This window comes from Rhizobium sp. rho-13.1 (assembly GCF_007000305.1).
Classification (GTDB): domain Bacteria; phylum Pseudomonadota; class Alphaproteobacteria; order Rhizobiales; family Rhizobiaceae; genus Rhizobium; species Rhizobium rhododendri.
In genome coordinates this window covers 1-55,871 of the sequence record NZ_SCFL01000008.1, presented here as the reverse complement: position 1 = coordinate 55,871, position 55,871 = coordinate 1, and the positions used below count along the sequence as shown (strand labels likewise).

The window sequence follows — 55,871 nt, the reverse complement described above, 5'->3', positions numbered from 1 at the left end:
AGACTGAAAACGCCCCCTCGGACCCAGGGTTCGCCACCGAGCGCGATCCGCGACTGCGCTTCATCATCCCGGCCGTCGTTGCCGTCGCCTTCCTGATGGAACAGCTGGATTCGACGATCATCGTCACAGCTATTCCCGCCATGTCCCACAGTCTTGCCGTGACGCCACTCGCCATGAACCTCGCGGTCACGGCCTATATCCTGACGCTTGCGATGTTCATTCCGGTCAGCGGCTGGTTTGCCGATCGATTCGGTGCACGCCGCATCTTTGCGCTGTCGCTGCTGATCTTCACTATCGGCTCGGTGCTCTGCGGGCTGGCAGTCAATTTCCCGATGCTGATCGCGACGCGCGCCCTGCAGGGCTTCGGCGGGGCGATGATGACGCCGGTCGGCCGGCTCATCCTCATTCGCAGCTTTCCGCGCAGCCAGCTCGTGACTGCCATGACCTACATGACCTTGCCAGCTATCCTCGGGCCTTTGGTTGGCCCCATCCTCGGCGGCGTCCTGACGACCTATCTCTCCTGGCGATGGATATTCTACGTCAACGTGCCCTTCGGTATCATCGGCATCGTCATGGCGCTGCGCTACGTCGAGGATACCCACGCCGACACCTCCAAACGGTTCGACGTTCCGGGCTTTCTGATGGTCGGCTCCGGACTGGTGCTGCTGCAATACGGCATCGAGAATATCGGTCGGCCGGCCATTCCCGTCCCGGCCATCATTGCCGTCCTTGTCGCCGCCTTGCTGCTGCTCGTCTTTTTCGTCCGATATGCGCGCGCCGTGGCTGCGCCGGCTGTCGACCTGACGCTGTTTCGCCTGCGCTCTTTTCGCGTCGGTACGCTTGCCGGAGGCATCTGTCGTGTCGGATTGAACGGCGTGCCCTTTCTGCTGCCGCTGATGCTGCAGATCGGCTTTGGCGTCAGCCCCATCGTCTCGGGCTCGCTGACCTTCGCCAGCGCCTTCAGCGCACTCGTGGTCCGGCCGATCTCGCAACGGCTGCTGCGGGCATTCGGCTTCGATCGGGTGCTGACCTGGAGCGCCGTCGCAGGCTCGCTGACAGTCGCAGGCTTTTCACTGATGACGCTTCAGACACCCTATTGGCTGATTATCGTCTGGGTGTTTGTCTTCGGCCTGACACGGGCCGCACAGTTCATGACGTCGAACACGCTCTCCTACTCGGACACGCCAGCAGCGCAGCTCAGCAGCGCCACAAGCCTCGGGGGCGTGCTGCAGCAGCTGAGCGTCAGCTTCGGCGTATCGATCGCCTCCATGCTGCTCGGTCTCGTCACAGCGGGCAGTGGCGCCCTGACGCTCGGCAGCTTTCATATCGTCTTTCTGGTCATGGCTATCATTCCGCTGCTTGGCCTGCCCGGCTTCCTGCAGCTGAAACCAGAAGACGGCCAGCAGGTCAGCGGCCATGTGCGAAGAATAGCCCCGGACTAAGCGGAGTTACACGGTATTCAGGCTGCCACGGCAACCTTGCGGGGACTGACCAGGTGATCCTTTAGCACGATACCCGCCCTGTCGATCTCCTGCAGCACGACATCGTAGCTCCAGAGATCCGCCAGATGCTGCAGCACCTTCCGGGTGTCGCCCTCCTCCAGCAGACTGCCGTTCATCACCGTGTGCCGCAGGATCAGCCGACGGTCGCCGGGCAGGTCGACATCGACGACCTCGATATGTGGATCGATCCAGCCGATGTCGTATTGCCGAGAGAGTTCTCGCCGGACGCGCCGATAGCCGCGCTCGTCGTGGATTGCCGCCACCCGCATCCCTTCCTCCTCAGCCGGATCGTCGGTCAGGTGGAACAGCCGCAGCTTGCGCATAAGGTTGGGGCTGAGAAACTGGGCAATGAAGCTCTCGTCGCGATAGTTGGCCCAGAGATCGCGGAGCACCGCCAGGGCATCTCCGGTTCCGGCAATCTCCGGGAACCATTCGCGATCCTCCTGCTCCGGCTTGGTGACGATACGTTCGATGTCCTGCATCATCGCAAAGCCGATGGCATAGGGATTGAGGCCGGAATAACGCTGGTCATCGAACTGCGGCTGGAACACCACATTGGTGTGGGATTTCAGAAACTCGAGAAAATCACCGTCGCCGATACCGCCGCGCTCGTGCAGACGTGTCATGATCTCATAGTGCACATAGGTCGCCGTGCCCTCGTTCATCACCTTCGTCTGACCCTGCGGGTAGAAATACTGGGCCACGTGGCGGACGATTCGGAGGATTTCCCGTTGCCACGGCTGCAGGCGGGGCGCTGTCTTTTCGAGGAAATAGAGGATATTTTCCTGCGGCAGCCCGGTGATTGCCTGCCGGCGCTCGAGGCTGAGATCCGGTGCGCTCTTGCCGGCCTTGGTCGGCACGGTTCGCCAGAGATCGTTGAAGATGCTTTCGTCATGCGCTCGCCGCTCCTGCAGCCGGACCTCCTCCATCCGCAGATCGAGCTTCTTCTTGCCGGCATAGCGGTGCACGCCGTGCGACATCAGTGCATGGGCGGAATCGAGCGTCCGCTCCACGGCCGCATGCCCGTAGCGTTCCTCGCAATTGGCAATATAGCCCTTGGCGAAATTCAGGTAATCGAGGATGCCATCGGCGTCTGTCCACAGCTTGAAAAGGTAGTTGTTCTTGAAGAAATGGTTGTGGCCGAAGGCGGCATGCGCAATCACCAGCGCCTGCATCGTCGCGGTGTTCTCCTCCATCAGGTATGAGATGCAAGGGGAGCTGTTGATGACGATCTCGTAGGCTAGCCCACGCAGGCCCTTGCGATAAAATGCCTCGTGATGGGCGAAATGCTTGCCAAACGACCAGTGCTTGTAGAAGAGCGGCATGCCGATCGAGGAATAGACATCGAGCATCTGCTCGGCAGTGATGATCTCGATCTGGTTAGGATAGACATCCAGCCCAAGCTCGTTGACGGCGATGTCCTGGCAGGCATCGTGGATGCGCTGCAACGCGGCGAAATCCCAGTCGGCACCGTCGTAGAGACGCTTCATTGCCTTTGCCATTATCAGCCAGCCCTTGTCTCCGCAGCGCGGCGTTGAAAGAGATCATGGAATACCGGGTAGATCTGGCTGCGGTCGCTGACCTTGCGCATCGACAGCACCGGCCAGCCGGCCGAAATCCGCTCATAGAGCTGCCAGACCGCCGAGCCGGACGAAATCGCCCCGCTGCGCCCTTCGCCGACTTCGAGATAGGCGAAATATTGCGTCGCCGGCAGAATCCAGTCCTGCATGAGAGCTGCTGTCGTGGTGCTGTCGGAATAGGCGTTGTCCCCATCGGATGCCTGCGCCGCATAGATGTTCCAGTCGGACGGTGGAAAACGCTCGGTCATGATCCGTCGCATCGCATCCAGCGCGCTCGATACCTGCGTACCGCCCGTGGCGGGGCTGCGGAAGAATGTTTCCTCGTCGACCTCCTCGGCCGTGTCGGTATGGCGGATGAAGACGATCTCGACGCGCTTGTACTGCCTCGTCAGGAAGATATAGAGCAGCATGTAGAAGCGCTTGGCGAGATCCTTCATGTGCTCGGACATCGAGCCGGAGACGTCCATCAGGCAGAACATCACCGCCTGGGCGACCGGCCTCGGCTCGTTTTCGAAACGCCGATAGCGAATGTCGATCGGATCGATATACGGAATGCGCCGCACCCGTGATTCCAGCGCCGACACTTCAGCCTCCAGTGCCAGCCGCCGATCCTCGTCTACGCAATCGGCGATCTCGGCATGCAGCATGGCCACCGTCTCCGCCTTCGGCCGGTTAAGCGCAACGCGGCGCATCATGGCCCGCTTCATGGTCCGGTTGATGGCGAGATTGGAGGGAGAGCCGTTTACGGAATAGCCTGCCCGCACCGGGTTCGGCTGTTCGGATGTGGCGAGCTTTTTCTTGGCCAGATCCGGAAGCTCGAGGTCGTCGAGGAAGATGTCGAGGAATTCGTCGCGGGTCAGGACGAAGCGGAAGGCATCCTCGCCGTTGCCATCGCCACCGTCGCGCGGCTTGCCTTTTCCGCCCGGCGGGCGGGAGAGAATATCGCCTTCGATGAAGGTCTTGTTGCCCGGCAGGACGTGTTCGTGGATGCCGGCCGGGCCTTTCCGGAAGTGCGGCTCCTCAGTGCCCCCAAGGGGAATACTGATCTCGCCGCCTTTGAGAACGTCTTGAATACCGCGGCTTTGCGAGGTCTCGTAGACCGCTTTCTGCACCAGCGCCTTTGCTCGTCGCAGGAAGCGCTGGCGATTTTCGAGACTCTTGCCGCCTGGATTCAGGCGCCGGTCAACAATGTGCATTCCTACTCCTCTGTTGGGACTAGTCTAGCCTGCCTGTTTGACGCGCATGTACCACTCTACCAACCGGCGAACCTGGCGCTCCGTATAGCCGCGCGAAGTCATGCGCTCGACGAATTGCCCATGCTTCTTCTCCGTGTCGCCGTCCTTCTTCGAGCCGAAGGAAATCACCGGCAGCAGGTCTTCCACCTGGCTGAACATCCGCTTTTCGATGACTTCGCGGATTTTCTCGTAACTCGTCCAGGATGGATTCTTGCCGCCATTGCTCGCCCGCGACCGCAGGCAGAATTTTACCACCTCGTTGCGGAAATCTTTCGGGTTGGCGATCCCGGCAGGCTTTTCGATCTTGGTCAGTTCCTGGTTGAGCAGATCCCTGTCCAGCATCTGGCCGGTATCCGGATCCTTGAAATCGACATCCTCGATCCAGGCATCGGCATAGTCCACATAGCGGTCGAAAAGGTTCTGGCCGTAGTCGCCATAGGATTCGAGATAGGCCTTTTGGATCTCGTGTCCGATGAATTCCGCGTAGCGCGGCGCCAGCTCCCCTTTGATATACTCCATATACTGCTTCTCGACCTCGGCCGGCAGTTGCTCCCGCCGGATCGACTGTTCGATGACATACATCAGATGCACCGGGTCGGCCGCGATCTCTGTCGTATCGTGGTTGAACGTCGCCGCCAGAACCTTGAAGGCAAAGCGCGTCGAGACGCCGTCCATGCCCTCGTCGACGCCGGCTGTGTCCCGATATTCCTGCACGCTGCGGGCCCGGGGGTCCGTTTCCTTGACGCTCTCGCCATCGTAGACGCGAAGCTTGGAAAACGGCGTCGAGTTTTCATGCCGCGTCAGCCGCGACAGAACCGTGAAGCGCGCCAGGGTTTCCAGCGTCGACGGCGCGCAAGGCGCCTGGCTAAGCTCGGACTCCTCGATCAGCTTCTCGTAGATCTTCTGCTCTTCCGTGACCCGCAGGCAATAGGGCACCTTAACGACGCAGATACGATCGATGAAGGCCTCGTTGTTCTTGTTGGCCTTGAAGGTCTGCCACTCCGCCTCGTTGGAGTGGGCCAGAATGACGCCTGAGAACGGGATGGCGCCGATATTCTCGGTGCCAATGTAATTGCCCTCCTGCGTCGCCGTCAGCAGCGGATGCAGCATCTTGATCGGCGCCTTGAACATTTCAACAAATTCAAGCACGCCCTGGTTGGCGCGGTTGAGGCCGCCGGAATAGCTGTAGGCGTCGGCATCGCTCTGGGCGAGGCTCTCGAGCTTGCGGATATCGACCTTGCCGACGAGCGAGGAGATATCCTGGTTGTTCTCGTCGCCAGGCTCGGTCTTGGCGATGGCGATCTGGCGCAGCCGCGACGGCTGCATCTTCACCACCTTGAAGCGCGAGATATCGCCGCCGAATTCTTCCAGCCGCTTCAGGCACCAGGGGCTCATCAGCCCTGTCAGCCTTCGCTTCGGAATACCGTAGCGTTCCTGCAGCATGTCGCCCATCGCAGCCGGATCGAACAGGCTGAGCGGGCTTTCGAAAACCGGGCTGAGTTCGTTGCCGGCCTTCAGCACGTAAATGGGATGGACCTCCATCAGCGCCTTCAGCCGTTCGGCCAGCGACGACTTGCCGCCACCGACAGGGCCGAGCAGGTAGAGGATCTGCTTGCGCTCTTCCAACCCTTGCGCCGCATGGCGGAAGAAGGCGACGATTCGCTCGATCGTCTCTTCCATCCCGTAGAAGCCCTCGAAGGCGGGATAGGTCCGGATGGTGCGGTTCAGGAAGATACGCCCAAGGCGGGAGTCCCTCGACGTGTCTACAAACTGTGGTTCACCCATCGCGGCAAGTAGTCGCTCTGCCGCATTGGCATACATCAGTGGTTCGCCCTTGCAGGCTTCCAGGTATTCAGAGAAAGACATCTCGACTTCGCGCCGCGCTTCAAAGGAACGGGCGAAGGTGTTGAATAGTACATCCGTGTTGTACATGGCGCCTCATCGAGGTTGCTATTGCAAATACGCCTGGTCAGCTGGATAACAATCCGCTGTATTCATATTTCGGTGACGTTTCTATGAAAGTGAAATGCGACCGTGAATCAAATGCTACGCTTGATTCGGCAATGCAGCAATATCCGAGGCAATCCCAAGTCACCGATTTAATGATAAAGATGCTCAGGGTTGCGTAATAATGAATGCGAATATACCTGAAGTGGCGGATGTGAGTGTATGGTACTCAAGCGATATGCGCCATAAAACCGGTACCAAGCCATTGATTTCATAACAATCAATGCGAGTGGCACCGATAGCGGACGGCAAAATTGCCACATGCCGTCCGATTTTTTTCCACAGAGCCCGTTTGTTATCAGGCGTTCATCTGGGAGATGAGGCGCGTTTCCAGATAGGAATCCACCGCCTCTGAGCCGCCTTCCGTGCCATAGCCGGAATCCTTCATGCCGCCGAACGGCACTTCCGGAATGGAAAGGCCGTTGTGGTTGATGGTCAGCATGCCTGCTTCCATCCGCTGTCCCAGCGCATGCACCGTGCCGACTGACGTTGTGAAAGCATACGAGGCAAGCCCGAACGGCAGGCGGTTTGCCTCGGTGATCGCATCGTCGACAGTCGCGAAACGATTGATGATGGCGACGGGACCGAAGGGCTCCTCGTTCATGATGCGCGCATGGATGGGCACGTCGGTGATGACGGTCGGCTCGAAGAAATTGCCTTCGTTGCCGATCCTGCGGCCGCCGGTGCGCAGCGTCGCGCCCTGCGACACGGCATCGTTGATCAGCGCTTCCAGCGCCGGGATCCGCCGCTCGTTGGCAAGCGGCCCCATCTGCACGTCTGCCTCGAGCCCGTTGCCGACCTTGATCGCCTTGGCGGCGGCAACAAACCCATCAGTGAACTGGTCCATCACGCCGTTCTGCACGAGGAAACGCGTCGGCGCGACGCAGACCTGGCCGGCATTGCGGAACTTCGCCAGCGACGACACTTCGATGGCCTTGGCGATATCGGCGTCATCGAAGACGATTGCCGGCGCGTGCCCGCCGAGTTCCATCGTCGCCCGCTTCATGTGCAGGCCGGCAAGCGAGGCCAGTTGTTTGCCGATGGGGGTGGAGCCGGTAAACGAGATCTTGCGGATGACGGGGTGCGGGATGAGATATTCGGAGATCTCTGCCGGCACGCCATAGACGAGGTTGACGACTCCGGCCGGCATGCCCGCGTCGGCAAAGGCGCGGATCAACTCGGCCGGCGAGGCCGGCGTCTCCTCGGGCGCCTTGATGATGATCGAACACCCGGTCGCAACCGCTGCCGACAGCTTACGGACGATCTGATTGATGGGGAAATTCCAGGGCGTGAAGGCCGCAACCGGGCCGACCGGCTGCTTGATCGTCATCTGCAGCACGCCGGTGTGGCGCGCCGGGATGATCTGGCCATAAGTGCGGCGCGCCTCTTCGGCAAACCAGTCGATGGTATCGGCAGCCCCGAGCGTTTCCGCCAACGACTGCGCCAACGGCTTGCCCTGTTCACGCGTCATCACCCAGGCGATCATGTCCTTGCGCTCGCGCAGGAGATCGGCCGCACGACGCATGATCTTCGAGCGCTCGAAGGCAGATGTATCGCGCCAGACCTTGAAGCCCTTGTCGGCCGCCGCCAGCGCAAGATCCAGATCGGCGCGCTCCGCATGGGCGATCTGCCCGATGGTCTGGCCGGTCGCGGGGTCGCTGACAGGGATCGTCTTCTTCGAAAGCGCATCGCGCCATTCGCCATCGATGAAGAGTTTGACGTCGGGATAGGTATGCATGGGGAACCTCTTTGGATGATCAGGCCGGCTTTCAGCAGATGCCGCAGGAAGCGGCGGTGCGACAAGCCTCCAACCGACCGGCGTCGATCGATAATGCTTTTATGGGAGCGCTGTACATGGTGTCAACGACGGCACAATTCCAGCCACTGGTCCAGCCACTGGTCCTGCCACTGGCGGCACCAGCCGAGGATCACGAAAACGCGAACAACTCTGGATTTCATTAGAAGAAGCGCCATATTCGTCTCACAAAAGGAGCGAGAACATGAAAAGACTAGCAATTATCGCGGTGTCGCTGATGACGGCATTCACCGCCATCACGCCTGCCGAAGCATTCCCCGTATCCGCTGCGCCGGTAGCCACGATCCAGAATTCGGATGTCGTGAACGTGCAATACAGCGAGTACAGGCACCATGGACGCCGAAACGGCGATCGGCGCAATTACTATCGCGGCCGCGGCCATGATCGCCGCTATGACCGCGGCTACCGTCGCCACAACAACACGGGCGCCATCATTGGCGGCCTCGCAGCCGGCGCCATCATCGGCGGCATCGTTGCCGGCTCCCGCTCGAACGGCAGCTCCCATGCCCAGTCCTGCGCCAACCGCTACAGAACATACCGCGCTTCGGACAACACGTATCAGCCGAACAGCGGCCCACGGGTGCAGTGCCGGTAAGCTATCGGTTCGATTGAGTTTGTGTGATGTTAGGCCGCCCGTGACGAGAGTTGCGGGCGGTTTTTTGTGTTTAAATACAAGTAGACGCGTACTAAGCGTAGCGCAGGTGGAAATAGCGCTTCCCAATTTTTAGGACTTCACCATCTCGTACCATTAAACCAAGAACCGCATGAGACAGGAAATTTTTGCCCGTCTCTTTACCGTCGACAAGGGAGGAATGGGACTGCAAATCCAACGCATTCGCCATGTCGGTATTTGTTGCGCCCTGCGGCTTTTCTTCCAAGTGACCACGGATAGCGGCTTTCAACATATTCAAGCCCGCGATGGCATCTTCTTTTGGCGTCATGAATCAATCCTTTGAAATAGACTGAATAACACGTCCGCCAAAAACGCTCTAAACATAAATTTATCGCGGTAGAATCGTCCAAATTTATTGAGAAATTTGATGGTGCCCGGAGGCGGATTTGAACCACCGACACGCGGATTTTCAATCCGCTGCTCTACCAACTGAGCTATCCGGGCATACCTGCTTCATCCCGAAGGATTTGCCTCGCTTGGAGGCTTGGGGAGCTTGGTTTTCCCCGGAAGCGTGGGCGTTATAACATCTTGTTCGGCCATGTCCAGCATCAATCGCTACTTTTTCGACAGGAAATGCAAGACCGGTAATTGTCGAACGTCCTCAATGCCTTGCCGTTCGTTTCCGACAGGTTTGTGACTATTCCTCGTCCTCGTAGTCAGCCTTTGTCTCGTCGTCGGCAACCGGAATGGCATAGGAACCGCTCAGCCAGCGCGACAGGTCCATCTCGCGGCAGCGGTCCGAACAGAAGGGATAATGTTCGCGCATCGACGGCCGGCCGCATTCGGCGCAGGCGCGCGGCTTGCGCAGGGGCTCGACCTTGGCGCCGAGCTTAATCTCGTTTTCCGACATGGATCATCCTTCCTGCCAATGGGCGTGAACGTCGAATCCTTCGCCTGAAAGCAGCAGCATGGTCTCGTAGAGCGGCAGCCCGACGACATTCGTGTAGGAGCCGACCAGTTTCTGGACGAAACCGCCCGCCAGCCCCTGAATGGCATAGGCGCCTGCCTTGCCGCGCCACTGGCCGGAGGCCAGATAGAATTCCATGTCGTTGCCCGAAAGCCGCTTGAAGCGGACCTTCGTCTCGACGACCTTCTGGCGCATCTTGCGATCAGGCGTAATCAGGCAGATCCCGGTATAGACAGTGTGGCTGCGGCCCGAAAGCAGGTGCAGCGCCGCCGATGCTTCCTCGACGAATTCCGCCTTCGGCAAAATGCGCCGCCCGACGGCCACCACCGTGTCGGCCGATAGAAGATAGCTTCCCTGCCATGCGACGTCGCCCTTCAGCGCGGCATAGGCAGCCTCCCCCTTTTCAGCCGACAGACGACGGGCCAGCGAGCGCGGATGCTCGGCCTTTTTAGGAGTCTCGTCGATATCCATCGGCATGAGGCGCGCGGGTTCGATGCCCGCCTGGTGCAGGAGATCAACGCGGCGCGGCGAACCGGAAGCCAGTATCAACGAATGTTTCAGCGCCATAAAACCTCGACGTCAGCGGGAAGACGGGGGAGCCGGCGTCAGAACCCGCCGGACTACTTGAAGCGGTAGGTGATGCGGCCCTTGGTCAGATCGTAGGGAGTCATTTCCACCAGAACCTTGTCGCCAGCCAGAACGCGGATACGGTTCTTGCGCATGCGGCCCGCCGTGTGGGCGATGATTTCGTGTTCGTTTTCGAGCTTGACGCGGAACGTTGCGTTCGGCAGCAATTCGGTCACGACACCGGGAAATTCGAGGACTTCTTCTTTAGGCATGTAAGACGGTTCTTCCTGTCGTTTGACGCCGGGGCTGATGCCGCCGGAAAATTTGCGCGGAAACTACACAATCGACGCGGTCTTGTGAACCTCGTTGATCAGGCTTTCTGCATTTGTTTCATGCCGATTGCGCGGCAATTCCATTTCGCCGGGCCAGCCGGCTGTCGATCAGCCCGTACAGATGGTCGCGCACGCCACGATAGGCTTCGACGATCTGTTCGCGCGTTCCGGATATAACCGTTGGATCGAAGGTTGGCCAGTAGATGACCTCGACCGCCTGCGACCGCGTCAGTTCCAGCGCCGTGTGGTGGGCTTCCGGCGAGAGCGTGATGATAAGATCGAAGAAGTCGTCTTCCAGCTGCTCCAGCGTTTGCGGCTGGTGGCGACCGAGATCGAGGCCTATTTCGTCGAGCACCGCATCCACGAAGGCATTCCGCTCGCCGGCCCTAACGCCAGCCGACATGATATAGGTGCCCGATGGCAGAATGCTACGGGCGATGGCTTCCGCCATGGGCGAGCGGATCGAATTCATCCCGCACATGAACAGCAAGGCCTTGGGCGTATGGCTTGGCGTCGGAAAGCGATCCTGCGTTTCCATTGGCGCTTAACCCCGCCAGTAGAGAACGCAGACGAGCGTGAAAAGCCGTCGCGATGTGTTGAAGTCGATGTCGATCTTGCCTTTCAAGCGGTCGCTCAGCGTCTGCGACCCTTCGTTGTGGATACTGCGGCGACCCATGTCGATGGCCTCGATACGGCTCGGCGTTGCCGACCGGATCGCCTCGTAGTAGCTCTCGCAGACCAGGAAGTAGTCCTTGACGATGCGCCGGAATGGCGTCAGCGACAGGATATGCGTGGCGACCTGGGGCTCGCCTTCGGCACTGATATCCAGCACGAGCTTGGAATCCAGCAACGACAGTTTCAGGCTGTAGGGCCCACCGGCATGACCGATCGGCTGAAAGAAATTTTCCTCGACCAGGTCGAAAATGGCAACGGCGCGCTCGTGTTCGACGTCAGGGCTGGCGCGGCCGATCGTATCGTCGAGGACCACATCGGTCAGCCGGAAGTCGCCCGCCGCCATCGCCTAGCCTTCGAGGTTGAGCCGGATCGCCACCGAGCGGGCATGAGCATCGAGACCTTCGGAATTGGCAAGCGCGATGGCCGCCGGCCCGAGCGCCCGGAGCTGTTCGGCCCCGAGCTTCAGCACCGAGGTGCGCTTCATGAAGTCAAGCACCGAAAGGCCGGATGAAAAGCGCGCCGAGCGGGCGGTCGGCAGCACGTGGTTGGAGCCACCGACATAATCGCCGATAACCTCAGGCGTGTGCTTGCCGATGAAGATGGCGCCGGCATTGCGGATACCGAGCATCAGCGCATCGGGATCGTCGACCGCAAGCTCCAGATGTTCGGCAGCGATGCGGTTGGCGAGCGGGATCGCGTCTTCGAGGCTCTCGACGATGATGATGGCGCCGAAATCCCGCCAGCTCGCCGCTGCGGTCTCGACGCGACCAAGCGTCTTCAACTGCCGCTCGACGGCCTGTTCGACGGATTTGGCAAGCAGCGGATTATCGGTAATCAGGATCGACTGGGCGCCTCGGTCGTGCTCGGCCTGGGCAAGAAGGTCGGCCGCGATCCAGTCGGGATCGTTATCCTTGTCGGCAATGACCAGCACTTCGGAAGGACCGGCAATCATGTCGATGCCGACAGTCCCGAACACATGGCGCTTGGCGGCCGCCACATAGGCGTTGCCCGGCCCGGTGACTTTCGCCACCGGCGCAATCGTCTCGGTGCCATAGGCGAGCGCCGCGACTGCCTGCGCGCCGCCGACGCGGTAGATTTCCTCGACACCGGCCATGCGGGCAGCGGCCAGCACGGCGGGATTGACGACGCCCTCCTTTGCCGGCACCACCATGACGACACGCTCGACACCGGCGACCTTGGCCGGGATGGCATTCATCAGCACCGAACTCGGGTAGCTTGCCGTACCGCCGGGCACATAGATGCCGACCGCCTCGATCGCCGTCCAGCGCGAGCCGAGCACGACACCCAGTTCGTCCTCGTAGCTGTCATCGCGCGGCAACTGGCGGCGATGGTGCGACTCGATGCGCACGGCGGCAACCTTCAGCGCGCCCAGCACTTCCGATGGCACCTGCGCGATGGCAGCATCGATTTCCTCAAAAGTCACCCGCATCGGCGTCGCATCGAAATCGATACCGTCGAAGCGGACGGAATATTCCATCAACGCAACGTCGCCACGCGCCCGAACGTCGGCGATGATATCGCGGACGACAGCGTTCACATCCTCGGACACTTCCCGCTTCGTGGTCAGGAATGCCGCGAACTGCGCCTCGAAACCTTCCGCCGCCTGCTCAAGCCAGATCGCCAATGCCGATATCCTTTGCTTTCAAAAACCGCCGCAGCGGCAAGAACCAGTCTCTGCCACTCAGGCGGCGTCGTCGGGGTGCGTCGGTTTCTTGGCCGTTTCCCATGCGCCGCCGATATCGGCCAGCTGCACTTCGATGCATTCCACGTCGAGCGCCAGCGTAGCATTGCCGGCAAGCGTCAGTTCGATCGTGCCATCCGGCCCTTCGCCCTTCTGCTCGAAGCGAATGGCCAGAAGCGAAAGCACCGTCTCGCGCCTGCGGCGGTCGATGCCCAGCGTCCGCACGGCCAGCACCCGCTTGAACACGAGCGCCGCGCGATGGCGCTGATAGCCCTTGGCCTTGCCATCTGCCTTTTCCCAGTCGAAGCGGTTTGCCGTCAGGGAAAACTGCAGGCCGCGCGGCTCATAGGCCATGTCGCCGACCTTGAAGACGGCGTCCTGCATATGGGCAGAAACAACCGCCAGGTCTTCGCCATCGAGCGCCACAAGCTTCAGATCTGCCATGCCTTAGTTCCCCACATCGTCAGCCGCCACATCCGGCGGCCCGTTCCACCCCGAGATAGGGTGCCTGGGGCTTGGACGCAACGGCAGATGCGGCTCCCGGCAACGCTTTCAGGGCCTATTCGCTGAGCCGTTCGACGATGGCGCCGCAGCGCGTCAGCTTCTCTTCCAGCCGCTCGAAGCCACGGTCGAGATGGTAGACGCGCGAAACGACGGTTTCGCCTTCTGCGGCAAGCCCGGCAATCACCAGCGACACGGAGGCACGAAGGTCCGTCGCCATGACAGGCGCCCCGCGCAGCCGCTCGACACCCTCGATCTTCGCCGTCTGGCCGGACAGCGAGATCCTTGCGCCGAGACGGGCAAGCTCTTGAACGTGCATGAAGCGGTTTTCGAAAATCGTCTCCGTGATGTGCGCCGTGCCGGAAGCCCGCGTCATCAGCGCCATGAATTGCGCCTGCAGGTCGGTCGGGAAGCCCGGGAAAGGGTCCGTGACGATATCGACCGGCCGGATGCCGCCGCCATTGCGGCGCACGCGCATGCCGTTGTTGGTCGGCGTGATCTCAGCGCCGGCGCGACGCAAGGTTTCAAGCGCCGTCTCGAGCAGCGACATATCGGTATTTTCAAGCGTCACGTCGCCGCCGGCCATCGCAACCGCCATGGCATAGGTGCCGGTCTCGATACGGTCTGGCAGCACGCGGTGGCGGGCGCCAGAGAGTGATGTGACGCCATCGATGGTGATGGTCGAGGTGCCGGCGCCGGAAATCTTGGCGCCCATGGCGATAAGGCAGTTGGCGAGATCGACGACCTCAGGCTCGCGGGCGGCATTGCCGATGACCGTGGTGCCGCGCGCAAGCGTTGCCGCCATCATCATCACATGAGTAGCGCCGACGGATACCTTCGGGAATGTGTACTTGGCACCGATCAGGCCGCCCTTCGGCGCAGTGGCGTTGATGTAGCCGGCATCGATATCCATGTTGGCGCCGAGCGCCTGCAGGGATTCGATAAACAAGTCGACCGGCCGCGTGCCGATGGTGCAGCCGCCCGGCAGCGATACGCGTGCCTGGCCTTCGCGGGCGAGCAGCGGCCCGAGCACCCAGAAGCTGGCGCGCATCTTCGAGACCAGCTCGTAATGGGCAGTGGTATCGACGATCGTCCGGCAGGTGAAATGGATCGTGCGGGAATAGGCGTCGTCCTGACGCTCGCGCCGGCCGTTGACCGAGACGTCGACGCCGTGGTTGCCGAGAATGCGCAGCAGCAGTTCGACATCGGCCAGGTGAGGCACGTTTTCGAGCGTCAGCGTGTCGCTCGTCAGGAGCGACGCAATCATCAGCGGCAATGCGGCATTCTTGGCGCCGGAAATCGGAATGACGCCATTGAGCTCATTGCCGCCGACAATCCTGATACGATCCATGTGCGATTACGGGCGAACCCGCCTTTCTGAAATCTTGATGCCTTGCAGAGGAAGGTGGTGTTTAAAGGAAATCGGTCGCCGCTTCAATTCGTTTGCGGCGTGTAAGACCTAATCATTACAATTCGTCCATTTTTGCGGCAGGCAGGCCATCCGTCTCGTCAGCCTCGCCGGCGCGGCGTGCGCGCACCTGCTGCTTGCGGCGAGAAAGATTCTCCTTCAGCTTGGCAGCCGCCCTCGCCCGCCGCCGATCCGCTTCGCTGAGCAAGGGCTGCTGCGGTTTAAGCAAGGGGCCATCTGCGACCGTGGCACTCGTGCCGCCACCACTACTTTGTTCGTCTTCGTTCATGTCTGCCTTGATAGCGCAGATGACGATATTTCAAAAGCCACGCCGACGTTTTCCCGTGCTTGTTTCAAGAAGATTGGATTTTGCGGCTTGCGCTTGCCGATCAGCTATGGCAATAGCCGCCTCGCCCGATACGGCGCATCCGCTGCGCCACGATGCTGCTATAGCTCAGGGGTAGAGCACTCCCTTGGTAAGGGAGAGGCCTGGGGTTCAAATCCCCATAGCAGCACCATTTCCCCAAACGATATTGCCGCCTCATCCATCACAGATAGACACATTGCGTCGATGGCCGCGTGAAAGCGCCTAACTATCTGCCTGCGTCGGCACCGCAGCGGATTGGTACCAGCGCGTCTGCGCCCTAGACCGAGGGACGAGCACGTAGGCGAGGCGCCGGAAGAAATCGACGGTGCGGAAAAGATGGGCCGGAAGGCGCTTCCAGGCAGACAGCTTGGCCGCGCGGTAGTCCCGGCGACGGCCGATCATCGTTTCGCGTCGTGATTTGTTGAAGCCGACGAGATTGGTCTTGCTGGAAAAAACCGAAATATCCATATCCCACCCTCGCTCGATGGCGACGTCCCACGGCAAGGACATGACCGCGAGCGACTGGGCTATTTTCTCTGCACCGCGCCGCGTCACCAGATAGCAAGCCGTAGACCCCTGTGGTCCGAACAGGCAGCGGCCGATAGTGTCACCACGTTCGCTGCGGGCGTGGAAACGAAAGCCTTTCCAGCGGTGATTGACGAGCTTGATCATGTCGGCGCCGGGAACAGCACGGCTGGCGGCCAATGCCCTCGCAATGAATTCACCATCAAGCGCAATATCGTCCTCGATGATCACGGCCGCCTCGTTGCCGCTTGCGATAAACTGGCGTAGCGCCAGCAGGTGGCTTCGGTAGCAGCCGTACTCGCCCGGAAGAATACGCCTGCCATGACGGTTACCGAAGCGCTTCTGGTCGACGTCGACCCATTGCGCCTCTGGCACCAACAACCCGTCGACGCCCTCCACAAGCTCTATGGCGATGCCGAGTTCACGGCCGCGAGAGCAAACTTCCTGCAGTCTCTCCTTCGCCCGAGCGATATTGATGAGATAAACCGGAAGAGGCTGCAGGGTGGACATAAATGGCCTCGGTACGCGTAAATGAAAGTGGACAGAGCCGGATGCGCTCAGATCACGCAACCATCCGAATCGATCAGGCGGGCTTCGTGCAGGGCACAGTTAAGAACTCGGCCGCTCCATAACAAGCTGGCGGCGAGACCGCCACCCTCACACTTTGTTGTTCAAAGCCATTGAATTTTGTTATCCGGGCAAGGTCGCTGTCAGTACAGATTGCAAAACCCAAACGCCCGTTTGAACAAACCGCTTTCCCTTTCTATAGTCGCCTCGAACGGACATTCCAATGTCGTCCCTTCCGCTACCCTGGCGGCAGAAGCGACGACCCTATCGACAACGGAGGAGAAGACGATGACGAAGATGCGTGCGCTGGTTCTCGAGCGCCAGCACGAACTGGCCTTGCGCGACATAGACCTGCCTCAGGAAGTCGGCGCCGGACAGGTGAAGATCAAGATCCACACGGTCGGCGTCTGCGGCTCCGATGTCCACTACTACACCCACGGTCGGATTGGCGGCTTCATCGTCACTGCGCCGATGGTGCTGGGACACGAGGCAGCTGGCACGGTGGTCGAGATCGGCGCCGGCGTGACCCACCTGAAGATCGGCGATCGCGTCTGCATGGAACCGGGCATTCCCGATGCCAATTCCCGCGCCAGCCGGCTTGGCATGTATAATGTCGATCCCGCCGTCGTCTTCTGGGCAACCCCGCCGGTCCATGGCGTGCTGACGCCCTATGTGGTGCACCCGGCCAATTATACCTTCAAGCTGCCCGACAATGTCTCGTTTGCCGAAGGTGCCATGGTCGAGCCATTCGCCGTCGGCATGCAGGCCGCAAGCAAGGCGCGCATCGCACCCGGCGACACCGCCGTCGTGCTCGGCGCCGGCCCCATCGGGACAATGGTGGCAATTGCAGCGCTTGCCGGTGGCTGCTCGCGCGTCATCGTCGCCGATCTCGCCCAGCCGAAGCTCGATATTGCTGCGCAGTATCAGGGGATCATTCCCGTCAACATCCGCGAGACGAAGCTGCTCGACGCGTTGAACCTGTTGACCGACGGTTGGGGAGCGGATGTCGTGTTCGAATGCTCCGGCTCACCGAAGGCCTGGGAGACCATCATGGAGCTGCCACGTCCGGGTGGAGCAATCGTTGCCGTCGGCCTGCCGGTTGCACCTGTTGCCATCGACGTCTCGATCGCCACCACCAAAGAGGTGCGGATCGAGACAGTGTTCCGCTATGCGCACCAGTACGACCGTGCCATCGCCCTGATCGGCTCCGGACGCGTGGACCTGAAACCGCTGATTTCCGAGACTTTCGGCTTCGAACAATCCATTCAGGCTTTCGAGCGCGCCGCAGAAGGCCGGCCCAGCGACGTCAAGCTGCAGATTGTCATGGACCAGTAGGAGAAAGCCAAAAGCCCGCACGACATCCGTGCGGGCATTTGCAGAAAGGCGCTTAAAAGCCTGCTATTCGGCGGCCGCTTTGACGCCGCTGGCGTGTCGACCCATCGTCAGCTGTGCAAGCAAGAATGCAGTCACTGCAGCGCAGGCGATGGCTACCGTCATCGGCACGGCTGTTCCGTTGGCAAACAGGCTGGCCAGCACCATCGCAATCGCGCCGGTGGTGAACTGCAGCGTGCCCATCAGCGCCGAGGCCGTGCCGGCGATGGCACCATGCTCCTCGAGTGCGAGCACCGCCGTCGTCGGGATGACAAGGCCGAGAAATCCAAATCCGACGAACAGAAGGACGACCAGCACCGGAAGTTGCTCGAAGCCGAGGCTCATCGCTGCGACCAGAGCAACCATCGACGCAGCAAAGCCCGTGACGGCGAAGCGCATGACACGCACAAGCCCATAACGCTGGCCAAGCCGGCCCGTCAGCTGCGACACAGCAAAGAACGACACCGCGTTGACGGAGAAGGCAAAGCTGTATTCGGTCGGTGTCAGTCCATCGTGGTTGATCAGCACGAAGGGCGAGTTGGCGAGATAGACCAGGAAGCTGGAAATGCCGAAACTGCCGATGAGGGACAGCGTCATGAACGTCCGATCTCCGAGCAGATAGACATAGGCCGCCATCGCGCTGCGGAAACTGCTGCCGGCGCGGTCTTCTCTGGAGCGGGTTTCGGAAAGCTGCGTCGAGAGCAGGACCAGGCCAATGAAGGCAGCGATGGTCACAGCCCAGAAGACACCGCGCCAGCCGAAGAAGGCAATGACCGCGCTGCCGGTCAGGGGCGCCAGGATTGGCGATATGCTGAACACCAGCATCAGCAGAGACATAAGCCGCGCTGCCTCCACACCGACATGCATGTCGCGGACAACCGCCCGTGGCACCACCATGCCGGCGGCGCCGCCGATGCCCTGAAGGAAGCGGAAGGCGATCAGCATTTCGATATTGGTAGCCAGAGCGCAGCCGATGCTGGCGACGGCAAACAGACCGATGCCGATATAAAGTGGCGCCTTGCGGCCGTACATGTCAGCCAGCGGACCGTAGAGCAGTTGAAATGCAGCGAAGGGAATGAAGAAGGCAAGCAGGCTCATCTGAACCAGATTGTCCGGCGCACCGAGGTCATGGCCAATGGATGGCAGCGCCGGCAGGTACATGTCGATGGCAAAAGGCCCGATTGCTGACAAAAGGCCAAGAATCAGCGCGATGCGAAAGAAGGGTGTCATGGGGCGAATACTCTCGAAAATTGGATAGGGGCCGCTTTCGCTGGAAGCGCGGTAACAGATGCCGGATGCGGTACAGGCCGGTCACATTTTGGACACTGGTGTCAAATTAGACAGACTTGTCTAAAACGTCAATGCGACTTACTCTCCGATCATGACAAATGCGCGAACTGCACCACCGCAAACCATTTCAGACGTCCGGCGTGGGCTTTCGACCAAGCGGGTCTCCGTTCTCACGGCTGCAACAGAGGTTTTCTGCCGCGAAGGTTTTTCCGGCGCCTGCATCGATGAAATCGCCGAGCAGGCGGGTGTGTCGCGCCAGACGATCTACAACCACTACCGCGACAAGGAAGCACTCTTTGTCGCGATCGTCGAAGACATCACGGCGCGCACCGTAGAGGCGCTTTCATCGACGATCGCCACCTTTCCAGACATGCCAGCCGACATAGAGGCGGAAATGACTGCGTTGGTGTCCCTGTTGGTGCGCAACTGCCTCTGCAACCGCGATGGCCGTTTTATGCACAAGCTGCTGCAATCCGAAGGCGAGCGGTATCCGCAGCTGTTCGCGACGTGGCGCCAAAAGGGCTCGGGCTTGCCGGCCGAGGCCGTCTCTGGGCTTTTCACGCGCATCGCCAAAGCGGGTCTACTGGATATCGACGATGCAGACCTCGCGGCCCGGCAATTTCTGGCGCTCATCCATGCAGACTTGCAGACGACAACCTTGTTCGGCGGCATTCCCGAAGATGAAGATGTGGCGCGAGCAGCCCGCAACGCCGTGCGTACATTTCTCCGCGCCTACTCCGTACCGGCATAAGGCCGCAGTCCGGCTTGAGGTAGGGTAGAAAACAAGGCGCCCATATCGTCGTCACATTGACGCGGTCACATCAGGCGCCTGAAAGTATCAGGCGTCCGGCAAGTCGATCTTCAGGGCAGATGCAATTCGCTTGATTTTGAGCGGATCAGTGTCGGTGCCGGCCTCTATGGCGACGATTTCGTCAACTGTCAGTCCAACTGTCTCGGCCAGATCGTCGACGCTGTAGCCGAATGAGCCGCGCGTAATGCGAATTCGCGTTCCGACATCGGCGAGCTGGGCGGACGGTGTGTCATGGATGGGGTTGGACATGGAGTTCTCCTTCGCCGCCGGTGATCGTGCTCGACCGCTGGCGACATCGTTTACCAATGCCGACCCTCTTTATTGCCGCAATATCGAATCGGCAAGCAGAATTGCTGCAGAGCACAAAAGGATTGCCCGCCGGTTAACCGGGCCGCCGCCGTCCCCAATGTCACGCCGGTTCGCCGAATCATGAGGAAAACAACGCTTCTAGACGCTGTTAAAACCAAGCGAAGCCTACTCCGCAGCCATTGCCGGCGGCATCGGATGTTGCTGTTCGTCCACCGTCCCGGCCTCGTTCTTGCCGGCCTTTAATTTCGGCTCCTTGCCAAAGAACAGGGCGTAGGCGGCGGGCAAGACGATGATCGTCAGGACGGTTGCCACCAGGATACCGCCCATCATCGCATAGGCGAGCGGGCCCCAGAACACGCCGCGCGAAATCGGGATCAGCGCCAGTACGGCGGTGAGCGCGGTCAGCATGATCGGCCGGAAACGACGCACGGCCGAGCCGATGATCGCCTCCTGGCGCTCCATGCCCATAGCGATATCCTGGTCGATCTGGTCGATGAGGATGATCGAGTTGCGGATGATGATACCGAGCAGCGCGATGACACCGAGAATGGCAACGAACCCGAACGGCGCACCGCTGATCAGGAGCGCAGCCGCAGCCCCGATGATGCCGAGCGGTCCAGTCGCCAGCACCAGCATCGCCTTGCCGAAGTGCTGCAACTGGATCATCAGGAGCACGACGATGACGAGCAGCATGATCGGCGCCTTGGCGGCAATGGAGGCCTGGCTTTCCGCCGCATCCTCGGTACCACCCTGCACCTCGATCTGATAGCCGGGCGGCAGGCTGTCGCGGAGCGGCTTCAGGTCGGCGTAGAGTTTTGTCGTCACGTCGTTTGCCTGCACATCGTCGGGCAGCGTAGCCCGCACCGTGATCGTCGGCAGGCGGTCGCGGCGCCATTCCAGCCCCAGCGTCATGGTCGGCACGACCTTTGCCACCTGCGACAGCGGCACGAAACCGCCGGCATCGCTCGGCACGGAGATGGAATTGACCGCCGACAGCAGATGCCGATTGGCTTCCGGCTCGCGTGCCACGATCGACACGGTCTCTTCGCCTTCGCGGAAGTCGCCGAGCGAGGCCCCCGTGACGGCAGCGGCCAGTACCTGGCGAATGCGCTGCGACGTGACGCCGAGGGCCCGTGCCCGATCCTGATCGATCACCAGGCGCATTTCCGGCACCGGCTCGAGCCAGTCGTCGTGGATCGCACCCATGCGGGGATCGGCGGCGAAACGCTGCTTTACCTGGTCGGCGATACGACGAACCTCGAGGCGGTCGGGGCCAAGCACGCGCATCTGCACGGGCCATCCGGTCGGCGGACCGAGGAACAGCCGGTCGACCTTGGCGCGGATGTCCGGAAAGTCGGCGGCGAGAATGCCGCGCAGCTTGATGATCAGCCGCTCGCGGGCGGGTTCGTCGTTGGCAAGCACGAGCAATTGCGCGAAGTTCGGATTGATAAGCTGCTGGTCGAGCGGCAGGAAAAAGCGCGGAGCGCCCTCGCCGATGTAGCTGGCAACAAAGCGCTTGTCCTTGTCGTCGGCAATCCGGGCCTCCAGCGCCGCCGCCTGCTTTTCAACCTCGGCGATGCTGGTGCCCTCAGGCAGCCAGAGGTCGACAAGGATCTCAGGCCGCGACGATTGCGGAAAGAAATTCTGCGGAATGAACTGGAAGGCCCAGAGACTGGTGCCGAAGGTCAGCAGCGTCAACGCCAGCACGATGATCCGATGCCGCACGGCCCAGCCGACAGTGCCGCGCAGGCGACGGTAGAAGCGGGTATCGAAGACGTCGTGATGGCTGCCCGCATGATGCCGCTGCTTGAGGATCATGTAGCCGAGCCACGGTGTAAAATAGACGGCGACGAACCAGGATGTCACCAGCGCGATGCCGACCACATAGAACAGGGTGCGGACATACTCGCCGGCGGTAGACGCTGCAAAGCCGACCGGGATGAAGCCTGCCGTGGTGATCAGCGTTCCTGTCAGCATCGGGAATGCGGTTGATGTATAGGCAAAGCTGGCGGCGTCGAGCTTGACCATGCCCTCCTCCAGCTTGCGCTCCATCAGTTCGACAACGATCATGGCATCGTCGACCAGAAGACCGAGCGCAATGATCAGCGCACCCAGTGAGATGCGCTGCAGGTCGATGCCGAATTCGTACATGATGGCAAAGGTCGCGGCCAGCACCAGCGGAATGGCGATGGCAATCACCAGACCCGAGCGCCAGCCGATCGACACGAAGGAGACGATCAGCACGATGACGAGCGCTTCGCCCAGCGCATGCATGAATTCGCTGACCGCGTCGGTGACGACATCGGGCTGGTTGGCGATCTGGTCAACGGCGACGCCGAGCGGCAGCGACGATTCGAACCGCTGGTAAACGGCATCGACGGAATGGCCGACGTCGGTGACTTTGTAGCCCTTGGCCATGACCACGCCGACCTGCACGCTCTCATGGCCGTTATATTTGAATTTGGCCGTGTAGGGGTCCTGCAGCCCCGCATAGACGGTGGCAATGTCGCCGAGACGCGTCACCTGGTCTCCGGCCTTCAACCTCAACTCACGGATATCTTCGATCTTCCTGACATCGCCCTCGACGGAAATGCGCACCGACCTCAAGCCGGTATCGACGGAGCCGGCCGAATCGACGCTGTTCTGGCCCGTGACGGCAGCACGAAGGGTATCGAGCGTCAGTCCGCGCTCGGCCAGCGCCTTCGACGAGACGTCGATGTAGATTCTCTCGGGCTGGTCGCCGATGATCACCGCTTTTTCGACGCCCGGCACGGTTAGCAGCATGTCCCGCGCCTGGATGGCGAACTTCTTCAGCTCCGGATAGCTGTAGCCAGTGCCGCTGATCGAATGGAGCGTGATGAAGGTGTCGCCGAATTCATCGTTGAAATAGGGTCCGAGGAGGCCCGACGGCAGCTCGCTCTGGATATCGCCGACCTTCTTGCGCACCTGATAGAAAGCGTCGTTCACCTCGGCCGCGTTGGTGTCGCCCTTGACCTGGACAGTGATGATGGCGCTGCCGGCGCGGGTGTATGATTTTACCCAGTCGAGATGCGGCGTCTCCTGCAGTTTGCGCTCGATCTTGTTGACCACCTGGTCTTCCATCTCGTCAATCGACGCACCGGGCCAGATGGCCTGCACCACCATGACGCGGAAGGTAAAGTCGGGATCTTCCTTCTGGCCCATGTGGGTCAGGCCGAGGGCTCCGGCGATGATGATCAGCCCGAACAGGAAGCGGGCGATACTCGGATGGCCGATTGCCCAGCGCGAGAGATTGAATGGCTGCTTTTGTTCAGTGGGTGTGGTCATCATCTTCATCCGCTTTCGAGTGCGATCAGCGCATGACGGCCGCAGACGCAGCAGCGTCCACAGGCTCTGCGGCGGCGGCCTGCTGTCCACTGCCATCGGGTAGCTTGACCTGCATGTTTTCGGCCATGAACTGCGTGCCAGCGGCGACGACGAGATCGCCGGCCTTCAGGCCATCGGAGACCCGGACGCCGACCCCGGTAAACTCGGCAAGCCTGACGTCCTGCGCATGCACGGTGGCCGTTGTCCTGTCGACCAGCCAGACGACCTTGCGTCCGTCCTTCTCGGCCAGCGCACTGAGCGGTATGGACACGAAAGGCACGGCGTTTTCCGCTGTCGCCTCGACGGTAGAAGTCATCCCGAGAAGCACGCGCGGGTCGTTCGGCAGGCTGATCCGGACTGAGAACGTGCGCGATTGCGTATCGGCGCTGCCGGAGACCTCGCGCACCTTGCCATCGAACACGAGGCCGTCGTTCGCCCAGAAACGGGCCTTGACCGTCTTGCCGACGCTGAACTGGCCAACATCGGTTTCCGGCACGGCAATAGCGACTTCCTTCTCTCCGTCGACCGCAACGGTGATCACCGGCGTGCCAGTGCTGACCACCTGGCCGACATCGGCATTGACGGCGGTGACGATGCCATTGAGATCCGATGCGAGACTGGCATAGGCGACCTGATTCTTGGCCTCGTCGAGCGACGAGATGGCCGAATCGCGCGTTGCGACGGCCTGGTCGTAAGCCAGCTGTGCCTGCTCGAGTTGCGACTTCGAGGAGACGTTCTTATCGAACAGCTGCTGGGCGCGATCGCGAGAAAGCGTTGCGGTCTGGACCTGCTTCTCGGCGGAAAGACGATCCGCCTCAGCGCGCTTGACCGCCAATGCGTAGTCCGTGGCATCGATTTTCGCCAGCACATCGCCCGGCTTCACCCGCTGACCGATATCGACGCGCCGCTCGACGATCTTGCCGCTGACGCGAAAGCCGAGGTTCATCTCGGTTCGGGCCCGCACGGAGCCGGAATAATCCAGTGTCCGCGTTGTTTCCGCCTTGGCAATCTCGACGACCTTGACAGGGCGAATGACAGGCTTGGTCTCGGCCTGCTTCTCGTTGCAGCCGGAAATGACGGCAGCAGCGATGAGGAGGACAAAGGCGGATGAAAGGCGCAGTTTGATGGGCGAAATCATGATCGCACTCCTCGGTCGACGGCGGATGGACGGCAGCAGGCAAATTATCTCAAGGCACGAATGGCGTATTCCACGAGATCGTCGGGCATCGCCCGGTTCTCCTTGGCAAGGCACTGCGCCACCATCTGCGGGTGACAGAGGGTAACCGTTGCTGCGCCAAGACATTTCGACGCGATGTGGGGGTCCTGTTCGGCAAACTCGCCGGCAGCGATCCCTTCGGAAATGATACCAGCCATGACGTCGTGGATGCGGTCGATGTGCTTTTCGATGACATGCCAGTCACGCTCGATGGCGACGACGACCATCTCATGAACCTTCTCCTCGTCGAGCATGGTATCGAGAGTGAGCTTGTACTGGCCATGGACGAGAGCACGCAGCCTGTCGGCGGCACTCGCCTGCTTGCGCGCCGCGCCAAGGGCGAGCTCATAACCGGTATCGAGCATCCGCCCGCAGAGCGCCTGGTGGATTTCGACCTTGGAGCTAAAGAAGCGATAGATGTTTGCCGTCGACATGCCGAGATCCTTGGCGATGTCGGCCACCGTTGTCTTGGCATAGCCGTAGTGGCGGAAAAGCCGCTCGGCACAATCGAGGATGCGCGCAACATTCTCCTGGCGGTTGACCTCTGAGGAATCGGCGATGGCGTTCATAAGGCACTTTCGATTTACGACTGACGAAATTCTATTTTCGTCAGTCGTAAATCGAAAGTCATACTTTGTCAACGCATTGCCAGGCACCTGGCACGGGTTTCACTGTGCGGGAGTTCATAGCCGAGGCGCGCGGAGCTCGGAGCTCGGAGCTCGGAGCTCGGAGCGCACGACGCATAAAAAATGCCGGACCATTGGCTGGTCCGGCATGTCAGGCAGCAGTTTTTCTTAGGAGAACTGCACGTCGAGCGTCATTGGCACGGCGGCAAGCGCTTTTGATAACGGGCAACCGGCCTTCGCCTGTTCAGCCAGTTCCTTGAACTTGGCCTCGTCGGTGCCGGGCACGCTTGCAACCAGCGTCAGGGCGATACCCGTGATACCGAAGCCGCCTTCGACGCTTTCCAGGGTGACCCTGGCAGTTGTCTGCATGCTGGTCGCTTTAAGGCCAGCGCCATCGAGGATGCCGGAAAGAGCCATCGTGAAGCAACCGGCATGGGCAGCACCAATGAGTTCTTCCGGATTGGTGCCGGCAACGCCTTCGAAACGGCTGGCATATCCGTAAGGATGCTCCTTCAGAGCGCCGCTCTGGGTGCTGATCTCGCCTTTTCCATCCTTGATTCCGCCAGCCCAGTGGGCCGAGCCCGTGCGTGTGATCTTCATGTGGTGCTCCTTATGATTGGTTGTCGGGAGACGGCGGCTGCCGCTCCAGGGCAATCGATCGGAAAAACCTAAAAGGCTCCCCCATTGGCAATATAAGGTTTTCCCCGCAAAAGACGACCGCGGCAGCATGAAACTTCAAAAACGGCCACGGCTTCTTTTCCAAGGCACAAAAAACCCCGCGATCCGATTGGCTCGCGGGGCTCCTGGTAAAGGCGGATGTGACTGCACTGCGCCGAATGCACTATTTGTTCAGCGTCGCCTGCAGCTTGTTGACGTCGTCCGTCGACATCTCACCATCGGTGGCGACCTTGCCATCGGCAATCTTCCAGAGACGGAACGGGCCAGTGATATCCCCGTATTTGTCGAAGGCGACGGGACCGATGACGCCTTCGTAGCGGATCGGTTTGCCATCCTTGATCAGGCCGAGTGCCTTGGTGAACTCTTCCTTGCCGGCATAGATAGGCGTGCCCGAAGGATCGACGGCCTTGTAGATCGCGTCCTTGATTTTGGCAGGATCTTCCGAGCCGGCAATGGCGATGGCAAGCCCGGCAATGGCACCGGCATCATAGGAGCGGTCGGCTGCCGGATTGGATGGCTCGATACCCGAGAAATCCTTGTAGTTCTTCATGAAATAATCGGTCGAGGCCGTCGGGCTGGTGCCGGAAGACGTGCCGTAGGCTTCCTTCAGGTAATCGGCGCCGACAGACTCGATGAAGTCAGGGCTGTTCATGCCGTCGTTGAGCAGGAATTTCTGCACCCCGCCCTGCGACACCCAGGTACGGGCAATCGTCGCGCCGTCGACCGGGGTGCTGATCAGGTAGAGGCCATCCGGGGTGCCGGACATGGCAGCGGTGACCTCGGAGGCATAGCTCGACTGCTTCTCGTTGTACGGCGTGTCGGAGATGATCGTGCCGCCGAGCGCCTTGTAGGCGCGCGAGAATTCGGCCGACATGTTGACGCCGAAGTCGCTGTTGACGTGGATGATGGCGAGCTTCTTGAAGCCCTTGTCGACCGCGTATTTAGCAGCGGCGACGCCCTGCAGTGCATCCGAGGTGATCGTCCGGAAGAAGATGCCGTTGGTCTTGCCATCGCGCCCGAGCGCCGTCAGCGTCGGCGACGAGGAAGCAGGCGAAATCTGGACAACCTTCGCAGGAGCAGTAACCGAGGTCAGGATCGGGATCGACACCGACGAGATGATACCGCCGATGATGACGGGCACCTTCTTCACCTGTACTAGCTGCGTTGCCGCATCGACAGCGACGTTGCCCTGGCTCTGGCTGTCGCGGGTATCGGTGACGAGGTCGCAGCCGCGCACGCCGCCGGCAGCATTGAGGTCGCGGAAGGCCATTTCGACCGACTTGGCGCCGGCCTGGCCGTATTCGCCGGCAGGACCGGTCAGTTCCATGACGAGGCCGACGGTGATCTTGCAATCGGCGGCATTGGCGATGCCAGCGGCAGAGATCAGGCCGAGAGCGGTGGTTACGGAAAGAAGCGTCTTTTTCATGATTGTTCCCCTTGTTAGGTACGACTTCTATTTTTACGCAGTAATCCTGTCAGGTCTCCGGTGTCTGCAACCAGGTTTCTTGCAGATGCCGCCATTGGACGCCCGATGGCGCCGATGAACTCGCGGTAAAAAGGGCACTCGCCTGCCGACGGGACCGGACGCCCCTGCGGCACTGCACCTCGACATAAGTGACGACGACAGTATCGTCAGTCTGGAAGCCCGCGCGGATGTCCTCGATGTCGATCGAGAAATCACCATGGAAGGTGGCGCGATTGGCCCGGATCAGATCGATGGTCGCCGCCCTGTCGAAAACGCGGCCGGTCGGCGGTATCATCTGGAAGCCGTCTCCGAACGCCTGCTCACAGCGTCCGAAATCCGTCAGGTCAGCCGTCGCCGCATCGTACCAGCCGACGAAGAATTCGTGGAAGGCGATGACCTCGGCGCGGGCACACTCGAAGAGTGACTGATCCTGGCTCATACTTTCCCCGCGTTGAGATTGTAATGCATGATGGAGCCATGCCTGCCGTTTCGGTCGCGTTCCAGCGTGTAGACGTCACCGAGGGGGCCTTTGCTTTCAGCGATAATCGCTTCGATCTGCCCCATGTCGTCTGCCGAAAGCACGATATCCATGATGCCGGCATTGGCCAGCGCATGCGCCTGATTGCGGGCACCGACGATGACAGCTGCGACCTGCGGCTGACGCAGCACCCAGGCGCTGGCGACAGTGGCGATATCGACGCCATGTCGGTCGCCAATGACCTTCAATGTCGAAAGCAGCGATTGAAACAGGTCCCAGCCGCCGAAGTCGTCGATGATCAGCTTGTATTTCACCAGCGACCGGTTCTCGAGCGGCATCTCCGGCTCCGGCTGGCCCAGCCACTTGTCGCTGAGGAAACCGCCGGCAACCGAACCGTAGCACAGGAATTTCACATCATTCGCCGCAGCCAGCGCCGTCAGGCTGTTGGCCGGCCGCTGGTCGAGGACGGAATATTGCAGCTGCTGGCTGACCAGCGGGATACCCGCCTTCAGGATCTCGGCAACATGCTGGGTGTCGAAATTCGTAGTGCCGACATTACGGACCTTACCCTCCCCGTGCAATTCGTTGAGCCAGCCCAGCGCATCGAGATAGCCGTCAAGCGAGTAATCCCACCAGTGGAACTGCACAAGATCCAGGCGCTCCGTGCGCAACCGCCGCAGCGACTGCTCGACGATGCCACGGATATAATCGCGGTTCATGTTGCCGAGCTTCTCGAGATCGGGCACCAGCTTGGTGTGAACCTTCATCTCGGCCGCCGCCTCGGCCCCGCGCTCATTGCGCAGGCGGTCCCGGGCAGCGCCGATCAGTTCCTCGACGCCGGTGTAGATGTCGGCACAGTCGTATGTCCTGATACCGGCATCGTATGCGGCGATCAGGTCGGTCACGGCCTGATCGCGATCGATCGCCCCATGGCCACCGGCCAGCTGCCAGCCACCGCGAATGACGCGGGAAATGGCATAGCCGGGGCGAAGTTCGAAGGTTTTCGTCATGTCATGCAGCTTTCAAATTGGTAGAACGGTGGAGCGCGAAGGGCTCCCCCTCATTTGCCCTTTGGGCATCTTCTCCCCACGGGGAGAAGACAGATATCGCTCCTGCGCCGCGCGCCATCATTCAGGCCTCGTCACCCGGCAGCGGCACTGCCGTCGTCTCGGCATGGCTGAAACGACGCTTGCCCGTGCGCACGATCCTTAGCCGGCTAGCGCAGTTCGGGTCGGGACAGGCGATTTCGGCATCCGAGGTCATCCAGTCGTTCCGGTGCGTCGGCCGCTGCTTGGCGGCCAAGAGCGGCAGCACGGCGGAAATCGAATAGATGGAAAATCCCTGGCCTGCAGGCATCGACAGCATCTCGCCTTTCAGCTCGAAATAATCGCCCTCCCTGGCGCCGCAATAGATTGGCTTGCCCTCCGGGATGACCGCCTCGACGCGCAGGTCGTAAAGCTCGAAACTGTCGTCGGTTTCGCTCACCTCAAACCTCCGTCAGCGCGAAGGTGACGTCGCAGCCGCCGTTGCGGCGGATGATGCCGCAGGCGGCAGCGAAATGCTCGCGCTCCTCCGGCCGCACCTGCGCCATGACGGTGCCGGCCAGCCAGCCGATCGGGAACAGCAACCGCGCACCCTGCCCGTAGAACAGGCCGATGTCGAAAATGGCGTTGGGGCTGCCGCCCCACATGCGCGCCGGCACGTAACTCAGCACAATATCGCCCGGCTGCGGCGTCACCGTAGCGTTCTCGGCCGGCAGCGCAGTTGCATAGGCGGCCCCCTCGAGATGAGCCGCCGGGATCGGGCAGGAGATTTCCGGGCCGGTCCACATCGCATGGATGCCGGGCACGATGCGCGGCTCGGACAGATATTGCATGAAGAAGGCAACGTTCTCGGGCGCCTTGCCGGCCAGCAGCGGCGCGATCACGGACAGTCCGGAACGGGGCTCGGTGATGTGGATTGCATTCTGGCTCATGATCGGTCTCAAATCCTGGCTGCGTCTGTCTGCAGCTTGTTGCGCAAAAAGGTGAAGGGCCGGCTGATATCGGCGACCAGCGCGGCCCGTGCCGCGTCGGCATCCTGGGCGGCCAATGCCGCGACGATGCTGCGATGGTAATGGGCGGTATCGACCTCGCCGGCTTCGGAGAAGGCATAGATCGCCACCCGGATACAGGGGCCCGATTGCAGCCACAGGCTTTCGATCATGGGGATGAGCACGGCCGAGCTGCAGGCCCGGTATATCTCGAAATGGAATGTCTGGTTGAGCGTGACCTCGCGGTCCACGTCCTTCTTCTGCTTCAGGGCGCGCATCTCGTCCCATTCGTGCAGCATGCCCTCGATGACCGTGATATCTTTCGGGCCCATGCGTTTTGCGGCCAGCGCGATGGCCTCGCCCTCTATCAGGATACGGGCGCGCAGGAGGTCGTCGATACGCTCCAGCGTGATCGGCGGGACACGTACCGAGCGATTGGGCAGTGCCTCCAGCGCCTTTTCGGTGATCAGCCGCCCGAGCGCCTCGCGCACCGGCATGGTGCTGGTAACAAGCGCATCGGCAAGTCCGCGGATTGTTAGCACCTGGCTCGGCTCGAAAAGCCCGCCGATCAGCGCCCTGCGAAGCTCGGAATAGACACGGTCCTGAACGGTTTCGCGGCCAACCGGGGCCAGTTGGGCGGCAATCAGATCATTGCTTTTTTCGGCTGAGGCCTTTTGCATTGCGATCCCGTTTTTGACTTGCAGAACGAATTAAAGCTGAATAGCGTGATCAATGCAAGTGTGATCACAAATCAAAAAATCAGGGTGCGACAACGATCGTTCCCGGCCAGAGGGATCCATGAGTTTACCATCTGAACGGCAGGGGGAGGATACCCGGGAGCCTGTTCTGAGTGCGAGGAATATCGTCCGCCGATTCGGCGGCATCGCCGCCGTCAACGACGTATCCTTCGAAGTGCGGCACGGCGAAATCCTTGGCCTGATCGGCCCGAACGGCGCCGGCAAGACGACGATGTTCGATCTTCTCTCCGGCAGCGTCCTGCCGACGAGCGGCGAAATCCGACTGAACGGCACAGTCGTTTCCGGCGAATCCGCACACCGGCGCATCGGTCGCGGCCTCGGCCGCACCTTCCAGATCCCCCGCCCGCTCCCCAACATGACACTGATCGAAAACGTCATGCTCGCCGCCCAGCACCAGACCGGCGAAAAACTGTTTGCCAACTTCCTGGTGCCATGGCGCGTTGTCGCCGAGGAGAAGCGCTCACGCGAAAAAGCGATGGAGCTGCTCGATCTCGTCCTGCTGACGCGGCTGGCCCACGAGCCCGCCCGCGTACTCTCCGGCGGCCAGCGCAAGCTTCTGGAACTTGCCCGGGTGATGATGGCGGATCCCGCCATCATCCTCCTCGACGAACCGGCGGCCGGCGTCAACGCCACCCTGCTCGAAGTCATCATCGACCGCATCCGCGATATCAACGCCCGCGGTATCACTTTCCTGCTGATCGAGCACAATATCGACATGGTCACCCGGCTCTGCAATCGCGTACTGGTCATGGCTGGCGGCCAGCTGCTCTGCCAGGGCACGGCGGAAGAAGTGGCGCGCGACCCCCGCGTCATCGAAGCCTATCTCGGAGGTGCGGCATGAGCGAACCCGTTCTCCTCGTGCGCGATCTCGTCGCCGGCTACGAGCCCGGCGTACCGATCGTCCGTGGCGCCTCGATTACCGTCAACAAGGGCGAGATCGTCGTCGTGCTCGGTCCCAACGGCGCCGGCAAGTCGAGCTTCATCAAGGCTGTCGCCGGCCTCGTGCCGATCGCCGCCGGCACCGTGCTTCTCGACGGGCGGGATATCACTGCGGCACCGGCCCACATGATGGTCCGCCTCGGCCTTGCCTTCGTGCCGCAGACGGAAAATATCTTTCCGCAGATGTCGGTGGACGACAACCTGAAGGTCGCCTGCGGCATCCTGAAGCCGAGGGACGTCCCGTCCCGCATAGAGGCGATGTACACCGCCTTTCCGGACCTTGCCCGCCATCGCAAGATCGCCGCCGGCAATCTTTCCGGCGGACAGCGGCAGATGCTCGCCGTTGCCCGCGCGCTGGTCGTCGACCCCAAGGTGCTCGTCCTCGACGAGCCCTCGGCTGGTCTGTCGCCGAAATTCGTGTCGATGGTGTTCCAGATGCTGACCGAAATCCGCAAATCCGGCGTCACAATCCTGCTGGTCGAGCAGAATGCCAAGGCGGCGCTGGCGATCGGCGACCGCGCTTATGTGCTGGTCGAAGGCAAGGACCACCATGAAGGCATCGCCTCCGAGCTTTGGAACGATCCCGTCGTGGCCGAACTCTATCTGGGCCAGCGCCCGACGCAGCCTGCCAGACCGACCGAGACCGGAGGTGCCGCATGAACCTGCAATCCATCATCGACGGATTGCTGACAGGCTCGATGGTCGGCCTCGGCGCCATCGGCGTCACGCTGACCTATTCGATCCTGCGCTTCTCAAACTTTGCCCATGGCGACTTCATGGCCTGGGGCACCTACGCCACCCTGACCGCAGTCAGCGCCATCGGTGCGATGTTCGGCAAGATCGCACCGATCGGTCCGTTTTCCTTCGGCTGGCCGCTGATCGTTGCAGTGGTCATCGGCATGGCTTTTACCGGGCTGATGGCGCTGCTGCTCGACAAGATCCTGTTTGCGCGGCTGCGGGCAAAAGGCCAGACAATCATCGTCGTGATGGCCAGTTTCGGCGCCTCCATGGCGCTGCGCAGCCTGCTGGAGTTCATCTTCACCTCGCGTCCGGCCTATTTCAGCCGCTCGATCCAGATCGCCATGCCGGTCGGGTTCGGCATCCGCATCACGCCCGACCAGATCGTGCTGCTGCTGCTGACAGCATTTCTGGTGCTGGCGGTACACCTGCTGATGACCCGCACGCAGATCGGTCGCTCGATGCAGGCCGTCAGTCAGAACCCGGCGCTCGCCCGCGTCGTCGGCATCGACGTCGCCAAGGTGGTGCGCGTGACATGGTTGGTCGGCGGGGCGCTTGCCTGCATGGCCGGCGTCATGATCGGCATTCTCGTGCAGATCCGGCCGCTGATGGGCTTCGACATGATGCTGCCGATGTTTGCCGCAGCCATTCTCGGCGGTATCGGCAGCGTGCCCGGCGCTGTGCTCGGCGGTCTGATCATCGGCCTGACGGAAGCCGGCGCCGTCCAGTTGATCGGCGCAGAATGGCGCGCGGCGGTCTCCTTCGTCATCCTGATGGCGGTGCTGCTGGTCCGGCCGATCGGCCTCTTCGGAGTGAGAGAGAGATGATGGACATTCTTGGCTATGGCGCCTTCTTCCTGACGACGGCGCTGATCTTCTCGCTGATCACCCTCGGCCTCAATCTGCAATGGGGGCTGACCGGCCTTTTCAACGTCGGCCTCGCCGGTTTTGTCGCCATCGGCGCCTATACCTCGGCGCTGCTGACGACACCCGATACCGTCGGCCGCTTCGGCGGCTTCGACATGCCGATTGTCGTCGGCTGGCTCGGCGCCATGATCGTCACCGCCCTGGCTGCCGCCATCACCGGCGTCGCCACGCTGCGGCTGAAATCTGACTACCTTGCCATCACCACCTTCGGTGTCGCCGTGGTCGTGCAACTGGTAGCTTTGAATGCGCAGAAACTGACCGGCGGCCCGTTCGGCATCGGCTTCATCCCTCGCCCCTTCGCAGCACTTGCCGAAACGCCCGTGCTCTTCAACTTCTCCAACCTCGCCGTCGTCGCCGGAGTCACGCTCATTACCTATCTGGCACTGGAGCACCTTGCCCGCAGTCCATGGGGGCGCGTGCTGAAGGCCCTGCGCGAAGACGAGCGGGCCGCCATCTCGCTCGGCAAGAGCGCCCGCTTCTACCGCGTCCAGGCCTTTGCCGTCGGCGGCGCCATCATGGGGCTGGCCGGCGCCGTGCAGGCACATTTCATCGGCTTCATCGCGCCAGACAACTACATGCCGACGCTGACTTTCCAGGTCTGGACCATGCTGATCGTCGGTGGTTCCGGCAGCAACAAAGGCGCCATCCTCGGCAGCGTCCTCGTCTGGGCGATCTGGGCGGGCTCCGGCGCGCTGACCAGCGCAGCCTTCCCGACCGACCAGCAGGCCCGCGCCGCCTCGCTGCAGATCGTCGCCATCGGCGTCATGCTCTGCGTCATCCTGCTGGTGCGCCCTAACGGCATCCTCGGCAACATGCCGCGCCGCTTGCGCTGGTTCGGCAAGAAGCAGCCGCCGGCCATGCCCGACCAGAATGGTGCCGCCTCGTGAGCAAAGCAGACACCGCATCGCCGGACGCGCCGTCCCTCTGGCACGTCGTCGGCCGCAACCGGCGGCACCGGCCGCAACTCCAAGGCCCGCTCGATGCTGACCTCGCCATCGTCGGCGGCGGCTTCTCCGGCCTGTCGACTGCGTTGCATGCGGCAGAAAAAGGTCTTTCGGTGATACTGCTGGAGGCCGGTATCATCGCCTGGGGTGCCACCGGTCGCAACGCCGGCTTCGTGGTTCCAAACTTTGCCAAGGTGGACCCGGATAACGTCATCCAGCAACTGGGCCCCGAGCGCGGAAAGCGCCTGGTAGATTTGGCAGCGGGCAGCGGCGACCTGGTCTTCGAGCTGATCCGCCGCCACGCAATCGAGTGCGCCGCGCAGCAGAGCGGCTGGATCCAGCCTGCCCATTCCGCTAACGCCCTCGAAAAAGTACAGTCCCGCGCCGCGCAATGGCAGGCCCGCGGACGCCCGGCGGAAGTCATGGACCGACAGACGATCCGCGACGTGACCGGTGCAGACGGCTATTTCGGCGGCTGGACCGACAAATCCGGGGGCGTGCTCAATCCCGTCGAATATGCGCGCGGCCTTGCCGACGCTGCGGAAGCGGCTGGCGCCCGTATCTTCGAGCGCTCGCCCGTCTCAGCCATTGGCCGAGCAGCGGACGGTTGGCTGCTGCAGACGCCGACGGGCAGCCTGCGCGCCGGCAAGGTCGTGGTCGCGACAAATGCCTACGGCGGACGGCTCAATCCGGAACTCGCCCGCACCTATTTTCCATTGAAGGTATTCCAGGTCGCCACACATCCGCTGCCGGCCGCAATCCGCCAGCGGCTCCTGCCGGCAAATCAGTGTGTTTCCGATACCAGGCGCAACCTCTTCACCTTCCGCTTCGATGCCGACAATCGGCTGATTTCGGGCGGTATGCACATCTTCGGCCCTGGCGCCGACGCCCGTGTGCCAGCAACAATCCATCGACGCATGGCCGAAAAGCTCGGGCTCCCCGATCTACCGCCGCTGGAATTCAGCTGGTCCGGTCTGGCTGCTGTCGAACCGGATTTCCTGCCGCATCTGGTCGATCTCGGACCCGGACTGATCGCCGGCTTTGCCTGCAACGGACGCGGCATCGCCATGACGACGGCGATGGGCAAGGAGCTTGCCGCCTGGGCAACAGGTGCAGATGCCCGTGATCTTGCGATCCCCTTCGGACCGCCGGCACCGATACCGTTCCATGCTCTCCTGAAGCACGCGCCCAATGCGCTGCTGCCGTGGAGCATGCTGCAGGACCGGCTGGACGAGCGAGCCTAACCCCAAACGCAATGCGCCCGCCGATCCCATGACAGATCGACGGGCGCCCGCTCACTCCTGGCCCCACCAGGAGGAGCTGTTACTCGCGGTCGCCCGTAAAGTTGAGCAACAGCTGGAAGATGTTGACGAAGTTCAGGTAGAGCGACAGGGCGCCCATCACAGCCATTTTCTGCTGCGATTCCTGGTCATAGTTCTCGGCATACTGTTCCTTGATGTTCTGCGTATCCCAGGCGGTCAGGCCGACGAAGACGGCGATACCGATCACGGACACGGCAAACTGCAGGACAGTCGAGCCGAGGAAGATGTTGACGACGCTGGCGATCACGACGCCAATCAGGCCCATCATCAGGAACGAGCCGAAATTGGCGAGATCCCGCTTCGTCGTGTAGCCATAGAGACTTGTCGCGCCGAACATGGTGGCTGCGATGAAGAAGGTGCGGGCGATACTGGCGCCGGTGAACACCAGGAACACCGAGGCGAGCGATAGTCCCATGACTGCGCAGAAGGCCCAGAACATGGCCTGCGCGCCGCTGGCGGACATCGACTGGATCTTGAACGAGAAAAACAGCACGAAGCCGATCGGTGCCAGCATGACGACCCACTTCAGGGGCGACGAGAAGATCGGCACATAGAGCGCCGGCGTCGTGCCGACGACGAAGGCAACGAGCCCCGTCACGACCAGACCGATAGCCATATAGTTGTAGATGCGCAGCATATGCTTGCGCAGTCCTTCGTCGAACAGCGCCTGGGTGCCGGCGTTAACGCCGAAACCGGAGCGGGGATTGATCGGATTCATGATCTGTCTCCTTGATTGCGTTAATAGAGTGTCCGGGAAAGCCGCTCGGCCTCCCCGTCGAGATTGTTGGCGGCGGCATCGGCAACCAGCGCGTAGGCGACATCGCCGATCTGCCAGTAGGATGCCTGCACGCCGTCGAGGGCGATGTGGTCGACCTTGGCGACGGCAAAACTGCCTGGCCGGACTGCAAACAGCGACAGCCGCTTGCCATTCGCATCGACGGTAACTTCGATGCTCGGTCCGAAGGCCGACGGATAGATTTCGGCATCGGCCACCTTCCAGTCGGCCGGCAACGTCGGCATGACGATTGCGGTTGCCGCCCGGATATCATCCGGATTGTAGTTGGCCGACTTCGGCTGCGAGGCGACCTGCGCCCTCAATGCCGAGGTGCGGAAAGCCGCAACCGCATCGTCGACGAAAGCCGGCGGCGGCACGGATGCCGAGACCTCGGTGGCCGAGAAAGCGCCGAACGAATTGTGTGCCACCCAGCCCGATGCCACCAGAACGGCAACGGCAGCAATGCGCTGCAATGACTGCAATACGCGACCGTAGGCAAGCCCACGCTCCAGACGACGGGCGGCCTCGCGGGTCTGCACCCCGCCGGTTACGGCCTCCGTCGCCAGTGCCAGCCGCAATTCGCCGCGCAGGCTTAAGTCGGCCATGACCTTGGCAGCCGTTGCCGGATGTTCCGACAGGTAGGATTCCACCGCTATGCGCCGCGATACATCCAGTTCGCCGTCGACATAGGCATCGAGATCGGCGTCGATGATCGGATCAACTGACGTCATGATCGTTCCCTCCGATAACACGCAGATGCGACGCAGCCGGCGCCTTGTCCTCGAAATCCCTCAACTGGGCGCGCGCCCGCGAAATTCGCGACATCAGCGTGCCGACAGGTATGCCGAGCGTCGCTGCGGCCTCGTTGTAGGACATGTCCTCGATGGCAACGAGATGCAGCGCCGCACGCTGTTCTTCCGGAAGCCTGAAGAAGGCGTCACGCACCTGCGACAGCCGGACGGCATGCTCCTGGCCGGCCGCCAGCGACTGCTCCATCTCGACGGCCGCGCCATCATGGCGCCGCGCCATCGACCGGTCCCGACGCAGGCGGTCGATATGGGCGTTATGGACGATGGAGAGAAGCCAGGAGCGCAGGTTTGCGCCGCGACGGAAGGTCGACTTGCGCTCATAGGCCCGCAGCAAGGCATCATGCACGAGGTCTTCCGCATCGTCGGCGTTGCGCACCAGCGAACGGGCGTAGCGTCTCAGGGATGAGAGCTGTGCCAAGACATCGAATGTGCGTCCGTTGCGTTCCATGACCCAGTATACGGACACCGATGCGAACTTATTCCCGGCACGATCAAAAAAAATCGCAATGCGGCTTACATCAGCACGAAATTGGTGGGCGTCGGCAGCGGTGGCAGATCCGTCTCGCCCATGGCTTCTCGCAGATTGTGCTCGATAGCATCGGCAAGCGCACCGATCGGCAAAGCATTCGCCTCCTTGCTGAACGGATTTTCGAGCTCGTCACCGAGCGCATCGAGGCCGAAGAAGGTGTAGGCGATGACCGCCGCCGCAAACGGCGTTCCCCAGCCGAGCACGTCGACCGAACCGAACGGCATTAGGAAGCAAAACAGATAGGCCGTGCGATGAACCAGCAGCGTGTAGGCAAACGGCAACGGCGTGTTTCGGATGCGCTCGCAGGTCGCCGGCACAATTGCCATGTCGGTGATTGTCCTGTCGAGCATCTGGTACTGGATATCTGTTATCCGGTCGCTCGCCCGCATTCTTGCCAGATCGGCCGACATCAGCCGCATCAGCATTTCAGGCCTGTTCGATGCAGCGTGATAGAGGGGCTGGACATCGTCCGGCAATAGCCGCTCGACCTTGCTCTGGTCGCCCTCCGGCCGAAGATGCTGGACAAGCGCATGTGGCATGGCCATGGCCAGCGTCAGCAGGCTACGCCTGACCCGCCGCCCCTCCTCGCCGTGCAAGGCTTCCAGCAGCAAGGTCTGGCGCGAAAACGTCCGTGCCGCGTAGACCAGTTGTCCCCAGCTGTGCCGCGCCTCCCACCAGCGTTGATAGCAGGCGTTGTTGCGGAACGACAGAAACACCGAAAGCGCTGTGCCGAGCACGGCGAACGGCACGCCGCTGACCGACAGGATCATGCCCGGTCGCTCGTGATGGCCCCAGGTGATGAGGCAGGACATAACGAAAATCACGATGATCTGCGGCAAGATGCGGGGAACGATCGATCCACGCATGATGAAGAATAGCGGGAGTAGCCCCGGGCGCTCGCGGACGATCATGGTGGATGCTCTGTTGGGGCTGCCTGTACACCACCCTTACCGGATAAAGATAGGCTGCCTAACCGATATTGGCACAAACGGTGCACTGGGGGTATGCGCCCATTTGTCGCCTCACACGGGAGGCAATGCCGCCAGACTGCAATATCGGATATACACGAGACCTCGGATAAATATCCGCCAAACCTACCCCCCCAGACCTAAAGACTGAGGATCGCTCCGCCAGTTGTTACCTGACGGAGCGGTGGCCTTCGATCAGTTGCTGGCGGTCACCAGTACCGGTTCGGCACGATAGTCCTTGGGGAACATGCGCTTCAGGTCATCGATTTTCGGTATGTCGTTGATGGCGATGTAGGGATATGTCGGGTGGGTCGTCAGGAAATTCTGATGATAAGTCTCGGCCGGATAGAAGCTCTTTCCCGGCTCGATCTTCGTGACGACAGCCTCACCGAAAACGTGTGCCTTGTTCAGTTGATCGATATAGGCCTTGGCGACGCGCGCCTGTTCAGGCGTGGTCGGAAAGATTGCCGAGCGGTACTGGGTGCCGCTGTCTGGCCCCTGGCGGTTCAATTCCGTTGGATCGTGGGCGACGGAGAAGTAGATCTGCAGCAGATGGCCGAGGCTGATCTTGTGCGGATCGAAGACCACCTTCACGGTCTCGGCATGGCCCGTGCTGCCGGTGCTGACAGTCTCGTATTCAGCGGTATTCTTCGCGCCACCGGCATAACCGGACACCGCGCTGACGACGCCGTCGACATGCTGGAAGACGCCCTGCACGCCCCAGAAACAGCCCCCGGCGAGCGCGATTGTCTCGGTGCCGGAACCCGGCGCTGCGTCGATAGTGGCTTTCGGAATCTCTCGGGCTTCGCCGGCCTGGGAAGGTGTGAAATGCAGCACAGTGCCGCCGACCAGAAGGACCGCAACAGCGGTGCCGGCCCGTCGGCCATATCGGGACAAGGCTTCGCGCATGGAATATTTCAAAGTCATCGTCATGGAAGATCTCCCGTTAGCCGGAGGTGAATGCGTAGGCCTGAAGTCTGAGCCCAAATGCTGGGCGGAATTGGCGTTTCAAGAGGTGCGTCACGCAGATGATGCCTGGAACGTCATGGCGATGCCGTTCATGCAGTAGCGAAGGCCGGTCGGCTTGGGGCCGTCGTTGAAGACATGGCCGATATGGCTGCCGCAACGGGCACAATGCACGGCGTTGCGGACCATGCCGTAGGACGTATCCTTGACGGACCCGACGGCTTTTGGCAACGGTTGCCAGAAACTGGGCCAGCCCGTGCCGCTCTCGAACTTAGTCTCCGAGGAAAACAGGGGTAGTTCGCAACCGGCGCAGGCAAATCTTCCCTTACGGTGTTCTTCGAGCAGCGGGCTGGTGAAGGGGCGTTCCGTGCCCTCGTTGCGCAGAACCTCGTATTGTTCTGCGGTCAAAAGCTTGTGCCATTGCGCATCGGTATGGGTTATGGGAAACGTTGCGGCAGCAGCAGTCCCCAGCGATCCGTTCCAGCTCCGCGCGGAAAACACCGCCGCACCGGTCGCCACAGTCATCAGCAATGCGCGTCTCGTCTGCATTCTGGTCCTCCCGGTTTTATTCATCATACAGCAGATACGAACGCGGCCGTGGTTTTGTTACACAAAGCCGCGTGAGACACAGAAATGTGACCGCTATCCAGGCGAGGCCTCGGCAATACGGGGATCAATAGTGCGGCGGTTTCGCGTTGGCCGGCGCCTCGGCAGTTTCTTCGTCGAGCGTCATGAAACGCTCGACCAGACGTTCGAGCTTGTAGCGGGTTTCCTCGACCACCTTCCACTGCGCCGTCAGCTGGTCGGAGAGTTCGTCGATGGTCTTTGCCTGGTAGGCAACAACTTCCTCAAGCTGGGTAATGCGGCTTTCCTGGTCAGACATCTCGGCTTCCTTTCGATCGTGCCATGGCGGCGACACACCAGCTTTCGGCCCGGTTGGCAAGAGCCGCCCCAATCTTGCAGCGGACCCTCCATCTCGGTGGAACTGATGGCCTCGAGGCAAGTTACGAAACGCGGCCTTGTGCAAGCGGGAGATGATAATGTCCGACACTCCGAAAATCGAACCGAACGATGCTCCAGCCGGCGGATGGGGGTCGGTCAGATCGCTGGCCCATCAGGCGCGGGAAAACGGCCAGCCGCTCAGCGTCGTTGCAGGTCTCGCCAAGCAGAACAAGGCCGATGGCTTTGCCTGCGTCAGCTGCGCCTGGGCAAAGCCCGCCAAGCCTCACCCGGCCGAGTTCTGCGAAAATGGCGCCAAGGCGACATTCTGGGAACTGGCCGCCGCGCGCGCCGACGCGGATTTCTTCGCGCAGCACACGGTCACCGAATTGCGCGGCTGGAGCGACTATGATCTCGAAAATGCCGGCCGACTGATGCAGCCGATGCGCTACGATGCCGCGAGCGACCACTATGTTCCCGTCTCATGGGACGAGGCCTTTTCAGCCATCGGCCGCGAGCTGAAGGCAATCCGTGCAGTCGATCCCAACAAGGTCGTGTTCTACGCCTCCGGCCGGGCCTCGCTGGAAACATCCTACATGTATCAGCTGATGGCTCGGGTTTATGGCACCAACAACCTGCCTGACAGCTCCAACATGTGCCATGAATCCACCTCTGTCGCACTTCCGGAGAGCATTGGGATTCCCGTCGGAACGGTGCGGCTGGACGACTTCGAGACGGCGGAAGCATTCTTTTTCTTCGGCCACAATACAGGCTCCAATGCGCCGCGCATGCTGCACCAGCTGCAGGAAGCAGTAAAGCGCGGCGCCGAGATCGTCACCTTCAATCCGCTGAAGGAACGCGGGCTGGAGCGGTTCGTCAATCCGCAAAGCCCGCTCCAGATGGCCACCAACCATGCCACCGAGATCAGCAGCCAGTATCACCAGGTCAAGGCCGGTGGCGACATTGCTGCTATAACCGGAATCTGCAAGGCACTGCTGGCAACAGACGACGCCGACCTCGCATCCGGCGGGAACGGCGTCCTCGACCGCGAATTTCTGGCAGAACACACCCACGGCGCCGGAGAATTCATCGACTACGTCAGGTCTCAGAACTGGGACGTCCTCGTTCGGGAATCAGGCCTGCCAATTGCCGCAATGGTCCAGGCGGCGGATACCTATAGTCGCGCCAAATCCGTCATCGGCATCTACGGCATGGGACTGACCCAGCACAAGCTCGGCGTCCAGGCGGTCCAGATGCTGGTCAACCTGCTTCTGCTGCGCGGCAATATCGGCCGGCCCGGCGCCGGCATCTGCCCAGTACGCGGCCACTCGAATGTCCAGGGCCAGCGTACGGTCGGCATTTCGGAAAAGACCAAGCTGGTTCCGCTGGACAGGCTGAAGGAACTCTACCACTTCGAGCCGCCTTACGAGGATGGACTGACAACCGTTGATGCTTGCCAGTCGATCATCAAGGGCGATGTCGAAGGCTTCATCGGGCTCGGTGGTAATTTCCTTCGCGCCGTACCCGAGCGGGAAGTGATGGAGGAGCGCTGGCCGGCCATGCGCCTGACAGTGCAGATCGCCACCCGGCTCAACCGTGGCCAGCTGTTCAACGGCAGCGTCTCCTACCTCCTGCCGTGCCTTGGCAGAACCGAGATCGACGAGCAGGCAAGCGGTCCTCAGGCTGTCAGCGTCGAGGACAGCACGTCCTGCATCCACGGCTCCAGAGGTTTTCACGCTCCGGCAGGGCCCGGGCTCTATTCCGAAACGAAAATCGTTGCCGGGATCGCCAAGGCCACCCTGCCCGACAATCCAGACATCCCGTGGGACGAGTGGGTGAATGATTACGCTAGGGTCCGCGACGCCATAGAGGCGACCTACCCGAAGATATTCAAGGATTTCAACAAGCGGCTGTTTACCCCCGGCGGCTTTGAAAAACCGCTCGCCGCCCGCGAGCGCGACTGGCAGACGGACACGGGCAAGGCAAATTTCAAAGTGCCGACCGCACTGTCGGCAAGTTTCGCAGAAGACCACGCCGACATTTTCCGGCTGATGACGCTACGCAGCAACGACCAGTTCAACACGACCGTCTATGGCTATAGCGACCGCTTTCGCGGCGTCGAAGGCACCCGCATGGTGATATTCCTCAACGTGGCGGACATGCAGAGGCTCGGCATCGCCAAGGACGACACTGTGTCGTTGGTCACCGCTACCGATGACAATATCGTCCGCCGGCTGGATGGCCTGCGCGCCGTCCCACACAGCATCCCTGAAGGGTGCTGCGGCGCGTATTATCCCGAGTGCAACTCCTTGATACCGCTCTGGCAACATGCCGAAAAGAGCAAGGTGCCCGCCGCCAAATCCGTCCCGGTTTACATCGTAAAGGACGGAAGCAAGCTCGCGCCGATGCCAGTTTACAGCCGGATTAATGCCAGTCAGCCGGTCGGCATCGAGACCTGACAGCGAGCGATCCGAGCTTCCCGGAAAGCGATCCGGGGAGCCACTCGCAAGACATTTTGCGACAATCCGGCGAAACTCTAAATGGCCGTGTGGCTGTTATTCAACTGACATGAGCGAGCACTAGAGAGAGCGGCAAGAAGCGCCGGCCTCCTCTGGAGCGCCGCTTACCGAAGGCGCTTCCATCTTTATTTCGGAGACGCCGCATGAAAATCATCCAGATTACCGACACCCATGTCAGCCCCGGAAAGCCGCATTTCAACGGTAACTGGGAACCACTGGCACGCTGGATCAACGACAGCGGCGCCGATCTCGTGATCCACACCGGCGACCTCAGCGTCGACGGCGCCGACAAGGACGAGGACCTCGTCTTCTCGATGGATCTGATGCGGCAGGTTGCCGTGCCGATGCTGATTGTCCCCGGCAATCATGATGTCGGCCATCTCCCGGGTTCGGCCCAGCCCGTCAATGCCGAGCGGCTGGCCCGCTGGCGGCGCCTCGTCGGCCCCGACCGCTGGGTTGAAGATCGAGGCAATTGGCGCCTGATCGGTCTCAACAGCCAGTTGATGGGCTTTGAGGATGGCGAGGACGAAGCCCAGTTCGAATGGCTGGAAACAACGCTTGCCAGCCGGGGCGACCGCCGCGTCGCGATCTTCGCCCACAAGCCGCTCTTCGTAGACACGCCGGACGAGGGCGACACCGGTTACTGGAGCGTCCGGCCGAACCAGCGTCAGCGCCTCTACGATTTGATCGCCGCCCATGATGTTGCGCTGTTTGGCAGCGGTCACCTGCACTGGGCCTGGAAGGGCGGCTTCAAGACCACCTCCACCGTCTGGGCGCCACCGGCCGCCTTCATCCTCGACAAGATGGAACGCGAAATGCCCGGCGAACGCTTTGTCGGCGCCGCTATCCACACGTTTGCCGATGACGTCACCACCGAGCTTGTCGCGGTTCCCGGCATGACCGCCTATTTCCTCGACGATGTCGTTGAGGAGGTCTATCCCCAGGCAGCCCACAAGGTCGTCCGGGATGCGGCCCAATGAGCGCGCTTTCCCTTTCCGGCATTACCAAGTCCTTCGGTGACAACGCCATCCTCAAGGGCGTCAGCCTCGAGGTCGAGCCGGGCGAGTTCATCGCGCTGGTCGGCCCTTCCGGCTGCGGCAAGAGCACGCTGCTGCGCATCCTTGCCGGCCTCGATCATGCCGACAGCGGCGAGATCGTCATCGGCGGCAAGGAAATGTCCGGGACGGCGGCGGCCGACCGCAACATTGCGATGGTCTTCCAGTCCTATGCCCTCTATCCCCACCTGACCGCTGGCCAGAACATCGCGGTGCCGCTTGCCATGCGCCGGCTGTCTAGCAGCCAGCGCCTGCCCCTCATCGGCAATTTCATGCCCGGCCAGCGCAGCATCCGGAAGACGATCCAGGGCGACGTCGCCGAAATGGCGCGTTCGCTGAAGATCGACCACCTGCTCGATCGCAAGCCCGGCCAGATGTCCGGCGGCCAAAGGCAACGCGTCGCGCTGGCCCGTGCCATGGTCCGCCAGCCGAGCGTCTTCCTGATGGATGAGCCGCTGTCCAACCTCGATGCAAACCTGCGCGTCCATGCCCGCGGCGAGATCGTCGATCTCCACCGTCGCGCCGGCGTGCCGACGGTCTACGTCACCCACGACCAGGCCGAGGCCCTGTCTATGGCCGACCGCGTCGCCGTCATGATCGGCGGCAACCTGCTGCAGCTTGCCACGCCGCAGGTCATCTATGACGACCCGGCCCATGTCGACGTTGCCCGCTTCGTCGGCCAGCCACGCATCAACCTGGTTCCGGCGCTGGCCGAGAACGGCATCGTCTCGTTCGGCGGCATCCGCATGACGCTCGCCGACAGCCACGTCGATGGCACCGACGTCACCATCGGCATTCGCCCCGAGTTCGTGCGCCTGTCGGACGTCGGCAAGGATGCGCTTTCCGCCCGTGTCGAGCGCGTCGAATTCCTCGGCTCCGAGGTCATCGTCTACTGCAAGCTCGACGCCATCGGTGAAATCATGATCGCCAAGCTGACGCCGGCCGAAGCATCCGGCATTGCCGTCGGCAAGCCGGTGGGCATGATCCTCTCGCCCGACCGGGCAATGGTCTTTGCTGCTGATGGAAAACGCCTCGCCGCCGCTCACGTCAGCGTCGACGCGGTGCGGGAGCACGCCCATGGCTAGCATCGCCTTCGACGCCGTTCCCGCAAAGAGGACGGCCGACATCCACGCCCGCAACGAAGCGCGCACCGCCTGGCTGCTCGCCTCGCCGGCCATCGTCTTGATGGTCGTCTTCGTGCTCTTGCCGGTGATTGCCGTCATCGGTCTCGGCTTTACCAATTTCGAACTCGGCATCGACAAGTTCCGGTTTGTCGGCCTGGACAACTACGCCCACCTCTTCAGCGACCGCACCTTCAAGAAGTCGTTGTGGAATACGACGGTCTACACGGCCATCGTCGCGCCGGTCTCCATCATCCTCGGCCTTGGCGTAGCGCTTCTGATCGAGAGCGAGACGACGGCGCGCAGTTTCTTCCGCACCGCCTATTTCCTGCCGGTCGCCTCGCTGATCGTCGCCATGGCGACCGTCTGGCAATATCTGTTCCACCCCACCATCGGCCCTATCAATGCCATGCTGGCGATGGTCGGCATCCCGGGACCGAACTGGCTGGGATCGGCCGGCACCGTGCTCTACAGCCTGTCGATCATCGGCGTCTGGCAGTCGGTCGGCTTTAACATGGTGCTGTTTCTGGCCGGCCTTACCGCCATCCCGCGCGAACTCTATGCCGCCGCCGAAGTCGACGGCGCACGCTCGGCGATTGATCGGTTCCGGCTTGTCACCTGGCCGATGCTGGCGCCGACGACGCTGTTCGTTACCACCATCAGCATCATCAATGCCGTCAAGGTATTCGAGACGGTCCAGACGCTGACCGACGGCGGCCCAAACAGGGCGTCGGAAGTCCTGCTCTTCACCATCTATCACGAGGGATTCGTCTACCTGCATGTCGGCTACGCCTCGGCGATGACCGTCGTCTTCCTCGTCATCCTGATGGTGCTCACCTTCCTGCAGTACAACGTCCTCGACAAGCGGGTGCACTACTCATGAGCACAGCCACCTTCACCACCGGCCGCGCCATCCGCCTGACAGTGCTGTCGCTCGGCGCGCTGGTCTTCCTGTCGCCCTACATCTTCATGCTGTCGGCGGCCGGCAAGACGCAGAGCGAGATCTTCACCTCGGCGCTGTCGCTGATACCGCAGACATTCTATTACGTTGCCAACTTCACCAAGGCCTTCAGCCGGGTGCCGATGGGCACGCTGTTGTGGAACGGCGTCCTCGTCTGCGGCCTGATCTTCTTTTTCCAGGTCATCGTCGCAATCCCCTGCGCCTATGCCATGGCCAAACTCAAGTTCCGCGCTGCAAAACTGATGATGGCGATGGTCATGCTCGGGCTGCTGGTGCCGATCCACGCGACGGCCCTGCCGCTCTACGTCGCCATCGACAGCGCCTCGCTGCTCAATAGCTACACCGCGTTGGTGGCGCCGTTCTCGATCTCGGTCTTTGCGATCTTCATGTTCCTGCAGTTCTTCCGCGCCATGCCGGACGACCTGATCCATGCCGCCCGTCTTGACGGCATGTCGGAGATCGGCATCGTTGCCCGGGTCATCGTGCCAAATGCCTGGCCGGCCGTCACCGCCTTCGCGATCTTCTCGGTGGTTGCCCACTGGAACGATCTCTACTGGCCGCTGATTGTCATCAGCAAGCAGAGCTTTGCCACGCCGCCGCTCGGCCTGATGTATTTCCGCGCCGCCGAAGCCGGCGACGATTACGGCGCGCTGATGGCCGCCACCATGGTCATAACCCTTCCCCTCGTTGCCGCCTTCCTGCTCGCGCAAAAGCGCTTCGTCGAGGGAATTACCATGACCGGTCTCAAAGGCTGACCGGTCGTCAAACAGGAGAACGCTCGATGAAACACTTCACCAAGCTCGTTGCCGCCGCTGCCATCGCGATGGCCGTGTCGGTGCCGGCCTATGCCGAAACCACGCTGACGGTGCATTACCCCATGCCCGGCTTCTTCAAGGACGTGATGGACACGATCTCGAAGAAGTTCATGGAAGAAAATCCTGACATCAAGATCCAGTTTGCCAGCCCGTCGGCCACCTACGAAGACGGCATCCAGACGATCCTGCGCCAGGCCGGTACTGACGCCATGCCAGATGTCACCTTCATCGGCCTCAACCGGCTCCGGATGATCTCCGAGCGCAACGTTGCCCTCGACCTCGGGCCGCTGATCAAGAAGGACGGCAACATGGCCGAGGAAGGCTTCTCGGACACGATCCTGAAGCTCGCCCAGGTCAACGGCAAACAGCTCGGCCTCGCCTTCGCCACCTCAACCCCGATCATGTACTACAATGCCGACCTGGTGAAGGCTGCCGGCGGTAATCCCGACGTCCCACCGACCACCTGGGACGAAGTCATTGCTCTAGGCGGCAAGATCAAGGCGCTCGGCAACGGCGTCGATGGTATCGATTTCCGCTGGCAGGGCGACGACTGGATGTTCTCCGCACTGCTGTTCGGCAACGGCGGCACGATGCTGAATGCCGACGAGACCAAGGTCGCGTTCAACGGTCCTGAAGGCCTGAAGGCTGCCGAAACCCTGCAGCGCATGGTCAAGGAAGGCGGCCTCCCCGTCTTCACCAAGTCCGCCGGAGAACAGGCCTTCGCCGCCGGCAAGGTGGGCTTCGAGTTCCAGACGACCGGCGCACTGCGCAATACCATCAAGAATGTCGGCACCAAGTTCGACCTGCGCACCGCCAAGCTGCCGCTGCTCGATCCGGCAAAGGGCCACCTGCCGACCGGCGGCAACGCCGTCGTCATTCTCGCCAAGGACCCGGTCAAGCAGGAAGCCGCCTGGAAGTTCGCCAAGTTTGCCGCCGGCCCCTACGGCGCCTCGGTCGTCGTTCCCGGCACCGGCTACGTTCCGAACAACGAACTGGCCGCCAAGTCCGACAAATATCTCGGCCAGTTCTACAAGCAGAACCCGCTGTTCCAGGCCGGCCTCAACCAGATGTCCCTGATGATCCCCTGGTACGCCTTCCCCGGCTCCAACGGCGTCAAGGTCACCCAGACCATCGTCGATAACCTGTCGCGCATCGTCGACGGTTCAGCCGAACCCAAGGAAGCCCTCGACGACGCAGCCGCCGACGTCGAAGGCATGCTGCCCCGCAGCTAAGCCACATAGGCTATGGCATGATCAGCGCCGTCTTCCGAAAGGGAGGCGGCGTTTTGCGGGGACCAAGCTGGCTTCGGAGACTGCTTCCTCTACCCGCGTCGCTCCCATCTTTCAAACGGGATGAGACCGCAAAGCACAAGAGACAGAGCCGGCACGAGCGGCAGGATTCATGCCGTCGACGAACCGGACGCTGGTATCTTATTTGCGAGCTGTGTAGCTGACCGACAAGAGATTACCGGTCTGGTTGAGTTCGACAACATCCCCCGCTCGCTCCCAGTCGGCGATGAGACCGAGCTCGAATTTGTCGAGCTTGGAGGGCTTGCCGAAATGGGAAAAAAAGGCGCTGAGCAGCGCTGCTCCGTCACCTGATGCATAAAACGAGCACATTCGGGTCGAAACCGGTCCTGTCGAAATCCAGAACGATAGGAGGCCGTCGCTATCTTTTGCGCCGCGCCGCCAGCCGACAACGTCGACCGATCCGCCGTTGTAGTTCTCGAAGCTCTTCTTCCAAGCCTTGTCCTCCACCGGTTGCCAGCCCAACACATCACCTTTCTTCGAGGCCTCGACAACAGTTGAGGATTCGCAGATGCCGATGAGCTGATCGGCAGTGAGAGGCATGGGTTGCTGTGCGGCCGAAACCGTTGCGGCGAAAGCGACTATGACCGAAAAGGTTCTAGGCACACGAAACTCCGGACAGGACCATGTCGCAACGCATTTAGCGCGGACGCGCATCATGTCATGGGCAGACAGTAAAATCAGATGGTCTCCTGGACAATTACCGAGGTAGACCCGCCACGGTTTTCCGCAGGGAGGACGCCCCGCGCTCGTGACAAAAAAGCCCATTCACCGTGAGCCCGAGCGCTCACTACCGATGCGGACGCCGTCCAATGGATGCAGCACCCCCTCTGTCGGCCTGGCCGACATCTCCCCTACAAGGGGGGAGATCAAGTCGTCGCGCCGGCTATCCGAAACAGTGACCTCAGGAATTCTGCGATGTCGAAGCCAGTTGGGCAGGCAATGGCGCTCCAGCCAATCTCCCCCCTTGTGGGGGAGATGCCCGACAGGGCAGAGGGGGGTGAAGCCCCAGAGACGATCTCGCCCGCAACCAGCCAAGCCCCAGAACAAAAAAGCCGCCGTCCTTTCAGACAGCGGCCTTCATATTCACAGTGAGCCCAAGGTTACTTCCCGGCGCGCACGCCGTCGAGAAGGTGCGGCAGCGTCTTCACGCCGTCGTTGCTGAGTTCCGGCGGCAGCAGGCTGTCCGGGAGGTCCTGGTAGGAGACCGGGCGCAGGTAGCGGCGGATGGCCATGGTGCCGACCGAGGTGGTGCGGCTGTCCGAGGTGGCCGGGAACGGGCCGCCATGCACCATGGCATGGCTGACTTCGACGCCCGTTGGCCATCCATTGGCGAGAATGCGACCAACCTTGCGCTCGAGCACCGGCAGCAGCTTGCGCGCATCGTCATGGTCGGCGGGGTCGAGATGCAGCGTTGCCGTCAGCTGGCCTTCCAGCTTCTCGGCAATAGCCACCATCTGCGCCACGTCCTTGCAATGGACAAGCAGGCTGGCAGCACCGAAGACTTCGTTACCGAGGCTTTCGTCTGCCATGAAGTGCTCGGCGTCGGTCTCGAAGAAGATCGCCGGGCTGCGGTTGGCGCCTTCGGCAGGCTTGCCCTGGGCGACCGTCTTGACGGCCTCGTTGCCGGCAAAGGCAGCGACGCCCTTGTCATAGGCAGCGTGGATGCCGGGGGTCAGCATCGGGGCAGGTACGCTTTCGGTAAGCGTACCGGTGGCAGCAGCGATGAAGGTGTCGAGGTCGGGGCCGTCGACCGCAAACATCAGGCCCGGGTTGGTGCAGAACTGGCCGGCACCCATGGTCAGGGAGCCGACGAAAGCCTTGCCGAGCGCTTCAGCGCGGGCGGCAAGCGCTGCCGGGAACAGATAGACCGGGTTGACGCTGCTCATTTCGGCATAGACCGGGATAGGCTCGGGACGGGCAGCGGCAATGGCTGCAAGCGCCAGGCCACCGGCACGCGAACCGGTAAAGCCGACCGCCTTGATGTGCGGGTTCTTCACGAGCGCAGCACCGGTTTCATTGGCGCCGGTGACCAGCGAGAACACGCCCTCCGGCAGGCCGCAGGAGGCAACGGCGGCGCGGATGGCGCGGCCGACCAGTTCGCCCGTGCCCGGGTGGGCAAGGTGGCCCTTGACGACAACAGGGCAACCGGCAGCCAGCGCCGACGCCGTGTCACCGCCGGCGACCGAGAAGGCGAGCGGAAAGTTGCTGGCGCCGAACACGGCGACCGGGCCGAGCGGGATCTGGCGCAGGCGCAGGTCCGGGCGCGGCAGCGGCTGGCGATCAGGCAGGGCCGGATCGACGCGCAGGTCGAGCCACTCGCCGGCACGGACAACCGACGCGAAGAGGCGCAACTGGCCGACGGTGCGGCCGCGCTCGCCGGTGAGGCGGGCGAGCGGCAGGCCGGTTTCGGCATGGGCGCGCTCGAGCAGCTGGTCGCCGATCTCGAGGATATTGGCGGCGATGGTTTCGAGGAAGACGGCGCGGTCTTCTAGGCTCACGGCGCGGTAGGTGTCGAGGGCGGCAGCGGCGAGATCGCAGGCACGGTCGACATCGGCAACGGAGGCGACGGCGAAGGCCGGTTCCATGTTTTCGCCGGTGGCAGGATTGATGGCGCGCACGGTTCTATTGTCGCCGGTGGAATCGGCGCCGATCAGAAGGTCGCCCTTGATGTCGAATGCCTGGGTCATGAAATTTCCTCGAGTGTTTGGAGGACGCCGCGAAATGCGCCCGGAAGCCGGATATCAATATCGGATGACAGCTATAAGATGATGGCCTGCGCTGCAAGTTCAAGTCGCACATCGGGTAAGTCATCGTCGACGTTCGCATGGCGTCAGGGATGGAACTGAGCCGGCGTTCGTGCGACTGTAACGCCCGCTCAGCCTCGGCTGCGCACCTCGTTCTCTCCGCGTAGACGATTGGTCCCTTATGACGTTCGAAGATATCGCCAATCCGGTCGTTCAGTTCTGCTTCGTCATGATCGTCGGTTTTGTTGTCAGCCGTATCCTGCTGCGCCGCCGGCAGGTCTGGCGTCTAGTCGCGCAGATCGCACTGTTCATCCTGTTGACAGTAGTGCTTCTCCACAACGACATCGTCCCCTATGAAAAGGCGACGCTGGAAACCTCGGTAACGCTGCGCATCTTCACGACCTTCGCCAAGATCGTCTGGTGGATCAATGGCGCCTGGACGCTGGTCGCCTTTGTCCGCGTGTTTCTGATCTTCGAGCGCAAGCCACGCGAGGGCCGGCTGCTGCAGGACCTCGTCGTCGGCGTCATCTATATGAGCGCCGGTCTCTCAATTGTCGCCGACGTCTTCGGTGTCCCCGTCGGCACGCTGCTCGCCACGTCGGGCGTGTTTGCCATCATCCTCGGCCTCGCGCTGCAGAGCACGCTGAACGACCTGTTTTCAGGCATCGCGCTCAACCTCGGCCGACCCTATTCGGTCGGTGACTGGGTGGTGCTCGACGACGGGATGCAGGGAAAGGTGATCGAGACCAACTGGCGGGCCACCTACCTTTTAAACGGCACCAACGGCCTGATCGTCATTCCGAACAGCGCGCTGGCAAAGGCGCGACTGACAAACCTGTCGAGCCCGGATGAACAGCACGGCGTCACCATCACGGTTCGCCTGGTACCCACGACGGCCCCCAAGTTCATGGCAGAGGTCATGCGGAATGTCCTGCTCAGCAGCAATTCGATCCTCGCAAACCCGGCACCGTCGGTTTCCATAGATGCCCTGGACAGCCAGGCCGTACAGCTCGGCCTCTCCTTCAGCGTCAAGAACATCGCCATGACGACAACGGCCAAGAACGAGATCTTCGACCTGATTTACCGCCACGTCAAATCCTCCGGCTACAGGATGGCGCCGCCGGTGGGCAGCGGCATCTACGGCGATGCGGAGGCCTTGGCGGATACGGACAAGGTCCGCAAGATTAGCACTCCGCTCAGCCTGCTCAGCAATATCCCGCTGTTTGCGCCGTTGACATCCGAGGAAAAGGAGGCCCTTGCAGGCCAGATGACCCGGCGAACCTATCGCAAGGACACTGTCATCGCCGCCCAGGACAGCCAGCTGACGGCATTGATGATCGTGCGCACCGGCGTCGTCAGCATCACGCGCAGCGAGGACGGTCGCGAGATAGAGCTGACCCGGCTCGCGCCCGGCGACTGCTTCGGCGAAGGTGGCGTATTGATGGGAGCCAACGAAGTCGGCAGCATCCGGGCGCTGACATTCGTCGTCATCTACGAACTCGGCCAGGAACAGCTGTCGCCCTTGCTGAAAGACAGGCCGATGATTGCCGAAGAGCTCGGCCAGATCATGTCGCAGCGCATCGATGCCGAAAAACACCTGTTCGCCGGGGGCGGCACCATCGGCAATGGTGCACAGGGCGGATCGCTCGCAACCCGCATCCGCCACCTGTTCCAGCTTCCGCACGACTGAAGCAGCTCTGCTATCCGATAGTTTGATGACGCGGAGACCTGTGAAACAATAACGGAAAGATCTGCTATACAGCCCTTCCAACGTAAAACGCCCGGCTTTGTTGCCGGGCGCGCATGTGCTTTACGGTAATCGGGAAGCGGCCAAATTGCCGGCCGTCCCGGATGCCCCCGATCAGTTCTCGCCGCGGGTTGCTTCGAACAGGAACCAGGCGCGACGCTCGGCAAAATCCGTCCAGGTGTCGATGACGCCGCTGGTGCCGTTGTCCTTGGCGTCGTCGGCAAGTTCCTTGGCCTGGCGCAGCGCTTCCACCAGCGAGAGATTGTCGGCATGCAGCTCCTTCAGCATCGCGACCGGCCCAACGAACTCGGCGTCGTTGTCCGAGATCGACTGGTGACGCGCGATGTCGCCGACAGAGCGCAGCGTGGTCGCGCCGATCTTGCGGACGCGCTCTGCGATATCGTCGGTCGTGCCGATGATCTGGGCAGCCTGCTCGTCGAGCATCAGGTGATAATCGCGGAAATGCGGGCCTGACATATGCCAGTGGAAATTCTTGGTCTTCATATACAGCGCGAAGGTGTCCGCGAGGATGCCGTTCAGCGCATCGGCGACCTTGGTCTTGTCATTACGGCCGAGATCGGTAGGGGTTGCGAGAGCTGCTGAGGATGCATTGTTCTTGGTCATGATCTTCCTCTGATATCTTTTGTGCGGACCATCGCCCGCATCGATAAATCTGTCATGTTTTATGTCCGGATATCGGTCGGCAGGCTGCGGGAAGGCAAGCACCGTCGTGCCGCTTTTCATTCCGGGTGGGCACGCCGATAAGGTCTCGAGAGGGCAAAAGGTTCCTTGACCTCGAGCCTACATCGCCTTGACCTCTGCCGCAACAATGCCAGCTTTACAAAGCATGCCATGCAGGCACCGGAAAGGTCTTGCAGGCCTTTGACGAAACGATCACAACGAAGCCGCCACCTCCGATTTCCAATCCCCAAGGAATTGCCGATGTCTGCAACTGCGCCCGAGATACTGGCCGCCAAGGCCGATGAGACACGCACCACACCCGCGCCGGCCGACCCCTGCGCCATGGTCCTGTTCGGCGCCGGTGGCGACCTGACCCGCCGCCTGGTCATTCCGGCACTCTATAACCTGCTGCTGTCGAAGACCCTGCCGGACAAATTTGCCCTGATCGGCGTCGATCTTGCCGATGGCAACGTCGAGAGCTGGGCCAAACGCCTGCGCGAAATGCTCGAAACTTTCATCGGCAACCGCTCCTCGGATTTCGACATTACTGCCATCGACGAGGCCGCCTGGGCGACGCTGGTGTCGAAAATGGTCTATATCCAGGGGGACCTGACCAAACCGGACCTTTATGCCGCGATCGGCAAGGCGCTGGATGCCGCCAAGTCCGGCCATGACACCCAGGGCAACGCCATCTTCTATCTGGCAGTCGCCGGCCAGTTTTTCGGAACCGTCATCGATCAGCTGGGTGCGGCCGGTCTCGTGACCCAATCTGACGGATCGGATGGCGGGGCGAAGTTCTGGAGACGGGTCGTCATCGAAAAGCCCTTCGGCCACGATCTCGCCTCTTCGCAGGCCCTGAACGCGCAGATTCTGAAGGTCCTGAAGGAGGATCAGATCTACCGCATCGACCATTTCCTCGGAAAGGAAACGGTGCAGAACATCATGGCCTTCCGCTTTGCCAATGGCTTCTTCGAGCGCATCTGGAACCGCGATGCCATCGAGCAGGTGCAAATCACCGTGACGGAGACAGTCGGGGTCGAAACGCGCGGCAAATTCTACGAAAACACCGGCGCCCTGCGCGACATGGTCCCGAACCATCTCTTTACCTTGCTGTCGATGGTGGCAATGGAGCCGCCAACCTCCTTCGACGCCGCCTCCATCCGTTCGAAAAAGGCGGAAGTGGTCGAAGCCATCCGTCCGTGCCAGCCATCGGAAGCTGTGCGCGGCCAGTACGATGCCGGTTCGGTGCTCGGCAAGACCGCAGTCCCCTACCGATCCGAGGCCAATGTCGATCCGGCTTCGCGCGTCGAGACCTATGTCGCCATGCAGCTGTCGATCGACAATCCGCGCTGGGAAGGCGTGCCTTTCTATGTGCGCACCGGCAAGCACCTGACCGAAAGGCGCACCGAGATCGCCATCTCCTTCAAGGCAGCCCCCGGCCAGCCGTTCCACAAGGAGGGCGAGGCCCCACAGCCAAACTGGCTGGTGCTGCGCACAGCACCCGACGAAGGCATATTTCTGTCGCTGCAGGTCAAGCAGCCCGGCCCGGAAATGGCGCTTGCCAATGTCGGCATGCTGTTTCGCTACGACGACTGGTTTGCCGATTTCCCGAATGTCGGCTACGAGACGCTGATCTATGACGTGATGGTCGGCGACGCCACGCTGTTCATGCGCGCCGACATGGTCGAGCAGGCCTGGCGGGTTGTCCAGCCGTTGCAGGACGCCTGGGCGAAGGAAGAACCCGCCTTCCCGAACTACGCCTCGGGCAGCGCCGGTCCGCAAGCATCCGACGATCTCCTCGCCCGCGCCGGCCACGCCTGGCGGACGCTAAAACCCTACGCTCCCAAGACCTGAAACAATCACCCGTAAACAAACCCGGGAGGCCGTACTGGCCTCCCCCCGCCTACTCCATGAAACGATAGCGCCCTCGAGGGAACGTTCCCCGCGGCAGTCCGTTGTCCCGCAATTGGAAGGATGTGGCCATGGAATCACGTTTTGGACAACGCCTGATGATGACCCTGATGGTCATCGGCTTCATCATGTCGGCAGCCTATGCCCTCAGTAGCTCCCGCCACCACAAGGACGCCGAGCCACCCGCAGCCACAGCCGACGCACCCGCCGCGAACTGAACATTCGCCTGCGACCTGTCGCAGCCCGAACGCGAAACGGCCCGCAGTCATTATGACGCGGGCTTGGTGGTGCTGTGCTGGTGTATTGATGTTTGTTTGGGATTTGGTTGCGGGGGCAGGATTTGAACCTGCGGCCTTCAGGTTATGAGCCTGACGAGCTACCGGGCTGCTCCACCCCGCGGAAAGTCGTG

General features: G+C 61.6%; 56 protein-coding genes and 3 tRNA genes (1 of these 59 running past the window's edge). 20 read left to right on the top strand and 39 right to left on the bottom strand.

Annotation, left to right across the window (positions count from 1 at the left end; translation table 11 throughout):
- Positions 1–1,442, top strand: partial view of a DHA2 family efflux MFS transporter permease subunit gene (locus tag EQW76_RS18695; protein ID WP_143123057.1) — the 3' portion only. The gene continues 7 nt to the left of window position 1, outside the view; 1,442 of the gene's 1,449 nt are visible here — the last part of the coding sequence; its start codon lies beyond the left edge, outside the window; its stop codon occupies positions 1,440–1,442.
- A gap of 17 nt (positions 1,443–1,459) precedes the next feature.
- On the opposite strand, the gene EQW76_RS18690 is transcribed toward EQW76_RS18695, so the two are convergent.
- From EQW76_RS18690 to EQW76_RS18675, 4 genes are all read right to left on the bottom strand, one after another.
- Positions 1,460–3,004, bottom strand: coding sequence for a SpoVR family protein (locus EQW76_RS18690; protein ID WP_143123056.1), 1,545 nt, complete (start codon positions 3,002–3,004; stop codon positions 1,460–1,462).
- A 2-nt stretch (positions 3,005–3,006) separates the two neighbouring features.
- On the bottom strand, positions 3,007–4,278 hold the full coding sequence (locus tag EQW76_RS18685) for a YeaH/YhbH family protein (RefSeq protein WP_142830350.1): 1,272 nt from the start codon (positions 4,276–4,278) through the stop codon (positions 3,007–3,009).
- Positions 4,279–4,302: 24 nt separating this feature from the next.
- Positions 4,303–6,249: a PrkA family serine protein kinase gene (locus EQW76_RS18680; protein ID WP_142830349.1), complete on the bottom strand. Its 1,947-nt coding sequence runs from the start codon at positions 6,247–6,249 to the stop codon at positions 4,303–4,305.
- A gap of 373 nt (positions 6,250–6,622) precedes the next feature.
- Complete coding sequence (locus EQW76_RS18675) at positions 6,623–8,062, bottom strand: NAD-dependent succinate-semialdehyde dehydrogenase (protein ID WP_142830347.1); 1,440 nt, start codon at positions 8,060–8,062, stop codon at positions 6,623–6,625.
- An 11-nt stretch (positions 8,063–8,073) separates the two neighbouring features.
- Here EQW76_RS18675 and EQW76_RS18670 point away from each other — a divergent pair, with 11 nt between their 5' ends.
- Entirely contained in the window at positions 8,074–8,286 is a 213-nt protein-coding gene (locus EQW76_RS18670; RefSeq protein WP_142830345.1) for a hypothetical protein, read from the top strand.
- 38 nt (positions 8,287–8,324) lie between these two features.
- A complete protein-coding gene (locus tag EQW76_RS18665) occupies positions 8,325–8,735 on the top strand; it encodes a BA14K family protein (protein ID WP_142830343.1) in 411 nt (136 codons plus the stop codon).
- A gap of 91 nt (positions 8,736–8,826) precedes the next feature.
- Here EQW76_RS18665 and EQW76_RS18660 read toward each other — a convergent pair whose 3' ends face one another.
- From EQW76_RS18660 to EQW76_RS29260, 11 genes are all read right to left on the bottom strand, one after another.
- Positions 8,827–9,081, bottom strand: a complete 255-nt coding sequence (locus EQW76_RS18660; protein WP_142830341.1) for a hypothetical protein — start codon at positions 9,079–9,081, stop codon at positions 8,827–8,829.
- 100 nt (positions 9,082–9,181) lie between these two features.
- A tRNA-Phe gene (locus tag EQW76_RS18655) sits at positions 9,182–9,257 on the bottom strand.
- Between the two features lie 193 nt (positions 9,258–9,450).
- The gene (gene yacG, locus EQW76_RS18650) at positions 9,451–9,663 is read right to left on the bottom strand and encodes a DNA gyrase inhibitor YacG (protein ID WP_111218937.1); all 213 of its coding nucleotides are present in this window, start codon (positions 9,661–9,663) and stop codon (positions 9,451–9,453) included.
- 3 nt (positions 9,664–9,666) lie between these two features.
- On the bottom strand, positions 9,667–10,287 hold the full coding sequence (locus EQW76_RS18645) for a Maf-like protein (RefSeq protein ID WP_111218939.1): 621 nt from the start codon (positions 10,285–10,287) through the stop codon (positions 9,667–9,669).
- Positions 10,288–10,340: 53 nt separating this feature from the next.
- The gene (infA, locus tag EQW76_RS18640) at positions 10,341–10,559 is read right to left on the bottom strand and encodes a translation initiation factor IF-1 (protein WP_004117876.1); all 219 of its coding nucleotides are present in this window, start codon (positions 10,557–10,559) and stop codon (positions 10,341–10,343) included.
- 118 nt (positions 10,560–10,677) lie between these two features.
- Positions 10,678–11,157 (bottom strand): low molecular weight phosphatase family protein, encoded by a 480-nt coding sequence (locus tag EQW76_RS18635; RefSeq protein ID WP_142830339.1) that lies wholly within the window; start codon positions 11,155–11,157, stop codon positions 10,678–10,680.
- Positions 11,158–11,163: 6 nt separating this feature from the next.
- A complete protein-coding gene (locus tag EQW76_RS18630) occupies positions 11,164–11,637 on the bottom strand; it encodes a UPF0262 family protein (RefSeq protein ID WP_142830337.1) in 474 nt (157 codons plus the stop codon).
- Positions 11,638–11,640: 3 nt separating this feature from the next.
- A complete protein-coding gene (gene hisD, locus EQW76_RS18625; RefSeq protein WP_142830335.1) occupies positions 11,641–12,939 on the bottom strand; it encodes a histidinol dehydrogenase in 1,299 nt (432 codons plus the stop codon).
- 57 nt (positions 12,940–12,996) lie between these two features.
- Positions 12,997–13,440, bottom strand: a complete 444-nt coding sequence (locus EQW76_RS18620) for a DUF2948 family protein (RefSeq protein WP_111218945.1) — start codon at positions 13,438–13,440, stop codon at positions 12,997–12,999.
- A 115-nt stretch (positions 13,441–13,555) separates the two neighbouring features.
- Entirely contained in the window at positions 13,556–14,848 is a 1,293-nt protein-coding gene (gene murA / locus EQW76_RS18615; protein ID WP_111218947.1) for a UDP-N-acetylglucosamine 1-carboxyvinyltransferase, read from the bottom strand.
- 115 nt (positions 14,849–14,963) lie between these two features.
- Complete coding sequence (locus tag EQW76_RS29260; protein ID WP_142830333.1) at positions 14,964–15,194, bottom strand: hypothetical protein; 231 nt, start codon at positions 15,192–15,194, stop codon at positions 14,964–14,966.
- 154 nt (positions 15,195–15,348) lie between these two features.
- Here EQW76_RS29260 and EQW76_RS18605 point away from each other — a divergent pair.
- Positions 15,349–15,423: transfer RNA gene (locus tag EQW76_RS18605), tRNA-Thr, on the top strand.
- A gap of 71 nt (positions 15,424–15,494) precedes the next feature.
- On the opposite strand, the gene EQW76_RS18600 is transcribed toward EQW76_RS18605, so the two are convergent.
- Positions 15,495–16,307: a glycosyltransferase family 25 protein gene (locus EQW76_RS18600; RefSeq protein WP_142830331.1), complete on the bottom strand. Its 813-nt coding sequence runs from the start codon at positions 16,305–16,307 to the stop codon at positions 15,495–15,497.
- A 345-nt stretch (positions 16,308–16,652) separates the two neighbouring features.
- Between EQW76_RS18600 and EQW76_RS18595 the strand changes: the two genes are divergently transcribed.
- Entirely contained in the window at positions 16,653–17,699 is a 1,047-nt protein-coding gene (locus tag EQW76_RS18595; protein ID WP_142830329.1) for an NAD(P)-dependent alcohol dehydrogenase, read from the top strand.
- Positions 17,700–17,762: 63 nt separating this feature from the next.
- On the opposite strand, the gene EQW76_RS18590 is transcribed toward EQW76_RS18595, so the two are convergent.
- Entirely contained in the window at positions 17,763–18,965 is a 1,203-nt protein-coding gene (locus EQW76_RS18590) for a multidrug effflux MFS transporter (RefSeq protein WP_143123055.1), read from the bottom strand.
- Between the two features lie 151 nt (positions 18,966–19,116).
- Here EQW76_RS18590 and EQW76_RS18585 point away from each other — a divergent pair, with 151 nt between their 5' ends.
- Positions 19,117–19,776, top strand: a complete 660-nt coding sequence (locus EQW76_RS18585; RefSeq protein ID WP_142830326.1) for a TetR/AcrR family transcriptional regulator — start codon at positions 19,117–19,119, stop codon at positions 19,774–19,776.
- 87 nt (positions 19,777–19,863) lie between these two features.
- Here EQW76_RS18585 and EQW76_RS18580 read toward each other — a convergent pair whose 3' ends face one another.
- The 11 genes from EQW76_RS18580 to EQW76_RS18530 form a co-directional block, all read right to left on the bottom strand.
- The gene (locus EQW76_RS18580) at positions 19,864–20,085 is read right to left on the bottom strand and encodes a helix-turn-helix transcriptional regulator (protein ID WP_142830324.1); all 222 of its coding nucleotides are present in this window, start codon (positions 20,083–20,085) and stop codon (positions 19,864–19,866) included.
- A gap of 225 nt (positions 20,086–20,310) precedes the next feature.
- The gene (locus EQW76_RS18575) at positions 20,311–23,451 is read right to left on the bottom strand and encodes an efflux RND transporter permease subunit (protein ID WP_142830322.1); all 3,141 of its coding nucleotides are present in this window, start codon (positions 23,449–23,451) and stop codon (positions 20,311–20,313) included.
- Between the two features lie 25 nt (positions 23,452–23,476).
- Positions 23,477–24,628, bottom strand: a complete 1,152-nt coding sequence (locus EQW76_RS18570; protein WP_142830320.1) for an efflux RND transporter periplasmic adaptor subunit — start codon at positions 24,626–24,628, stop codon at positions 23,477–23,479.
- A gap of 44 nt (positions 24,629–24,672) precedes the next feature.
- A complete protein-coding gene (locus EQW76_RS18565; RefSeq protein WP_142830318.1) occupies positions 24,673–25,275 on the bottom strand; it encodes a TetR family transcriptional regulator in 603 nt (200 codons plus the stop codon).
- Between the two features lie 225 nt (positions 25,276–25,500).
- Positions 25,501–25,932: an OsmC family protein gene (locus tag EQW76_RS18560; protein ID WP_142830316.1), complete on the bottom strand. Its 432-nt coding sequence runs from the start codon at positions 25,930–25,932 to the stop codon at positions 25,501–25,503.
- A gap of 241 nt (positions 25,933–26,173) precedes the next feature.
- Entirely contained in the window at positions 26,174–27,436 is a 1,263-nt protein-coding gene (locus EQW76_RS18555; RefSeq protein WP_142830314.1) for an ABC transporter substrate-binding protein, read from the bottom strand.
- A gap of 49 nt (positions 27,437–27,485) precedes the next feature.
- Positions 27,486–27,914 carry a hypothetical protein gene (locus EQW76_RS18550; protein WP_142830312.1) on the bottom strand — a complete coding sequence of 143 codons (429 nt, stop codon included), beginning with the start codon at positions 27,912–27,914 and terminating at the stop codon, positions 27,486–27,488.
- Positions 27,911–28,963 (bottom strand): aldo/keto reductase, encoded by a 1,053-nt coding sequence (locus tag EQW76_RS18545; protein ID WP_142830310.1) that lies wholly within the window; start codon positions 28,961–28,963, stop codon positions 27,911–27,913. Before EQW76_RS18545 ends, EQW76_RS18550 begins: the two co-directional genes overlap by 4 nt.
- Positions 28,964–29,084: 121 nt before the next feature.
- Positions 29,085–29,438: a TIGR04076 family protein gene (locus EQW76_RS18540; RefSeq protein ID WP_142830308.1), complete on the bottom strand. Its 354-nt coding sequence runs from the start codon at positions 29,436–29,438 to the stop codon at positions 29,085–29,087.
- A gap of 1 nt (position 29,439) precedes the next feature.
- Positions 29,440–29,928, bottom strand: a complete 489-nt coding sequence (locus EQW76_RS18535) for a DUF3830 family protein (RefSeq protein WP_142830306.1) — start codon at positions 29,926–29,928, stop codon at positions 29,440–29,442.
- A gap of 8 nt (positions 29,929–29,936) precedes the next feature.
- Positions 29,937–30,665, bottom strand: a complete 729-nt coding sequence (locus tag EQW76_RS18530) for a GntR family transcriptional regulator (RefSeq protein ID WP_142830304.1) — start codon at positions 30,663–30,665, stop codon at positions 29,937–29,939.
- A gap of 118 nt (positions 30,666–30,783) precedes the next feature.
- Between EQW76_RS18530 and EQW76_RS18525 the strand changes: the two genes are divergently transcribed.
- The 5 genes from EQW76_RS18525 to EQW76_RS18505 are packed head-to-tail and all read left to right on the top strand — an operon-like array spanning position 30,784 to position 35,534.
- Positions 30,784–31,584, top strand: a complete 801-nt coding sequence (locus EQW76_RS18525; RefSeq protein WP_142830303.1) for an ABC transporter ATP-binding protein — start codon at positions 30,784–30,786, stop codon at positions 31,582–31,584.
- Positions 31,581–32,342, top strand: a complete 762-nt coding sequence (locus tag EQW76_RS18520) for an ABC transporter ATP-binding protein (protein WP_142830301.1) — start codon at positions 31,581–31,583, stop codon at positions 32,340–32,342. Before EQW76_RS18525 ends, EQW76_RS18520 begins: the two co-directional genes overlap by 4 nt.
- Positions 32,339–33,247, top strand: coding sequence for a branched-chain amino acid ABC transporter permease (locus EQW76_RS18515; RefSeq protein ID WP_143123054.1), 909 nt, complete (start codon positions 32,339–32,341; stop codon positions 33,245–33,247). Before EQW76_RS18520 ends, EQW76_RS18515 begins: the two co-directional genes overlap by 4 nt.
- Positions 33,244–34,233, top strand: coding sequence for a branched-chain amino acid ABC transporter permease (locus tag EQW76_RS18510; protein ID WP_161990965.1), 990 nt, complete (start codon positions 33,244–33,246; stop codon positions 34,231–34,233). The genes EQW76_RS18515 and EQW76_RS18510 overlap by 4 nt, the downstream gene beginning before the upstream one ends.
- Complete coding sequence (locus tag EQW76_RS18505) at positions 34,230–35,534, top strand: FAD-dependent oxidoreductase (protein WP_142830297.1); 1,305 nt, start codon at positions 34,230–34,232, stop codon at positions 35,532–35,534. The genes EQW76_RS18510 and EQW76_RS18505 overlap by 4 nt, the downstream gene beginning before the upstream one ends.
- A 79-nt stretch (positions 35,535–35,613) precedes the next feature.
- Here EQW76_RS18505 and EQW76_RS18500 read toward each other — a convergent pair whose 3' ends face one another.
- The 7 genes from EQW76_RS18500 to EQW76_RS18470 form a co-directional block, all read right to left on the bottom strand.
- Positions 35,614–36,330 carry a Bax inhibitor-1/YccA family protein gene (locus tag EQW76_RS18500; protein ID WP_142830295.1) on the bottom strand — a complete coding sequence of 239 codons (717 nt, stop codon included), beginning with the start codon at positions 36,328–36,330 and terminating at the stop codon, positions 35,614–35,616.
- A gap of 20 nt (positions 36,331–36,350) precedes the next feature.
- Positions 36,351–37,118: an anti-sigma factor gene (locus tag EQW76_RS18495; protein WP_142830293.1), complete on the bottom strand. Its 768-nt coding sequence runs from the start codon at positions 37,116–37,118 to the stop codon at positions 36,351–36,353.
- Complete coding sequence (locus tag EQW76_RS18490) at positions 37,105–37,644, bottom strand: sigma-70 family RNA polymerase sigma factor (RefSeq protein WP_142830554.1); 540 nt, start codon at positions 37,642–37,644, stop codon at positions 37,105–37,107. Before EQW76_RS18490 ends, EQW76_RS18495 begins: the two co-directional genes overlap by 14 nt.
- A 65-nt stretch (positions 37,645–37,709) precedes the next feature.
- Positions 37,710–38,636 carry a bestrophin family protein gene (locus EQW76_RS18485; protein WP_142830292.1) on the bottom strand — a complete coding sequence of 309 codons (927 nt, stop codon included), beginning with the start codon at positions 38,634–38,636 and terminating at the stop codon, positions 37,710–37,712.
- A 252-nt stretch (positions 38,637–38,888) separates the two neighbouring features.
- Positions 38,889–39,626 (bottom strand): peptide-methionine (S)-S-oxide reductase MsrA, encoded by a 738-nt coding sequence (gene msrA / locus EQW76_RS18480; protein ID WP_142830290.1) that lies wholly within the window; start codon positions 39,624–39,626, stop codon positions 38,889–38,891.
- A gap of 87 nt (positions 39,627–39,713) precedes the next feature.
- The gene (gene msrB / locus EQW76_RS18475; protein ID WP_224127968.1) at positions 39,714–40,184 is read right to left on the bottom strand and encodes a peptide-methionine (R)-S-oxide reductase MsrB; all 471 of its coding nucleotides are present in this window, start codon (positions 40,182–40,184) and stop codon (positions 39,714–39,716) included.
- Between the two features lie 148 nt (positions 40,185–40,332).
- Complete coding sequence (locus EQW76_RS18470; RefSeq protein ID WP_142830286.1) at positions 40,333–40,542, bottom strand: SlyX family protein; 210 nt, start codon at positions 40,540–40,542, stop codon at positions 40,333–40,335.
- Between the two features lie 157 nt (positions 40,543–40,699).
- Between EQW76_RS18470 and EQW76_RS18465 the strand changes: the two genes are divergently transcribed.
- The 6 genes from EQW76_RS18465 to EQW76_RS18440 all read left to right on the top strand — a co-directional run bounded on the left by EQW76_RS18465 (position 40,700) and on the right by EQW76_RS18440 (position 48,301).
- On the top strand, positions 40,700–43,057 hold the full coding sequence (locus EQW76_RS18465) for an FdhF/YdeP family oxidoreductase (RefSeq protein ID WP_142830284.1): 2,358 nt from the start codon (positions 40,700–40,702) through the stop codon (positions 43,055–43,057).
- A gap of 203 nt (positions 43,058–43,260) precedes the next feature.
- On the top strand, positions 43,261–44,097 hold the full coding sequence (locus tag EQW76_RS18460) for a metallophosphoesterase (protein ID WP_142830282.1): 837 nt from the start codon (positions 43,261–43,263) through the stop codon (positions 44,095–44,097).
- Positions 44,094–45,257 (top strand): ABC transporter ATP-binding protein, encoded by a 1,164-nt coding sequence (locus tag EQW76_RS18455; protein ID WP_142830280.1) that lies wholly within the window; start codon positions 44,094–44,096, stop codon positions 45,255–45,257. Before EQW76_RS18460 ends, EQW76_RS18455 begins: the two co-directional genes overlap by 4 nt.
- Positions 45,250–46,176: a sugar ABC transporter permease gene (locus EQW76_RS18450; protein WP_142830278.1), complete on the top strand. Its 927-nt coding sequence runs from the start codon at positions 45,250–45,252 to the stop codon at positions 46,174–46,176. Before EQW76_RS18455 ends, EQW76_RS18450 begins: the two co-directional genes overlap by 8 nt.
- Complete coding sequence (locus EQW76_RS18445) at positions 46,173–47,009, top strand: carbohydrate ABC transporter permease (protein ID WP_143123053.1); 837 nt, start codon at positions 46,173–46,175, stop codon at positions 47,007–47,009. Before EQW76_RS18450 ends, EQW76_RS18445 begins: the two co-directional genes overlap by 4 nt.
- Positions 47,010–47,035: 26 nt before the next feature.
- On the top strand, positions 47,036–48,301 hold the full coding sequence (locus EQW76_RS18440) for an ABC transporter substrate-binding protein (RefSeq protein WP_142830275.1): 1,266 nt from the start codon (positions 47,036–47,038) through the stop codon (positions 48,299–48,301).
- 198 nt (positions 48,302–48,499) lie between these two features.
- Here the strand turns inward: EQW76_RS18440 and EQW76_RS18435 are convergent, their stop codons facing one another.
- Together EQW76_RS18435 and EQW76_RS18425 are read right to left on the bottom strand one after the other, a co-directional pair.
- Positions 48,500–49,144 carry a hypothetical protein gene (locus EQW76_RS18435; protein WP_142830273.1) on the bottom strand — a complete coding sequence of 215 codons (645 nt, stop codon included), beginning with the start codon at positions 49,142–49,144 and terminating at the stop codon, positions 48,500–48,502.
- Positions 49,145–49,479: 335 nt separating this feature from the next.
- Positions 49,480–51,066 (bottom strand): aldehyde dehydrogenase (NADP(+)), encoded by a 1,587-nt coding sequence (locus EQW76_RS18425; RefSeq protein WP_142830271.1) that lies wholly within the window; start codon positions 51,064–51,066, stop codon positions 49,480–49,482.
- Positions 51,067–51,304: 238 nt separating this feature from the next.
- Here EQW76_RS18425 and EQW76_RS18420 point away from each other — a divergent pair, with 238 nt between their 5' ends.
- Positions 51,305–52,813, top strand: coding sequence for a mechanosensitive ion channel family protein (locus tag EQW76_RS18420; protein WP_142830269.1), 1,509 nt, complete (start codon positions 51,305–51,307; stop codon positions 52,811–52,813).
- 171 nt (positions 52,814–52,984) lie between these two features.
- Here the strand turns inward: EQW76_RS18420 and EQW76_RS18415 are convergent, their stop codons facing one another.
- On the bottom strand, positions 52,985–53,494 hold the full coding sequence (locus EQW76_RS18415) for a DNA starvation/stationary phase protection protein (RefSeq protein WP_142830267.1): 510 nt from the start codon (positions 53,492–53,494) through the stop codon (positions 52,985–52,987).
- 318 nt (positions 53,495–53,812) lie between these two features.
- Here EQW76_RS18415 and zwf point away from each other — a divergent pair, with 318 nt between their 5' ends.
- Together zwf and EQW76_RS29060 are read left to right on the top strand one after the other, a co-directional pair.
- The gene (zwf, locus tag EQW76_RS18410; protein ID WP_224127932.1) at positions 53,813–55,405 is read left to right on the top strand and encodes a glucose-6-phosphate dehydrogenase; all 1,593 of its coding nucleotides are present in this window, start codon (positions 53,813–53,815) and stop codon (positions 55,403–55,405) included.
- 128 nt (positions 55,406–55,533) lie between these two features.
- Positions 55,534–55,680 (top strand): hypothetical protein, encoded by a 147-nt coding sequence (locus tag EQW76_RS29060; protein WP_153816484.1) that lies wholly within the window; start codon positions 55,534–55,536, stop codon positions 55,678–55,680.
- 104 nt (positions 55,681–55,784) lie between these two features.
- Here the strand turns inward: EQW76_RS29060 and EQW76_RS18405 are convergent.
- Positions 55,785–55,861 (bottom strand) — tRNA-Met (locus EQW76_RS18405).
- Positions 55,862–55,871: the final 10 nt, after the last annotated feature.

Excerpts from the sequence above, each read along its gene's own strand:
- EQW76_RS18690 (WP_143123056.1), bottom strand. The coding sequence starts at position 3,004 with ATGGCAAAGGCAATGAAGCGTCTCTACGACGGTGCCGACTGGGATTTC.
- EQW76_RS18685 (WP_142830350.1), bottom strand. The coding sequence starts at position 4,278 with ATGCACATTGTTGACCGGCGCCTGAATCCAGGCGGCAAGAGTCTCGAA.
- EQW76_RS18680 (WP_142830349.1), bottom strand. The coding sequence starts at position 6,249 with ATGTACAACACGGATGTACTATTCAACACCTTCGCCCGTTCCTTTGAA.
- EQW76_RS18675 (WP_142830347.1), bottom strand. The coding sequence starts at position 8,062 with ATGCATACCTATCCCGACGTCAAACTCTTCATCGATGGCGAATGGCGC.
- EQW76_RS18665 (WP_142830343.1), top strand. The coding sequence starts at position 8,325 with ATGAAAAGACTAGCAATTATCGCGGTGTCGCTGATGACGGCATTCACC.
- EQW76_RS18660 (WP_142830341.1), bottom strand. The coding sequence starts at position 9,081 with ATGACGCCAAAAGAAGATGCCATCGCGGGCTTGAATATGTTGAAAGCC.
- yacG (WP_111218937.1), bottom strand. The coding sequence starts at position 9,663 with ATGTCGGAAAACGAGATTAAGCTCGGCGCCAAGGTCGAGCCCCTGCGC.
- EQW76_RS18645 (WP_111218939.1), bottom strand. The coding sequence starts at position 10,287 with ATGGCGCTGAAACATTCGTTGATACTGGCTTCCGGTTCGCCGCGCCGC.
- infA (WP_004117876.1), bottom strand. The coding sequence starts at position 10,559 with ATGCCTAAAGAAGAAGTCCTCGAATTTCCCGGTGTCGTGACCGAATTG.
- EQW76_RS18635 (WP_142830339.1), bottom strand. The coding sequence starts at position 11,157 with ATGGAAACGCAGGATCGCTTTCCGACGCCAAGCCATACGCCCAAGGCC.
- EQW76_RS18630 (WP_142830337.1), bottom strand. The coding sequence starts at position 11,637 with ATGGCGGCGGGCGACTTCCGGCTGACCGATGTGGTCCTCGACGATACG.
- EQW76_RS18620 (WP_111218945.1), bottom strand. The coding sequence starts at position 13,440 with ATGGCAGATCTGAAGCTTGTGGCGCTCGATGGCGAAGACCTGGCGGTT.
- murA (WP_111218947.1), bottom strand. The coding sequence starts at position 14,848 with ATGGATCGTATCAGGATTGTCGGCGGCAATGAGCTCAATGGCGTCATT.
- EQW76_RS29260 (WP_142830333.1), bottom strand. The coding sequence starts at position 15,194 with ATGAACGAAGACGAACAAAGTAGTGGTGGCGGCACGAGTGCCACGGTC.
- EQW76_RS18600 (WP_142830331.1), bottom strand. The coding sequence starts at position 16,307 with ATGTCCACCCTGCAGCCTCTTCCGGTTTATCTCATCAATATCGCTCGG.
- EQW76_RS18595 (WP_142830329.1), top strand. The coding sequence starts at position 16,653 with ATGACGAAGATGCGTGCGCTGGTTCTCGAGCGCCAGCACGAACTGGCC.
- EQW76_RS18590 (WP_143123055.1), bottom strand. The coding sequence starts at position 18,965 with ATGACACCCTTCTTTCGCATCGCGCTGATTCTTGGCCTTTTGTCAGCA.
- EQW76_RS18585 (WP_142830326.1), top strand. The coding sequence starts at position 19,117 with ATGACAAATGCGCGAACTGCACCACCGCAAACCATTTCAGACGTCCGG.
- EQW76_RS18580 (WP_142830324.1), bottom strand. The coding sequence starts at position 20,085 with ATGTCCAACCCCATCCATGACACACCGTCCGCCCAGCTCGCCGATGTC.
- EQW76_RS18575 (WP_142830322.1), bottom strand. The coding sequence starts at position 23,451 with ATGACCACACCCACTGAACAAAAGCAGCCATTCAATCTCTCGCGCTGG.
- EQW76_RS18570 (WP_142830320.1), bottom strand. The coding sequence starts at position 24,628 with ATGATTTCGCCCATCAAACTGCGCCTTTCATCCGCCTTTGTCCTCCTC.
- EQW76_RS18565 (WP_142830318.1), bottom strand. The coding sequence starts at position 25,275 with ATGAACGCCATCGCCGATTCCTCAGAGGTCAACCGCCAGGAGAATGTT.
- EQW76_RS18560 (WP_142830316.1), bottom strand. The coding sequence starts at position 25,932 with ATGAAGATCACACGCACGGGCTCGGCCCACTGGGCTGGCGGAATCAAG.
- EQW76_RS18555 (WP_142830314.1), bottom strand. The coding sequence starts at position 27,436 with ATGAAAAAGACGCTTCTTTCCGTAACCACCGCTCTCGGCCTGATCTCT.
- EQW76_RS18550 (WP_142830312.1), bottom strand. The coding sequence starts at position 27,914 with ATGAGCCAGGATCAGTCACTCTTCGAGTGTGCCCGCGCCGAGGTCATC.
- EQW76_RS18545 (WP_142830310.1), bottom strand. The coding sequence starts at position 28,963 with ATGACGAAAACCTTCGAACTTCGCCCCGGCTATGCCATTTCCCGCGTC.
- EQW76_RS18535 (WP_142830306.1), bottom strand. The coding sequence starts at position 29,928 with ATGAGCCAGAATGCAATCCACATCACCGAGCCCCGTTCCGGACTGTCC.
- EQW76_RS18530 (WP_142830304.1), bottom strand. The coding sequence starts at position 30,665 with ATGCAAAAGGCCTCAGCCGAAAAAAGCAATGATCTGATTGCCGCCCAA.
- EQW76_RS18525 (WP_142830303.1), top strand. The coding sequence starts at position 30,784 with ATGAGTTTACCATCTGAACGGCAGGGGGAGGATACCCGGGAGCCTGTT.
- EQW76_RS18520 (WP_142830301.1), top strand. The coding sequence starts at position 31,581 with ATGAGCGAACCCGTTCTCCTCGTGCGCGATCTCGTCGCCGGCTACGAG.
- EQW76_RS18515 (WP_143123054.1), top strand. The coding sequence starts at position 32,339 with ATGAACCTGCAATCCATCATCGACGGATTGCTGACAGGCTCGATGGTC.
- EQW76_RS18510 (WP_161990965.1), top strand. The coding sequence starts at position 33,244 with ATGATGGACATTCTTGGCTATGGCGCCTTCTTCCTGACGACGGCGCTG.
- EQW76_RS18500 (WP_142830295.1), bottom strand. The coding sequence starts at position 36,330 with ATGAATCCGATCAATCCCCGCTCCGGTTTCGGCGTTAACGCCGGCACC.
- EQW76_RS18495 (WP_142830293.1), bottom strand. The coding sequence starts at position 37,118 with ATGACGTCAGTTGATCCGATCATCGACGCCGATCTCGATGCCTATGTC.
- EQW76_RS18490 (WP_142830554.1), bottom strand. The coding sequence starts at position 37,644 with ATGGAACGCAACGGACGCACATTCGATGTCTTGGCACAGCTCTCATCC.
- EQW76_RS18485 (WP_142830292.1), bottom strand. The coding sequence starts at position 38,636 with ATGATCGTCCGCGAGCGCCCGGGGCTACTCCCGCTATTCTTCATCATG.
- msrA (WP_142830290.1), bottom strand. The coding sequence starts at position 39,626 with ATGACGATGACTTTGAAATATTCCATGCGCGAAGCCTTGTCCCGATAT.
- msrB (WP_224127968.1), bottom strand. The coding sequence starts at position 40,184 with ATGACTGTGGCGACCGGTGCGGCGGTGTTTTCCGCGCGGAGCTGGAAC.
- EQW76_RS18470 (WP_142830286.1), bottom strand. The coding sequence starts at position 40,542 with ATGTCTGACCAGGAAAGCCGCATTACCCAGCTTGAGGAAGTTGTTGCC.
- EQW76_RS18465 (WP_142830284.1), top strand. The coding sequence starts at position 40,700 with ATGTCCGACACTCCGAAAATCGAACCGAACGATGCTCCAGCCGGCGGA.
- EQW76_RS18460 (WP_142830282.1), top strand. The coding sequence starts at position 43,261 with ATGAAAATCATCCAGATTACCGACACCCATGTCAGCCCCGGAAAGCCG.
- EQW76_RS18455 (WP_142830280.1), top strand. The coding sequence starts at position 44,094 with ATGAGCGCGCTTTCCCTTTCCGGCATTACCAAGTCCTTCGGTGACAAC.
- EQW76_RS18450 (WP_142830278.1), top strand. The coding sequence starts at position 45,250 with ATGGCTAGCATCGCCTTCGACGCCGTTCCCGCAAAGAGGACGGCCGAC.
- EQW76_RS18445 (WP_143123053.1), top strand. The coding sequence starts at position 46,173 with ATGAGCACAGCCACCTTCACCACCGGCCGCGCCATCCGCCTGACAGTG.
- EQW76_RS18440 (WP_142830275.1), top strand. The coding sequence starts at position 47,036 with ATGAAACACTTCACCAAGCTCGTTGCCGCCGCTGCCATCGCGATGGCC.
- EQW76_RS18435 (WP_142830273.1), bottom strand. The coding sequence starts at position 49,144 with ATGGGCTTTTTTGTCACGAGCGCGGGGCGTCCTCCCTGCGGAAAACCG.
- EQW76_RS18425 (WP_142830271.1), bottom strand. The coding sequence starts at position 51,066 with ATGACCCAGGCATTCGACATCAAGGGCGACCTTCTGATCGGCGCCGAT.
- EQW76_RS18420 (WP_142830269.1), top strand. The coding sequence starts at position 51,305 with ATGACGTTCGAAGATATCGCCAATCCGGTCGTTCAGTTCTGCTTCGTC.
- EQW76_RS18415 (WP_142830267.1), bottom strand. The coding sequence starts at position 53,494 with ATGACCAAGAACAATGCATCCTCAGCAGCTCTCGCAACCCCTACCGAT.
- zwf (WP_224127932.1), top strand. The coding sequence starts at position 53,813 with ATGTCTGCAACTGCGCCCGAGATACTGGCCGCCAAGGCCGATGAGACA.
- EQW76_RS29060 (WP_153816484.1), top strand. The coding sequence starts at position 55,534 with ATGGAATCACGTTTTGGACAACGCCTGATGATGACCCTGATGGTCATC.